Source organism: Clostridium sp. C8-1-8, from assembly GCF_009928445.1.
Lineage (GTDB): Bacteria > Bacillota > Clostridia > Clostridiales > Clostridiaceae > Clostridium_AR.
On record NZ_JAABNO010000003.1, the window covers coordinates 57,672 to 115,342 of the forward strand.

Annotated in this window: 53 protein-coding genes (1 of these 53 only partly in view); 17 read left to right on the forward strand and 36 right to left on the reverse strand. The window is 31.4% G+C overall.

Annotated elements, in window-relative coordinates; genetic code table 11:
* The first annotated feature begins 16 nt into the window (after window positions 1-16).
* The 3 genes from araA to GXK57_RS04030 all read left to right on the forward strand — a co-directional run bounded on the left by araA (window position 17) and on the right by GXK57_RS04030 (window position 4,082).
* The gene (araA, locus tag GXK57_RS04020; protein ID WP_160671819.1) at window positions 17-1,507 is read left to right on the forward strand and encodes an L-arabinose isomerase; all 1,491 of its coding nucleotides are present in this window, start codon (window positions 17-19) and stop codon (window positions 1,505-1,507) included.
* 505 nt (window positions 1,508-2,012) lie between these two features.
* On the forward strand, window positions 2,013-2,690 hold the full coding sequence (locus GXK57_RS04025) for a DUF624 domain-containing protein (RefSeq protein ID WP_160671822.1): 678 nt from the start codon (window positions 2,013-2,015) through the stop codon (window positions 2,688-2,690).
* A 474-nt stretch (window positions 2,691-3,164) separates the two neighbouring features.
* Window positions 3,165-4,082, forward strand: a complete 918-nt coding sequence (locus tag GXK57_RS04030) for a winged helix-turn-helix transcriptional regulator (protein ID WP_160671825.1) — start codon at window positions 3,165-3,167, stop codon at window positions 4,080-4,082.
* A 134-nt stretch (window positions 4,083-4,216) separates the two neighbouring features.
* On the opposite strand, the gene GXK57_RS04035 is transcribed toward GXK57_RS04030, so the two are convergent.
* The 6 genes from GXK57_RS04035 to GXK57_RS04060 form a co-directional block, all read right to left on the reverse strand.
* Window positions 4,217-5,578, reverse strand: coding sequence for an arabinan endo-1,5-alpha-L-arabinosidase (locus GXK57_RS04035; RefSeq protein WP_243156362.1), 1,362 nt, complete (start codon window positions 5,576-5,578; stop codon window positions 4,217-4,219).
* Between the two features lie 362 nt (window positions 5,579-5,940).
* A complete protein-coding gene (locus GXK57_RS04040) occupies window positions 5,941-7,434 on the reverse strand; it encodes an alpha-N-arabinofuranosidase (RefSeq protein WP_160671828.1) in 1,494 nt (497 codons plus the stop codon).
* Window positions 7,435-7,475: 41 nt separating this feature from the next.
* The gene (locus GXK57_RS04045) at window positions 7,476-8,363 is read right to left on the reverse strand and encodes a carbohydrate ABC transporter permease (protein ID WP_243156363.1); all 888 of its coding nucleotides are present in this window, start codon (window positions 8,361-8,363) and stop codon (window positions 7,476-7,478) included.
* Window positions 8,364-8,382: 19 nt separating this feature from the next.
* Entirely contained in the window at window positions 8,383-9,270 is an 888-nt protein-coding gene (locus tag GXK57_RS04050; RefSeq protein ID WP_160671831.1) for a sugar ABC transporter permease, read from the reverse strand.
* 118 nt (window positions 9,271-9,388) lie between these two features.
* A complete protein-coding gene (locus GXK57_RS04055; RefSeq protein WP_160671833.1) occupies window positions 9,389-10,756 on the reverse strand; it encodes a sugar ABC transporter substrate-binding protein in 1,368 nt (455 codons plus the stop codon).
* A gap of 598 nt (window positions 10,757-11,354) precedes the next feature.
* The gene (locus GXK57_RS04060; protein ID WP_160671836.1) at window positions 11,355-14,153 is read right to left on the reverse strand and encodes an alpha-L-arabinofuranosidase C-terminal domain-containing protein; all 2,799 of its coding nucleotides are present in this window, start codon (window positions 14,151-14,153) and stop codon (window positions 11,355-11,357) included.
* A 403-nt stretch (window positions 14,154-14,556) separates the two neighbouring features.
* On the opposite strand from GXK57_RS04060, the gene GXK57_RS04065 reads away from it, so the two are divergent.
* Together GXK57_RS04065 and GXK57_RS04070 are read left to right on the forward strand one after the other, a co-directional pair.
* A complete protein-coding gene (locus GXK57_RS04065) occupies window positions 14,557-14,991 on the forward strand; it encodes an N-acetyltransferase (RefSeq protein WP_160671839.1) in 435 nt (144 codons plus the stop codon).
* Window positions 14,992-15,017: 26 nt separating this feature from the next.
* Window positions 15,018-15,806 (forward strand): MBL fold metallo-hydrolase, encoded by a 789-nt coding sequence (locus tag GXK57_RS04070; protein WP_160671842.1) that lies wholly within the window; start codon window positions 15,018-15,020, stop codon window positions 15,804-15,806.
* Between the two features lie 267 nt (window positions 15,807-16,073).
* Here the strand turns inward: GXK57_RS04070 and GXK57_RS04075 are convergent, their stop codons facing one another.
* The 5 genes from GXK57_RS04075 to GXK57_RS04095 form a co-directional block, all read right to left on the reverse strand.
* The gene (locus GXK57_RS04075; protein ID WP_160671845.1) at window positions 16,074-16,640 is read right to left on the reverse strand and encodes a DUF6609 family protein; all 567 of its coding nucleotides are present in this window, start codon (window positions 16,638-16,640) and stop codon (window positions 16,074-16,076) included.
* A gap of 118 nt (window positions 16,641-16,758) precedes the next feature.
* Window positions 16,759-17,388: a class I SAM-dependent methyltransferase gene (locus GXK57_RS04080; protein ID WP_160671848.1), complete on the reverse strand. Its 630-nt coding sequence runs from the start codon at window positions 17,386-17,388 to the stop codon at window positions 16,759-16,761.
* A gap of 321 nt (window positions 17,389-17,709) precedes the next feature.
* On the reverse strand, window positions 17,710-17,907 hold the full coding sequence (locus tag GXK57_RS04085) for a cold-shock protein (protein WP_128214079.1): 198 nt from the start codon (window positions 17,905-17,907) through the stop codon (window positions 17,710-17,712).
* Window positions 17,908-18,224: 317 nt separating this feature from the next.
* Window positions 18,225-19,349, reverse strand: coding sequence for an NADH-dependent flavin oxidoreductase (locus tag GXK57_RS04090; protein WP_160671851.1), 1,125 nt, complete (start codon window positions 19,347-19,349; stop codon window positions 18,225-18,227).
* 112 nt (window positions 19,350-19,461) lie between these two features.
* Window positions 19,462-20,568, reverse strand: a complete 1,107-nt coding sequence (locus tag GXK57_RS04095) for an NAD(P)/FAD-dependent oxidoreductase (RefSeq protein WP_160671854.1) — start codon at window positions 20,566-20,568, stop codon at window positions 19,462-19,464.
* 128 nt (window positions 20,569-20,696) lie between these two features.
* Here GXK57_RS04095 and GXK57_RS04100 point away from each other — a divergent pair, with 128 nt between their 5' ends.
* Window positions 20,697-20,951 (forward strand): hypothetical protein, encoded by a 255-nt coding sequence (locus tag GXK57_RS04100; protein WP_160671857.1) that lies wholly within the window; start codon window positions 20,697-20,699, stop codon window positions 20,949-20,951.
* Between the two features lie 210 nt (window positions 20,952-21,161).
* Window positions 21,162-21,854, forward strand: a complete 693-nt coding sequence (locus tag GXK57_RS04105) for a DinB family protein (protein ID WP_160671860.1) — start codon at window positions 21,162-21,164, stop codon at window positions 21,852-21,854.
* 62 nt (window positions 21,855-21,916) lie between these two features.
* On the opposite strand, the gene GXK57_RS04110 is transcribed toward GXK57_RS04105, so the two are convergent.
* On the reverse strand, window positions 21,917-22,810 hold the full coding sequence (locus tag GXK57_RS04110) for a LysR family transcriptional regulator (protein ID WP_160671863.1): 894 nt from the start codon (window positions 22,808-22,810) through the stop codon (window positions 21,917-21,919).
* A gap of 117 nt (window positions 22,811-22,927) precedes the next feature.
* On the opposite strand from GXK57_RS04110, the gene gap reads away from it, so the two are divergent.
* Window positions 22,928-23,944: a type I glyceraldehyde-3-phosphate dehydrogenase gene (gene gap / locus GXK57_RS04115; RefSeq protein WP_160671866.1), complete on the forward strand. Its 1,017-nt coding sequence runs from the start codon at window positions 22,928-22,930 to the stop codon at window positions 23,942-23,944.
* 196 nt (window positions 23,945-24,140) lie between these two features.
* Here the strand turns inward: gap and GXK57_RS04120 are convergent, their stop codons facing one another.
* Window positions 24,141-24,752, reverse strand: a complete 612-nt coding sequence (locus tag GXK57_RS04120; RefSeq protein ID WP_160671869.1) for a class I SAM-dependent methyltransferase — start codon at window positions 24,750-24,752, stop codon at window positions 24,141-24,143.
* A gap of 101 nt (window positions 24,753-24,853) precedes the next feature.
* The gene (locus GXK57_RS04125) at window positions 24,854-26,116 is read right to left on the reverse strand and encodes a hypothetical protein (RefSeq protein WP_160671872.1); all 1,263 of its coding nucleotides are present in this window, start codon (window positions 26,114-26,116) and stop codon (window positions 24,854-24,856) included.
* Between the two features lie 212 nt (window positions 26,117-26,328).
* On the opposite strand from GXK57_RS04125, the gene GXK57_RS04130 reads away from it, so the two are divergent.
* The gene (locus GXK57_RS04130) at window positions 26,329-26,946 is read left to right on the forward strand and encodes a lactate utilization protein (RefSeq protein WP_160671875.1); all 618 of its coding nucleotides are present in this window, start codon (window positions 26,329-26,331) and stop codon (window positions 26,944-26,946) included.
* A 27-nt stretch (window positions 26,947-26,973) separates the two neighbouring features.
* Window positions 26,974-27,423, forward strand: coding sequence for a GNAT family N-acetyltransferase (locus GXK57_RS04135; protein ID WP_160671878.1), 450 nt, complete (start codon window positions 26,974-26,976; stop codon window positions 27,421-27,423).
* Between the two features lie 180 nt (window positions 27,424-27,603).
* On the opposite strand, the gene GXK57_RS04140 is transcribed toward GXK57_RS04135, so the two are convergent.
* From GXK57_RS04140 to GXK57_RS04155, 4 genes are all read right to left on the reverse strand, one after another.
* A complete protein-coding gene (locus tag GXK57_RS04140) occupies window positions 27,604-28,017 on the reverse strand; it encodes an arsenate reductase ArsC (RefSeq protein WP_160671881.1) in 414 nt (137 codons plus the stop codon).
* 240 nt (window positions 28,018-28,257) lie between these two features.
* Window positions 28,258-28,560: a hypothetical protein gene (locus GXK57_RS04145; protein WP_160671884.1), complete on the reverse strand. Its 303-nt coding sequence runs from the start codon at window positions 28,558-28,560 to the stop codon at window positions 28,258-28,260.
* A 26-nt stretch (window positions 28,561-28,586) separates the two neighbouring features.
* Window positions 28,587-30,167, reverse strand: coding sequence for a hypothetical protein (locus GXK57_RS04150; RefSeq protein WP_160671887.1), 1,581 nt, complete (start codon window positions 30,165-30,167; stop codon window positions 28,587-28,589).
* A 76-nt stretch (window positions 30,168-30,243) separates the two neighbouring features.
* On the reverse strand, window positions 30,244-30,456 hold the full coding sequence (locus GXK57_RS04155; RefSeq protein WP_160671890.1) for a hypothetical protein: 213 nt from the start codon (window positions 30,454-30,456) through the stop codon (window positions 30,244-30,246).
* 356 nt (window positions 30,457-30,812) lie between these two features.
* On the opposite strand from GXK57_RS04155, the gene GXK57_RS04160 reads away from it, so the two are divergent.
* Window positions 30,813-32,057 carry a S41 family peptidase gene (locus GXK57_RS04160; RefSeq protein WP_160671893.1) on the forward strand — a complete coding sequence of 415 codons (1,245 nt, stop codon included), beginning with the start codon at window positions 30,813-30,815 and terminating at the stop codon, window positions 32,055-32,057.
* 156 nt (window positions 32,058-32,213) lie between these two features.
* Here GXK57_RS04160 and GXK57_RS04165 read toward each other — a convergent pair whose 3' ends face one another.
* The 3 genes from GXK57_RS04165 to GXK57_RS04175 form a co-directional block, all read right to left on the reverse strand.
* Window positions 32,214-32,669, reverse strand: a complete 456-nt coding sequence (locus GXK57_RS04165; RefSeq protein ID WP_160671896.1) for a GNAT family N-acetyltransferase — start codon at window positions 32,667-32,669, stop codon at window positions 32,214-32,216.
* A 276-nt stretch (window positions 32,670-32,945) separates the two neighbouring features.
* Window positions 32,946-34,421 (reverse strand): glycosyltransferase family 39 protein, encoded by a 1,476-nt coding sequence (locus GXK57_RS04170; RefSeq protein ID WP_160671899.1) that lies wholly within the window; start codon window positions 34,419-34,421, stop codon window positions 32,946-32,948.
* Window positions 34,422-34,710: 289 nt separating this feature from the next.
* Entirely contained in the window at window positions 34,711-35,538 is an 828-nt protein-coding gene (locus tag GXK57_RS04175) for a methyl-accepting chemotaxis protein (protein WP_202127671.1), read from the reverse strand.
* Between the two features lie 216 nt (window positions 35,539-35,754).
* Between GXK57_RS04175 and GXK57_RS04180 the strand changes: the two genes are divergently transcribed.
* Window positions 35,755-36,300, forward strand: a complete 546-nt coding sequence (locus GXK57_RS04180) for a GNAT family N-acetyltransferase (RefSeq protein ID WP_160671906.1) — start codon at window positions 35,755-35,757, stop codon at window positions 36,298-36,300.
* A 172-nt stretch (window positions 36,301-36,472) separates the two neighbouring features.
* Here GXK57_RS04180 and GXK57_RS04185 read toward each other — a convergent pair whose 3' ends face one another.
* A complete protein-coding gene (locus GXK57_RS04185; protein ID WP_160671909.1) occupies window positions 36,473-36,889 on the reverse strand; it encodes a YkvA family protein in 417 nt (138 codons plus the stop codon).
* 117 nt (window positions 36,890-37,006) lie between these two features.
* Here GXK57_RS04185 and GXK57_RS04190 point away from each other — a divergent pair, with 117 nt between their 5' ends.
* Window positions 37,007-38,305, forward strand: a complete 1,299-nt coding sequence (locus GXK57_RS04190; RefSeq protein ID WP_160671912.1) for a VTT domain-containing protein — start codon at window positions 37,007-37,009, stop codon at window positions 38,303-38,305.
* Between the two features lie 198 nt (window positions 38,306-38,503).
* On the opposite strand, the gene GXK57_RS04195 is transcribed toward GXK57_RS04190, so the two are convergent.
* Both GXK57_RS04195 and GXK57_RS04200 read right to left on the reverse strand, forming a co-directional pair.
* Window positions 38,504-39,370: a hypothetical protein gene (locus GXK57_RS04195; protein WP_160671915.1), complete on the reverse strand. Its 867-nt coding sequence runs from the start codon at window positions 39,368-39,370 to the stop codon at window positions 38,504-38,506.
* 19 nt (window positions 39,371-39,389) lie between these two features.
* Window positions 39,390-40,115, reverse strand: a complete 726-nt coding sequence (locus GXK57_RS04200) for a DUF6062 family protein (protein WP_160671918.1) — start codon at window positions 40,113-40,115, stop codon at window positions 39,390-39,392.
* Window positions 40,116-40,478: 363 nt separating this feature from the next.
* Here GXK57_RS04200 and hsp18 point away from each other — a divergent pair, with 363 nt between their 5' ends.
* A complete protein-coding gene (gene hsp18, locus GXK57_RS04205) occupies window positions 40,479-40,919 on the forward strand; it encodes a heat shock protein Hsp18 (protein ID WP_160671921.1) in 441 nt (146 codons plus the stop codon).
* 46 nt (window positions 40,920-40,965) lie between these two features.
* On the opposite strand, the gene GXK57_RS04210 is transcribed toward hsp18, so the two are convergent.
* The 3 genes from GXK57_RS04210 to GXK57_RS04220 are packed head-to-tail and all read right to left on the reverse strand — an operon-like array spanning window position 40,966 to window position 43,893.
* The gene (locus GXK57_RS04210; protein WP_160671924.1) at window positions 40,966-41,922 is read right to left on the reverse strand and encodes an acyl-CoA dehydratase activase; all 957 of its coding nucleotides are present in this window, start codon (window positions 41,920-41,922) and stop codon (window positions 40,966-40,968) included.
* The gene (locus GXK57_RS04215; protein ID WP_160671927.1) at window positions 41,904-43,001 is read right to left on the reverse strand and encodes a 2-hydroxyglutaryl-CoA dehydratase; all 1,098 of its coding nucleotides are present in this window, start codon (window positions 42,999-43,001) and stop codon (window positions 41,904-41,906) included. The genes GXK57_RS04210 and GXK57_RS04215 overlap by 19 nt, the downstream gene beginning before the upstream one ends.
* A 1-nt stretch (window position 43,002) precedes the next feature.
* Window positions 43,003-43,893, reverse strand: coding sequence for an acyl-CoA dehydratase activase-related protein (locus tag GXK57_RS04220; RefSeq protein WP_160671930.1), 891 nt, complete (start codon window positions 43,891-43,893; stop codon window positions 43,003-43,005).
* Window positions 43,894-44,408: 515 nt separating this feature from the next.
* Here GXK57_RS04220 and GXK57_RS04225 point away from each other — a divergent pair.
* The 3 genes from GXK57_RS04225 (at window position 44,409) to GXK57_RS04235 (ending at window position 46,797) form a co-directional block, all read left to right on the forward strand.
* Entirely contained in the window at window positions 44,409-44,999 is a 591-nt protein-coding gene (locus tag GXK57_RS04225) for a hypothetical protein (protein ID WP_160671933.1), read from the forward strand.
* A gap of 317 nt (window positions 45,000-45,316) precedes the next feature.
* The gene (map, locus tag GXK57_RS04230; protein WP_160671936.1) at window positions 45,317-46,063 is read left to right on the forward strand and encodes a type I methionyl aminopeptidase; all 747 of its coding nucleotides are present in this window, start codon (window positions 45,317-45,319) and stop codon (window positions 46,061-46,063) included.
* 224 nt (window positions 46,064-46,287) lie between these two features.
* Window positions 46,288-46,797 carry a GNAT family N-acetyltransferase gene (locus GXK57_RS04235; protein ID WP_160671939.1) on the forward strand — a complete coding sequence of 170 codons (510 nt, stop codon included), beginning with the start codon at window positions 46,288-46,290 and terminating at the stop codon, window positions 46,795-46,797.
* A 408-nt stretch (window positions 46,798-47,205) separates the two neighbouring features.
* Here the strand turns inward: GXK57_RS04235 and GXK57_RS04240 are convergent, their stop codons facing one another.
* The 9 genes from GXK57_RS04240 to amrA form a co-directional block, all read right to left on the reverse strand.
* Window positions 47,206-48,024: a nitroreductase family protein gene (locus GXK57_RS04240; RefSeq protein WP_160671942.1), complete on the reverse strand. Its 819-nt coding sequence runs from the start codon at window positions 48,022-48,024 to the stop codon at window positions 47,206-47,208.
* A 276-nt stretch (window positions 48,025-48,300) separates the two neighbouring features.
* Window positions 48,301-49,986, reverse strand: a complete 1,686-nt coding sequence (locus GXK57_RS04245) for an oleate hydratase (protein WP_160671945.1) — start codon at window positions 49,984-49,986, stop codon at window positions 48,301-48,303.
* A gap of 281 nt (window positions 49,987-50,267) precedes the next feature.
* Window positions 50,268-50,837 (reverse strand): TetR/AcrR family transcriptional regulator C-terminal domain-containing protein, encoded by a 570-nt coding sequence (locus GXK57_RS04250; RefSeq protein WP_160671948.1) that lies wholly within the window; start codon window positions 50,835-50,837, stop codon window positions 50,268-50,270.
* Between the two features lie 251 nt (window positions 50,838-51,088).
* Window positions 51,089-51,835, reverse strand: coding sequence for a nickel pincer cofactor biosynthesis protein LarB (gene larB, locus GXK57_RS04255; protein ID WP_160671951.1), 747 nt, complete (start codon window positions 51,833-51,835; stop codon window positions 51,089-51,091).
* Between the two features lie 8 nt (window positions 51,836-51,843).
* Window positions 51,844-52,695 (reverse strand): ATP-dependent sacrificial sulfur transferase LarE, encoded by an 852-nt coding sequence (gene larE / locus GXK57_RS04260; RefSeq protein WP_160671956.1) that lies wholly within the window; start codon window positions 52,693-52,695, stop codon window positions 51,844-51,846.
* Between the two features lie 37 nt (window positions 52,696-52,732).
* The gene (larC, locus tag GXK57_RS04265) at window positions 52,733-54,130 is read right to left on the reverse strand and encodes a nickel pincer cofactor biosynthesis protein LarC (RefSeq protein ID WP_160671959.1); all 1,398 of its coding nucleotides are present in this window, start codon (window positions 54,128-54,130) and stop codon (window positions 52,733-52,735) included.
* Window positions 54,131-54,234: 104 nt separating this feature from the next.
* The gene (locus tag GXK57_RS04270) at window positions 54,235-55,377 is read right to left on the reverse strand and encodes an aldo/keto reductase (protein ID WP_160671962.1); all 1,143 of its coding nucleotides are present in this window, start codon (window positions 55,375-55,377) and stop codon (window positions 54,235-54,237) included.
* Window positions 55,378-55,814: 437 nt separating this feature from the next.
* Entirely contained in the window at window positions 55,815-56,669 is an 855-nt protein-coding gene (amrS, locus tag GXK57_RS04275; protein WP_160671965.1) for an AmmeMemoRadiSam system radical SAM enzyme, read from the reverse strand.
* A 14-nt stretch (window positions 56,670-56,683) separates the two neighbouring features.
* Window positions 56,684-57,671, reverse strand: partial view of an AmmeMemoRadiSam system protein A gene (amrA, locus tag GXK57_RS04280; protein ID WP_160672680.1) — the 3' portion only. 419 nt of this gene lie beyond the right edge of the window; 988 of the gene's 1,407 nt are visible here — the last part of the coding sequence; its start codon lies off the right edge, out of view; it ends in the stop codon at window positions 56,684-56,686.

Here is a 57,671-nt window from a genome sequence, read left to right on the forward strand (position 1 = left end):
AAAGGGAGGATTTAATATGCTTAACACAAAACCTTATGAATTTTGGTTTGTAACAGGTAGTCAACATTTATACGGGGAGGAAACTCTTAAGGAAGTTGAAGCTCATTCAAGAGAAATAGCTGAAAGCTTAAATGAAAAATTAGGTTCACAACATAAAATAATTTTCAAAACAATATTAACTGGTTCAGATTCAATAGCTAAGCTATGCTTAGAAGCAAATGCAACTGAAAATTGTGCTGGTATAATAACTTGGATGCATACTTTTTCACCAGCAAAAATGTGGATAGCTGGTTTACAACAATTAAATAAACCACTTCTTCACCTTCATACTCAATACAACCGTGAAATTCCATGGGATACTATGGACATGGACTTCATGAACACTAACCAATCTGCTCATGGAGATAGAGAATATGGTTTCATTGGTGCAAGAATGCAAATAAAGAGAAAAATCGTTGTTGGACATTGGCAAGATGAAGATGTTGTAGCTAAGATTGTTAGCTGGTCAAGAGTAGCTGTTGCTTTCATAGAAGGAAGATCTTTAAAGGTTGCTCGTTTTGGGGACAACATGAGAAATGTTGCTGTTACTGAAGGTGACAAGGTTGAAGCTCAAATCAAATTTGGCTGGGAAGTTCATGCTTATGGAATAGGCGACCTAGTTGAAGAAATGGAAAAAGTTACAGAAGCTCAAATAGATGCTTTAATGGCAGAATATGAAGCAGAATATGACTTTGCTGAAGATTTACTTGCTCCTGGTCCAAAGAGAGATGCAGTTAGAGAACAAGCTAAGATTGAAATAGCTCTTGAAGCATTCTTAGTAGAAGGTGGTTTCACTGCTTTCACTGATAACTTCCAAGAACTACATGGAATGAAACAACTTCCTGGTCTTGCAGTTCAACACTTAATGGCTAAAGGCTATGGTTTCGGTGGTGAAGGTGACTGGAAAACTGCTGCTCTAGTTCGTATCATGAAGATAATGGCTGAAAACAAAGGCACTGCTTTCATGGAAGATTACACTTACCACTTAGAACAAGGCAATGAATTAATTCTAGGAGCTCATATGTTAGAAGTTGATCCAACAATTGCAGCTACTAAACCAAGAGTAGAAGTTCATCCACTAGGAATCGGTGACAGAGAAGATCCAGCTAGAGTAGTATTTAACGGAGCTGCTGGTTCAGGTCTATGCGCTACTGTACTTGATATGGGTAACCGTTTCAGATTATTAATCAACGAAGTTGAAGCTGTAGAAATAACTAAACCATTACCTAAGCTTCCAGTAGCTAGAGTACTTTGGAAACCACTTCCTTCTTTAAAGGAATCTGCTGAAGCATGGATACTTGCTGGTGGCGCTCACCATACAAGCTTCTCACTTGAAGTAACAACTGAACAATTATTAGATTATGCTGAAATGGTTGGAATGGAAACTTTAATCATTGATGCAGATACTAAGATTCGTGATTTCAAGAATCAAATTCTTTGGAATGACATAGCTTGGAAATTAAGATAATATAAATTAACTCCTTTATTACTCACATTAATAATTTGTTAATATATAATGTGACTGCATCATTTATAATAGATGCAGTCACTATTATAAAATTGATTTGTATCAACATAATCTCTATTTATAAACTCTTGATACAATAAAAATAATACTAAATAGTACATATATTTCAGAGTTTTATTCTTATTTAATATTTTATTATGCTATAGAGTTGTAAATTAACTTTAGTGTTGAAAACCTCTTAAAAAGATTGGCACTACTCTGCCCTTTAAATTTTGTATCCTGATCTACTGTTATGAATACATTTTTAATAATGCTGATCTTTTTATGTATATCATTAACATATTTTCAGAACTCTTGGTTTTAATACCAAGAGATTTTGAAAATAAATATACGAGAAGAAATGCTGTTATTTATGGTAGTTTTCAATATTAAATTTAGTTTATAATTAAACAAAGCATTATATTTACTTTACAATATAAAACATAAAAAATGGAGTGATGATATTATGGCTAACACAAATGATTTTGGTGACAGTAATTTAAGCAAAGTTTTAAATTATGTTCATTGGTTCTTTCTATTAAACATTTACTTTTTCCTTTGCAACATCTTATTTATTGTATCTATATTTACAATGGAACTAAAATTCGAGTATATTATAATATTCTTTATCGCCTTAATACCTACCGGTCCATCTATTACAGCACTTTGCTATACAATGGGAAAAATAATTAGAGAAAAATATGTTGATACTACTAGAGATTATTTTAGAGCTTACAAAGAAAATTTCCTTTCTTCAATGAAATTGTGGTTAATATTTCTAGTTTCAATGTTTATATTACTTTTAGATATAAAACTATGCTTTTTAAATAGAAGCTTTTTATTTTTACTAATCCCTACTGTATTAATTGTTTTATTCATTGTTTTAATGTTTTCTTATTCATTTCCTTTACTTTCAAGATTCAGTATGAAGATAAAAGATATACTAAAGCTATCAATTTATCTTTCACTAAAGAATTTGATACCTTCAGTAATTAATTTAGCAATATTGGCAGTTTCTACTTATTTATTCTTAAATGCTAAAGGTATTGTAGGTTTATTTTTAGGAAGTCTAGCCTGCTACGGAATATTATTTAATATGAGAAAGATTTTTGATTTTGTTGAGAACAAATTTATAAAGCAATAACACTTTTTAAAAAACAGGCTGTATACAAGTATAAATCTTTAACTTGTATACAGCTTATTTTTCATATAATCTTAGAGCTGTTAGTAACTACGAACTAAAATCTATACTTTGGCATATCTTATATTTATACTAAAAAGTTATAAATTCCACTCAAATAACTCACTTCTATTTATTTTTTCTCTTTAAAGATGTTTCAATATGTAAATTAACAATTATTATGTACATGTAAATGATTAAATCTATACTATATGTACTGCTAAAACTTGTAGTAATACACAAATTTTGATTTTATTTTAGAAAAATTTAAAATATTATTTCATTATTTTCATTAAAATAGTATAATAATGTAAGAGTAATGGGTTTAATTCAACTTTATTTTTAAATGCACGAAAATCCTTTATCCATGGTATTTTCAAACATCCACAAATTAAGAGTAAAGCCCAAATAATATTAATACTTTTTGAGGAGAATATCATGATACACATAACAGACTTAAAAGAAAGCTTACCTTTATTTAAAGCTTTAAGTTCTGATATAAGAGTACAGATAATAGAACTTTTAGCTGAACATAAACAACTTAATATGAATGAATTGGCTGAAAAGCTTGCTCTTACTAATGGTGCTGTAACAATGCACATCAAAAAATTAGAAGAATGTGGTTTAATAAAAACAAATACTTTGACTGCAAAGCACGGAATTCAAAAAATTTGCTATCTTCATGAGGATAAATTTGTAATCGATATAGGTACGCAAGACGTAGAAAATTCCTATGAATTAGAGATAGGCATAGGTCACTACTCTTCTTATGAAATTTCACCTACTTGTGGAATAGCCACAAAAGAAAGATTAATTGGTGAAGTTGATAACCCTAGTTATTTTGCTGATCCTGAGAGAATAAATGCAGATATCTTATGGTTTACAAAAGGTTTTATTGAATACCGCATACCAAACTATTTAAAACCTGGTCAAGAATTTTCTGAAATTCAAATATCTATGGAAATAAGTTCAGAGGCTCCGGGCAACTGTAACATATGGCCTTCAGATATACATTTTATTCTAAACAATATTAATATAGGCAGCTGGACTAGTCCAGGAGACTACGCTGATAGTAAAGGCATATTAACTCCTTCTTGGTGGTTCCCAAATTGGAATCAATACGGACTATTGAAACTTCTTATAATAAATAAGTTTGGTACTTTTATAGATGGATTAAAGATTTCTGATGTAAACATAAATGATATAGATTTAAACTATAAGAGCGATCTAATTCTAAAACTAGCTGTTCCTGAAGAGACGAAACACGTAGGAGGCTTGACTATATTCGGTAAAAACTTCGGTAACTACAATCAGGGGCTAAATGTAAGAGTAGTATATGATATTCCAAATCGCTAATAGAATGAAAAATCACTAAAGAAAATTTCTTTAGTGATTTTTTTATATATGTTTTGACTATATTTAAGGTTCTTCGAAACTCAATAATTGTTCACACAAAGGTATATTATCCCTCTATTAGCATTTAATGTTTCTTATTTGGACATTTTTCCCCAAATAGCTAATCCCTTTTTATTAATACCAGTAAACACTAATGTAGCTTTATTATTTTCCCAATCCCAAGCAGGTAGTATCTTACACTCAAATTTGCCATCTGCATCAGATGAGATTGTTAAAATAAGATCATTATCCCCCTCTATAGACCAAGCACTATCTTTCTTATCCGTTTTTCCGTTGGACTTGAAAGTATATTTTTGAGATGGTATTATGCCATTATTTTCTTTGTCTAAAACAATCACATCCCAATCACCTGGTACCGCATCTTTGGAAATCTTCTGTTCTTTCTCACCCGCATATTTTTCCGGAGAAACCATAGGCCATCCATCTTTTGACCACTCTATTTTTCTTACATTTAAGCTGAACCAATTTATGTCTTCTTCAACTCTTATATGGTGATAGATATAATAATTTTCACCTTCCTTAAGTACTGAATTGTGTCCAGGTGCAAGCCATCCTTGACCATCACCAAATTTATATCCGCCCATTATTTTATTTCCCACTTCAGTCGGAAGCACTTCTGTATTAGTCATATCATTACCATTTATATCTACATATGGACCATCAATTTTTTCAGATCTTCCAACTCTTATATTGTAATCCTTAGACAAGGAATCATAAGACTCAAATAGGTAATACTTCTTCTCTTTATCATTATAAATAATATATGGTCCTTCAACTCCACCACTTACAGATTTGCTTCTAGAAGCAATATTTTTACCCTTATCTCCTGGTTTAACCGGTTTTCCTGTAGCTTTATCAAGTTTAACTACATATATTCCATTCCAGAAAGATCCATAACTCATCCAAGGAGTACCATCTTGATCATATACTATATTAGGATCAATAGCGTTCATTTCATCGCCTTCATCCGTTTTCACCACAGCCCCCATATCTTCCCATGGCCCAGCTATAGATTTACTTCTTTCTAAACCTATATAAGATTTGTTTTTACCAAAACTTGATGCAGCATAATACAAGTAATAGTAATCTCCGATTTTAGTTACATCAGGAGCCCATAAACCATTAGCACCTGTCCATTCGTAAGCTTCTGTTGGCACTCCATCTAAAGCTTGACCTACAAACTCCCAATTTATCATATCTTTAGACTTTCTCACTTGTATTCCAGGAGTTGCAATCCCGCCAACTCTTGCATCAGTAGAAAACACATAATATGTATCCCCATCTTTAAATACTGAAGGATCATGGGTTCCCACTGGCCCCCACTTACTTTTATCATTTATTGTATCCGTATCTCTTACTTTTTCTTTAGCTATGCCGCTTGGAAAAGTAATTTCTTTAAGTGCCTTTTCTTTCTTAGAATTAGCAGAACATCCCACAATACTTACTGAACAAACTAACGCTATTACAACTGCTATATACTTTTTAATAGTAAAACCCCCTTAATCTGAATTTATAATAAAATTCCAATCCTTCTAAAGACTTTCCATATGCTAATTCTATAAACATCCAAGAATATAAATCAATAAGGATTCGCTGCAAAAATCTTGCATACGACATAATTTCTTTTTTTTATTATTGCTTCAATATATGCATTTAAGCCATCTACACATAGTTATGTATAGCTTTATCGAAACGTAATTTCATAATAATAAAATAGGATTTAGCACATCAATTTTAATTGTGCACTAAATCCTAACTAAGAGATTAATATTATGAAAAAATCATCGCTAAAAACTTTTTATTCACAGCTAAGTCTTATCATATTCCATGATAATTTAGGTAAAACAATATTTAATGAACTATCTTTTATTTCAGGCACAGTTACATTTCTTGGCTTAACATTATCTGGATTGTCAAAAGTGTTTTTAGCATTTAGGTCTGGTCCATCTAAAACCACATGTTCAATTACTTTCAATGCTCCAAAAGATCTAAGTTCAGCTGACAACTCTACATCATCAGTTTGATCACAATTAAGCGCAAATATTGTAACTGTATTATCTTCTTTGTTATAAGTAGCGGTAGATTGCACTATTGGAACCTCACCATGAAGATTAGTTTTAAAAGTTGGTGCCTCTATTAAAACATTTAGTACTTCGCCTCTTCCATAAGTAGAAACCTGTTGGAAAGGATAGAAGGTACTTTGTTTTATAACTGGTCCACCTTTCTTTGTAAATATAGGCGCTATTACATTAACTAATTGTGCAAGACATGCTATCTTAACTCTGTCTGCATGTTTTAGTAATGAACACATAAGGCCTCCAAATACAAGAGCATCCAATAAAGAATATATGTCCTCTAATATTGGTGGAGCAATCTCCCAATCTGTCAATTTAATCTGCTTTTGATACCAAACATTCCACTCATCAAAAGATAAATACATTGTCTTGTTACTTCTTTTTTTAGCTTTCACATAATCTGCAGTACTTACTATTGTCTTTATGAATTTCTCCATATCAGCAAAAGATCCTAAGAAATCTTCTGTATTACCAAAGTTTTCATAATATCTATGACAAGAGATATAATCTACTTGATCATAAAGATATTCAAGTACGGTTCTGTCCCACTCAGGGAAAGTTGGCATCTCGGCACTAGAACTGCCACAGGCAACTAACTCAATTGTAGGATCAACCCATCTCATTATCTTTGCAGCTTCTAAAGCTTTTTTACCATAGTCATCAGCATCTAGATGTCCTATTTGCCAAGGACCATCCATCTCATTTCCTAAACACCAAAGTTTAAAATTATGAGGTTCTTCATGTCCATTTCTTTTTCTAAGTTCACTTAAGTCAGTACCACCTGGATGATTACAGTACTCTACAAAATATCCAGCATCTTGAGGAGTGCCAGTTCCTAAGTTTACAGCAACCATTGGCTCTATATCAGCTTTCTTCGCCCAATCCACAAACTCATCTATACCGACTTCATTTGTCTCAGTGGTTCTCCAAGCATAATCTAGTCTTCTTGGTCTGTCCTCTTTAGGCCCTATTCCATCTCTCCAATTATATCCAGATACGAAGTTACCGCCTGGATATCTAACCATAGGAACCTTAAGTTCCTTAATTAGCTCCATGACGTCTTGTCTAAAGCCTTGATCATCCGCTAGCGGATGATCTGGCTCATATATTCCTGTATAAACTGCTCTACCAAGGTGCTCAATAAAAGATGCAAACATACGTGGATCTACTTCAGAAATCTTATAGTTTCTATCTACAAAGTATTTTACTTGCTTCATAACTATTTCTCCCTTTAGCTTGACTATTTTTTAGATTACCTTTAGCCCTTAACTCCACTGATAGCAACAGATTCTATAATCCACTTTTGGAATATAATGAATACTATTATTATTGGAAGCATTGCAACTACAGAAGCAGCCATTATCAACGGATAATCTGTTTGTATTGCATAAGTAGCATTAAATGATGCTATAACTGTTTGAATAGTCATTTTTTCTGGTGTACTTATATATATTGCTGGTGCTAAGAAGTCATTCCATATTCCCATGAACCATAGTATTATCTGAGCAGATAACGCTGGACCTGTTAGAGGGAATATAATCTTGTAGTATATTTTAAAGAAGGAACATCCATCTATTTTTGCTGCATCAATAATGTCATTCGGAATACCTTGAATATACTGTCTTAAGAAGAATATCATCGTTACATTTCCGAATAATCCTGGAACTATAAGTGGTAATAATGAGTCTACCCATCCTATCTTTGAGAAGAAAACGAATTGAGGAATCATTACAACTGGGAATGGTATCATCATAGTACCAAGTAAAGCTAAGAATATTTTATTCTTATGTGGGAATGTAAGCTTCGCAAAGCTGAAGGCAGCTAAGCTTGATGTAAAAGTACCTACTACAGTAACAGTTACTCCAACCTTTAAACTGTTTATAAAACCGCTTAGTAATGGACCTTTTTCCCATATTTCAGAGTACTTTCCCCAAACGAAAGGCTTAGGTATCCATACAGGTGGCAATTGGAATACTTGAAGTTTCTCTTTTACAGAAGTAGAAACCATCCAAAGTAATGGTACTATCATCACTAATGATCCTGCTAACAATATAAGAAATATAATTATATTAGCTATCTGATTTCTTCTTTTCATTCCTGACATTTGAAATTTTGGTTTCTTTTTTATTGTTTCAGTATTTAGCACTTATATCACCTCTTTCTTGTTAGCTTTCAAAGAATGTATCGTTGTTTCTGAATTGAATTAGTGTAATTATAAATATGAATATTGCTAGAAGCCATGCAACTGCACAGGCATATCCCATTTGGTAATTTTTAAAGGCCTTGTCCCATAAATAGTAAACTATTGTAGCTGCACTATAGTTAGGACCACCATTATCAGTCATTATGTTTGGTTCAACGAACATTTGTGAACCACCTATAATTCCTGTTATAACCATATAGAATGTAACTGGCTTTAAAAGTGGAATTGTGATATATCTAAATATGTTAAAAGAAGTTGCTCCATCTAACTGAGCTGCTTCGTAATAGTCTTTTGAAATACTTTGTATACCAGCTAGGTATAAAAGCATGGATCCTCCAAGACCCTTCCATATAGCCATACCCATAATAGCTGGCTTAACAGTAGCTTCATTGAATAACCAGTTTGGTCCTTTTATATGGAACCAACCTTCTAATAATTGATTTAATAGACCGTAGTCTCCGTTATATACCCATCTCCATAGTATTGATACAGCTGCTACAGAAGATATAACTGGTACATAATAAATAACTCTAAAAGCTTTTATTCCGAATATTTTTCTATTCATCATTAGTGCTAATGCTAATGCTAAAATAAGTCCGATAGGAATACCAATCATCATAAATATTGTGTTGTAAAGGGATCTCCAAAAGTTTATATCATGGAACATGTCTTTAAAGTTTTGAAGACCTACAAAATGTATGTCACCTATTGAGCTCCAATCAGTGAAGCCTGCATAAAGCGAAAACATCAATGGACCAAATGCAAAAATGAAAAAACCAAGAACTGGTGCAAGAACAAATAATAGACCTGCTTTACGCTCTTTAGCATAATAGTCTGATTTTTTAGCCATGATTTCACCACCTATATTATATTAATTACTGCTTTTATTTATAGTATGTTTTATTTATTTAATACCTATTGCAGAAGAAAGCTTCTCTCTTCTGCAATAGCATTAATGGTTAATCTTATTATTTTTTCTTTTCTTTCTTTTCTCTTTCAATAGCCTTATCTAAAAGCTCTTGCATCTTAGGTTGAACTTCCTTACAGTAATCAGCAGCAGTCTTCTTTCCATCAAGAACTGGTTGAATTCCTTCGAAGAACTTGTTGATCCACTCTGCATTGTAAGTGTATTCAGCTGGCATTGATCTACCAGTGTTTTCTATTATATCTAAGAATTGTTGCTTGTTTTCTGGTTGAATACTAGTATTATTTAAGTATTCATTCTTAGCCATTGACATTAAGTTAGGTACTTGAATTTGCATATCTGAAACCATCTTGTTAGCGTCTTTATCTGTTGATAAGAATGTTGCTAAGTTAACAGCTTCTTGTGGGTGTTTTGTATTAGCACCAACTGCAAAACCAACTGATCCCATCCAAGTTGCTGACTTACCAGTAGCTGGACTTGCTGGATATGGTATTATGTCATATTTGAAAGGTAGATCCTTAAATGCTGCTATATCCCATGGAGCTACAGCGAAGAATGCTAATTGTCCTTTTATCCATCTTTGGTAAGTATCAAGTGTTTGTCCTTCTTGAGCTGAAGGAGTTATTTTATATTTTAAAGTTTGATCTGCAAAGAATTGTAATGCTTCTGCAACCTTTGGATTATCAACAGTTACTTTTGTCTTTGATTCATCTAAGAAGTCTCCTCCATTACTCCATACAAAGCTTTGAAGTGTCCAGTTAACATTTAAACCAGTTCCCCATTGATCCATTTTTCCATCACCGTTTGTATCTTTAGTAAGCTTCTTACAAACGTCAATCCATTCATCCCATGTATATGGCTTGTTCTTATCTGGAAGTGGAATACCAGCCTTTATGAACATATCCTTATTATAACCGAAACCGAAAGGTCCGATATCTTTAGGTAATGCGTATTGATCACCTTGTCCAATCTTTTCACCATCATATTTGTATTTTGCAAGAGCTTTAGGCCAAACATCAGATAAGTCTAATATTTTAGCTTCTTCAGCTTTCTTAAGATAAGGTGTCATATTTAATATATTTCCTGAGTTAACCCAAGCTTTAACATCTCCTGGATTCATGTATAATACATCAGGTAATTTCTTTGAAGCCATAGATGCTTGTATCTTTTGTCCGTATTGGTCAGCTGTTGTTGATACAATCTTAACCTTTACATTTGGATACTTAGCTTCGAATTTCTTAATTACTTGGTCAAAAACCTTAGTTTCTTGTGGTTGTCCATAACACATCCAAGTTAGTTCGATCTTACCATCCTTAGATTCCTCTTTTTTGTTTCCGCAACCTACAAATACTGATGCTGCCATTACTGCTGTAATAACGATTGACATTATTTTTTTTGATCTTTTTAACATACATTCTCCCCCTTGATAGTTTTAAATGTAGACTTTAATGATTAGTAAAAGTTTTTGTTTAGGCCTATACTTTCATGAGTTTAAAGCTTATCTCAACTCATTCTTCATTTGTTTTAATATTATATGAAATAATATTAAGCTAATTGTTAGTTAGGATCTTCAACATAAATCCTTATGTATCAGATATTCAGGAAGTTTTAAGCTTTTATTTTCATCAAATATAGTGTATACTTTACTAGTAAACATTTTCATTTGTTTTAAAAAAAATATTTACTATACTATATCGTTTTCTTTCGTCTTCCTTAATTATATTATAACTGATTTAAGAATTAAGTCAATGCTTTTATTTAAAATTTATTAAAATATTTTAGTGTTTGTTAAAATAGTTTTATCAATACCTCAAAATGTACTGTATTTGTACCTTTAAGCCTGTTATTGTTTTAACTCAATCTAAATTTAACAACAAAATATGACAACATCTTATTTCCTAATTCTTAGCCGGATTTATGTTAAATTTATAAATATCTATTCATAAGATACTAATTATAGCACCTCATGAATAGGCATTATTTTAAATTATACTAAAAACAAGTTGATTTTATATTTTAAATTTCAAAGAGTTTATTGAGTATTTGCTAAGTTCTAAAGAAAACCTTGTACTATTAATACCAAAACTCTCTTCTAATATAGCTATATTTTCAGGATTATCTAAACTATTAACATCATCTAATGATGTTCCTTTCACAGTTTGTATAGATCCTATGGTATTTAACACTTCAATGTCCTTCAATTCAATATTAACAAACTTTGAACTACCAGATGTATTAACCAATTTGATTATTAGATTTCCTTCTTCATCTTTTGACGTAGAAGAAAATACTTCTCCAAATCGTCCTTCTAAATCTTTATCATTAAACTTTTTCAGTAAGGATTTTATATACAAGCTGCCTAAATTAGTACTAAATAATTTCTGCACATAATAATTAGGTGTTCCATATACCTTGTCTCCATCAAACCAAATCATATCAGGAGCCCACTGAAAATCATCAGTTTTTGCAAAAAGTGGTGCATAGGAAGCCATAGCTACCACATCTGAATTTCTTTCTAGTCCAGTTAGAAAAACAGCTTCAGAGAGAGCAGACTTTAACGTATTGCTTCTAGCAGCATATTCTCCTACAAATATCTTTGCTCCATTTCTATCAAAACTATCATATCTATTTCTATTAGCTATAAACCATTCTGGCGACATATAATAGTGCTCATCCACTATGTCATCCGTACAACTTTCTTTTATCCATTCCCAAGCCTCATCATAGTACTCACCTGAAGCAAAAGGACCAGATGAAGTTATAAGCTGTATCTCTGGATGGGTTGCTTTCAAAACATTTTTAAATCTAGTATATCTTTCAAAATATTCAGGTCCCCATTGTTCATTACCTATTGCCAGATATCTTAGATTGAACGGTTCTGGGTGTCCAGCTTCTACTCTTTTTCTACCCCATATACTAAACTCTGGTCCATTGGCGTACTCTATAAGATCTAAGGCATCTTGAATATAGCTTTCTAAATCATCCACTGGGATTGTAAGGTTAGTTCTAATCTGACAAACCATTCCTACATTAACCACCGGAACCGGAACAGCTCCAATATCTTCAGCTAACTGAAAATATTCATAAAAGCCTAATCCGTAAGACTGGTGATATCCCCATAGATTTGTATTAGTTTTTCTCTCTTCAATTTTTCCAATAGTATCCTTCCAGTTATACATATTGTCATAGCTATTTCCTTCAACTATACATCCGCCAGGAAATCTTAAAAACTTAGGCTTATAGTCAGCCAAGATCTTCACCAAATCTTTTCTCAGACCATTTTTTCTACCCATCCAAGTTTCTTGAGGAAGCAGTGAAATCATATCAAGATTCAATACTCCTTTTCCTTTGGCAGAGATAATTAACTTTCCTTTTTTAGTTGAAGCTTTAGCCGCTACTTCATACTGATATTTCCCCCACTCTTTACCATCTAACTTTACTGCTACAACCTCAGTTATTTTATTCTCATTTTCATCTTCTAAATAAACTGAAACTTCTCCAATAAAATCTGAAGAATATGACCATAAAGATAAATCATATAATGAATTTTCTTTTAACGTTATACCTCTATATCCATTGTTCAATATCTCTATTTTTTGTCCGTTTTCTATAAATTCAATCCTTAAGTAGTTTCTATTTTTTTCGTTTAGAGGCACACTATTATCTACGCATACCTTTACCTTGGATTCTCCACATAAACTTCTTACTTTCCATCCATGTAGCTGATCCTTATATTCAAAAGAATTATTTTCGATTAGTTCGGCATATAATCCACCATCAGCACTATGATTTATATCTTCATAAAAGGCCCCTATAAGCATAGGACTAATTGGGAACAACTCTTCTTTTACAGCAACCTCCAATTTGTAGTTAGTAATTTTTTCAGGCAATACTGTAATTTCAAAATCAACAGTTTCTCTAACTTCACCTTTTATAAGTTCTGCTGTAAGAATAGCCTTTCTAATTTCTTCCTTAGGTCTATTAATCTTCCCATCATTAGACACTAAGGTATGATCACTTGATCGCCAACTTATATCTACATCTAGATAAGTAGTTCTAGGCAATTCTATATCACTTACTATTTCGTTACAGCTATCTATGGCTAAGGACTTTTTAACTAAAGCTACAGATCCCTTATCTGTAATAGTCTTTAACATTAAATTCTTTACTTGCCAATCACTAAGACTCTTTTCATATATTAGAAAATCATCTATATCACCATTTAGGTTAGGATCGACCGAAAACTTTGATTTACCTATGTAGTTTTCCTTGCCTTCACTTAGAAATCCAATTCTATTTGTTAGTCCTGATCTAACAGAAACAACTTTGCCATTTTCATAATAAGTCATAGTGTCGCCTTTTACAGTCACAGCAACGTGAATCCACTTTTCATCTGGCTCTAGGTCACTACCTAAAGTTTCTTCAGAATAATCATCGATGAGTATTCTGGTCTTTCTATTTTTACTCAAAAAGAAATAATTTTTCTCATCTATACCAAAATCGAAAACTCTCTGCCATTCCGGTAAAGCTCCATTAAAAGTATGAAATCTTACCCAGCATGCTACAGTGATTTCTTCTATGCCTTTCAGTACATCATCTGGCAACTTAACATAACCAGAACCTTTTAGTCTTAGGAAGCTATCGTTATCTTCTTCAGCTATAATCTCTCCTTCAAGACAAAGTATACCGTCATTGTTTCTTCCTGAGGCATCTATGATTTTATTTTCAACCTCTATGGTACTAAAATCATAATATGCAACCAATCCATCATATAAGTCAAAAGACTTACTTTCACAATTGCTACCCATAGCTTCCCCCCAGTTACTATTTGTTCATATATCCGCAAGAATTTGTACGGACATCTACAATAATAATATTACATCTTTATTGATATAAGTCAATAATTCTCAATAAAATATTTTAGAAAAATACTTATTTATACGTTTTCATTATAATAACATTTAAAATATATACTATTTTATGTTAATTTTATATACACTAATATAGTATAGATTAAAATTAAAGAAGAGAAAAAATATATAAAAACAATTCTAAATCGCTATAACTTATACGTACTTTTCTTTTCATAATCCTTTTAATCTAAAATTTTACTAAATAACAAAAAAAATATATACTATAAATATGATAATAAAATTAAACTTAATTGATTTAATTACTATAAATAGTTATAACTCTAAGGAGATTTATTAAATGATAAGAGAAATGAAACACGAAGATATAGATATACTAATGGATATCTGGCTAAAATCCACGACTGAAGCTCATAGCTTCATATCCGAAAGTTACTGGGCGGAAAATTACAGTTTAATAAAAGAACATTATTTACCTACTTCCAAAACCTATATCTTTGAAGACGCTCACTTGATAAAAGGTTTTATAAGCATACTTAACGACAATTATATCGGAGCATTATTTATAGATACAAAGTTTCAAAGTAACGGAATAGGCTCCAAACTAATTAGTCATCTGCAAAAGCAATATGACCAATTGAGTTTATCTGTTTACAAGAAGAATATTAAAGCCCTTAACTTCTATAAAAGAATGGACTTCTATATCGAAAAAGAAAATTTTGATACTGCAACAAATGAATTTGAATATTTCATGCTTTGGAATTCCTTTAAATAAATATAAAATGAAAGAAGATAATATTAATGCAAATTGATGATGATTGGTTTACCTTAGAAAAAATAGACGACACCACCTTTGCTATAAGCGAGAATGGTCATTGGGAAAAAGTTCACTCTTTTCTTCTATTAGGCCATAAATTCGCAGTTCTCATAGATACAGGATTAGGTATTGATAACATTAGAAGAATAACTGATAAACTCACTAACCTACCTATAAAGGTTTTAACAACTCACGTTCACTGGGATCACATAGGTAACCATGACAAATTCGAAGAAATTTATGTTCATTCTGCAGATTCTGATTGGCTAATCAATGGAATCAAAGGGATTTCTATAGAGCAGATAAGAAAGGATATAATACGAGATACCACAAAGGCTATACCATGTAATTTCAATGCTAACCACTATATTCCCTATACTGGAAAACCTAAAGGACTTTTAGAAGACGGAGATATTATAGATTTAGGAAAAAGAACTCTAAGAATTTATCACACGCCAGGCCACTCTCCTGGACATATATGCATACATGATATGTTAAAAGGATATTTGTTTACAGGAGATCTTCTCTATAGTGATGATACCCCTGTATATGCATTCTACCCTAGCACTGACCCAGAAAAACTAGTAAGTTCTCTAGAAAGATTGCTAACAATCCCTAATGTAACAAAGGTATTTGGAAGTCATAATAAGCTATCATTGTCTAATAATATACTTAAAGAAGTGTCCATAGCTATTAAGGAATTAAAATCCAAAAGCTTAGTAAAATTCGGTACAGGCGTTCACCAGTTTAATGGCTTTAAGATCCAATTTTAAAAACACTAACTAGCATATCATAAAAGACATTCTCAAACTTTGAAATCATTAGGTGTATCTAACAAAATATTTTTTTCATTTTATTTGCAAATTCATCTAAAATATAATTTCCTACGAAAAAAGCAAGCTTTACCAATATGCTTTTGTGACGGCTTTTGATTTCACAGAGGTCTAAATAATAAAAAAGCTCACTTAAGTGAGCTTTTTGCGTCTACCTCTCAGAGTAAATATAAAAAAAATCAGCAGGCGACATAACTTTTTCTTTTTTTAATTATTTACGCTAAAATCGCAACTGGGTTTAGGGCTTATTACATACAAACTTACTCCGATTGAAATCTTAATTAAAGCATCAATAATACCTATAATATAAAAAGTCTCATTATTTAAATATATTCCTATACACCCGTTCACTACTAGTAATACAGCCAATAGATACATAAGCTTACCATGGATAAGTGCAAATGGTACAAAATGAACGCCTACAATTATTAATATTAGTAGCCAGGTTAGTCGAACATCACCTTTACTGCCCACTGTCATACCAACAGCGACAGCCATAATCATCAAGAAGATCAATGCAAAATTAGATGCTTTTTTTTGAAGCGCTGTAGGCTCTCCTACAGAATATTTTTTTCTAACTTTACTATTAAACATTATTCCAACATTACTAATAAAATAGCCAATTACAAATATAAAAACACTAGGACTTTTTGAAGTTCCGAAGAAACTAGCTAAAGCCATTGTTATTCCAGCTCCCAATAGAAATAGTCCACAAACCTTTTGCCTAGGGTAAGGATATTTGATTTCAATATTAGCACCTTTGTTTAATTGCATAATTATCACATCCATTTCTAAATAATTTCCCTTATTATAACTGAAAAGCAAAGCTTCACAGAAAAATAATATTAATTATAACATAAATGTAATATTATGGACAATAAAATATCTTTTTTTACTTGCTACATACACATCTTAACCAATTCTTTTCTTCTACCAAATCTATGTCTATGTTATTAAATCCAACTTCAGATAATATTGTTTTCAGTTCTTCAGAACTTAGTATATTCATATCTCCTATTGCTGCAAATTCATTGTTTCTGTCTCTAAAAGCTTCACTATCATACATTTCATTTATAATAGCAAAAGTTCCTCCTGTTTTTAACACTCTTCTAACTTCACTAAAATTAGCTTTTACATCAGGCCAAAAATATATTGTTTCAACAGCAGTAATTAAATCAAACTTTTCAGCGTCAAAGGGTATATTTTCTACGGTGCCTTGGAATATTTCAACTTTATTTTCTTTTATCAAGTTTATGTTGAGATCTATAGACCATTTTACACAATCATCAGAATAATCCATACCATATACTTTTCCCTGATTCGCTCTTTCAGCCATTCGACTTACTGTTTTTCCACCACCACAGCCTATATCAAGCACTATGAAATTATTCTCAATATTTATGTTTTCAAGTCCCCAACTTGTAAGGTTAAAATGACTTTCGTTCATATCTTCTACAATAATCTTTCCTAGATCACCAGTAGGCTTTCGACATTGATTTAATCTTTTTGCAATTTCACTCATATTTAGCACTCCTTAATTGCTTTTAAAAGCATAGATTTTCACAAAGTTACTTTAACTCATATTTTTATAATTATGTAAGTATAACCAACAAAGATGTACTACTTCGATCTAAAAATCATTTTCAAGTCAACCTGTGCATCTATAATAATATTACAACATATATGATAATAATTTTCAATAAATATGTAACTTCTTAACTTTTATTATACATTTTAATCTTCCAACTATAATTATCATTAACTTTATCTAAAATATGATTTCCTATAGATCAAAAAATTAAAACCCCTAAAGATAAAATCTTTAGGGGTAAATATCCACTAATTAAGCTAAAGTGATATTTTCAGCTTGAGGTCCCTTAGGTCCTTGAGCTACTTCGTAGTTAACTTTTTGTCCTTCTTCAAGACTCTTGTAACCATCTTTTTGGATTTGTGAGAAATGAGCGAAAACGTCTTTTCCATCTTCTCCTGTTATAAATCCGTATCCTTTTTCTGCGTTAAACCATTTAACTGTACCAGTCATTCTGTGTACCTCCGAAATTTTATTTTTTTCTTAAACTTCTGTAATAATTCACAATAAAATTTCGTTGTCCTCATACATAATAAGCACTAATTGAAATATATTTGTGTTACATTATTTACGTTTCATTTAAGTTACAATATTATAATAACACTTTTATATATATAAAGCAACTACTTATTTTTAATAATTATAATAATCTTAAACTTTTTACTATAAATCAATTAATATATAAATAGCATTTAATTAAAAATTGCTTTGTAATAGATGCACTACGTCTTGCAAAACCGCCTTACCCCATTACCCTGTAATAAATATATCTACTCTGTCACAGGAAACCAACCAGGAGTATTCATTATACTTTGCCATAAAGCTTCTGGAATATTCAAGGCTTCCTTATCCTTCTTGCTTAATGTAGTAAGAATTTGTTTTGGTTTATCAGTCTTTATTTTTTCAGACCATTCAGGGTCCATGATTAGTTCCCTTCCTAAAGCAATAAACTCCACTCCACTTTCTACAGCTTTTAAAGCATCATCTGGTGTATGAATAGATCCTACTCCGATTAGAGGAACCCTCCCCTTCACGGCTTCTTTTATCTTTAATATTACCGGATCAGTGTTTGAAGCATCTCTTATTGAGCCCTGCCAGAAGTTATTTAAAGATACATGCAAGTAACTTAATTCTTGCTTAGAAAGCACATCTACAAGTTTCAATGTGTCTTCTAAGGTTATTCCCGGATTTTCAATTTCTTCTGGAGAAAAACGATAACCAACTATAAAATCACTTTGCCCTTCGGCTTTAACTACTCTCTTTACTTCAGCGATGACAGCCAAAGGAAAATTCATTCTCTTTTCAATAGTTCCTCCCCAATTGTCATTTCTCCTATTTGAATGTGGAGAAAAGAATTGTTGAATTAAGTAAGTGTTAGCACCATGTATTTCTACTCCATCAAACCCAGCCATTATAGCTCTTCTTGTGACGTCTCCAAAAGCCTTAATAGTATAATCTATCTCTATATCTGTCATTTCTCTTGGAGTTATTGCTCCTGGTCTTTCCGGTGCTACTGCACTTGCACTAATTGTTTCATTGTTAGGAATCTCATTTGGCAAAGCCATTCTTCCTGCATGAAAGATTTGCAGTATAGCCAGTGCTCCCTCTGACTTTATGGTCTCAGCTAATCTTTTTAAGCTAGGCATGAAGTCATCAGAATAAGCTGCAAACTCTCCAGGAAATCCTTTTCCAGACTCTGTAACATAAGTTGTAGCAGTAATAACCATTGAAACATTTTTAGCTCTTCTTTTATAATAAGCTAGTTCCTCTTCAGTTACGTTACCATTTTTGTCACTAGCAAAGTTAGTCATAGGCGCCATTACTAACGGGCTTTTAACCTTTTTTCCACCACAAAGCTCTCTTGCTTCAAATAATTTTTCATATTTTGAACTCAATTATATCTCACCCTTTCTTAATATAAATATCATTAGTCAAAAACACTTTGGTATAATTTTACTTCAACAGCAATTTAATTGCAACATTTTATCATTTAGTAGTAGTTATTAATTAGTTGTTTTTCATAGCACCTACTCTCATAAGAGGCGTAAGTATTTTCAATATATCCACCCCACTGTTATTACTGCAGATCTTATCAATTATTCCATCTAAGAACTTATTATCCAAGTTTTTTATTGCAACATCTAACTTCTCGTTATCCAAGCTCTCCAAATATCTTCTTAAGACTAAAGAGTGGTTGTAAGTCTCATAGAAAGGTTTGACTAATTCTTCATAAACTCCTACCTTACAAATATCATAAGCTGCATAGGTTCCTGTAATAATAGAGGCAAACTGTCCAAATCCAAGTCCTGGAAGAAGCGCTCCAAAGCAATTTCCTACAAAATATGTATCATCGATTTTAGGTTTACCGCTTACACCCATCATATATCTTGTTATTTCAAAAGCTTCATTAATCTTCAAGCTCTGATTAAGAGTACTTTGTACGACGTTGCAAAATTCCTCCCACATATGTCCTAAGTCTAATTTAATATTATTAGGATAGTCAGGATACGCTATTACTAGATTAGCTTCCTTATCCGAATAAGGTATAAGCCAACCATAGCCTTTGGGAATTAAATCATAATCAAACCAAACATAGGCCGTATCTGTATGAAAACTTCCTTTAGCAATAGCACCTTTTATAGTGCAGGTCAAATCACTCCTAAAATTTCCAAGCCTCGAGGCGTATTCTCCATCACCTGTTGCCAATATAACCTTCTCAAAGTTTTTACATATATAAGCATAATCTTCTGTGGAATTAAACAATATTTTTGAGGTCAGTTGCTTTTCTAATTGCTTTTCATAAGACTTTTCTATTCGTCCACGAATATTAGAATACCCAATTCCGCCTTCTATGCTACCTCTTTCATTTTTCGAAAATATAATAAGCTTATTTATTATATCAATTGGCTCTAGTTTAATTCCAACTTCTTTTTTTATAGACTCTATACAGTCTTTTGATGGCCTATTAAGTATGCTAAACATAGCCTCTGTATTAAAAAACTTATATCCAACATAATCTTCCTTTTCAAATATTGTGGGCTGAACACCATACCTTTCTAGGGTTAAAGCAGCTGATAAGCCTGATAAACCTGCACCTATTATCGCAACCTCCATACAAATCACCTCTTAATATATATTTTGCTTCTTGTTATCTTTTATACAAAAGCTTTATATATACACCTTGTCTATTTGTGCCTATTATAGTAACATGATGGTAATATTACTTACATAGGAGGTGTTTTATGGAACTTATATTTTCTTTATGTATATTTTTTGCCGGCTTATTATTCGGGAAACTCATTCTAAATCAGAACAAAGATAATTACGACCTAAATCTTATTTCATTAGCATTATTTTTCTTTGTTTTAGGATACAAAACAATTATATTTAGTACACAAAACTTTAAGCTTTCCTTAGCTTACGTTTTACCACCATTTATTTTAGGAGCTCTAGCTAGGAGAATATTGAACAAGAAATATTTCAAAAAAAGTTACTGAAGCAATTTTCTTCAGTAACTTTTTTTGCATTCACCTTCTAAAATGGATTTCTAAAAAATCTAAAAAAGTAATTGGTTATATATATAACATTTCAATATCATAATATTATATTTATTTACGAACACATGTTATAATACTACCATTAAAGGAAACATCAACCATACTGTTTTAACCTTCTAACAAGCTATTCACTAAGGGAGATTTATCAAAATGGATGAAAGAAAAAACTTATGGAACTTAAATCAAAAAAAATTAAAAGAAATATTATCTAAGCCAACAGATATCCATTCAGCTTTGCAATTATGCATGGAGCAACATGCAATGGTTCACACTTCACAAGTATCCAATATTAATTCAAAAACTTTTGAAGAAGATCTTTGGCATGGTTTAGATGAAGATATGTTCAAGTATGCAACTAATGAAAAAGGTAGAACCATAGCATACGGATTATGGCATTGTACAAGAATAGAAGATATAACCATGAATATTCTAGTGTCACAATCTTCTCAAGTTATATCCGAAAATAACTTTCTTTCAAGAATCAATTCTTCAATCCTCAATACTGGGAACCAACTAAGCGCTGAGGAGATTTTGTGCTTTAGTAAAGAAATAAATATGAAAGAATTACGTAACTATAGAATTGCTGTAGGTAGAAGAAGTTGCGAGATAATATCTACCCTAACCACTAGCGATTTAAAAAGAAGTTTCACAAAACCCACTATTAACAGAATAATAGAGGAAAAAGCTGTTGCCGACGTGCCGTCTGCTAACTGGCTAATAGATTTTTGGGGAAGAAAAAATGTTGCAGGCATCCTTCTGATGCCTGCAACCAGACATAACTTAGTACACATAAATGAGTGTTTAAGCGCTAAGAGCAGATACTTAAAAATTAAAAAGAGGTAGTAAAGCCTTACTAGAATTCAAATATAAATAAAAAAGCTTTATAGTATCAACTAACAGATTCCTTAAAACTCATAAGGAACATCATATTCAAGATACTTCATAAGTTCTTTGGCTGCTGCTGTGAGCGGAACATTCTTAAGATATGCTGCGCTCATACTCCTTTTAGGTATTTCCTCAATCAAATTCACTTTATATAAGTTACTCTTTTTCAAGGCATCTTCAGCAAAATTTTCTATAACCGCAGCAACCCCAAAATCATATTTTGCAAAGTGGATGAGCAAATCTATATTAGGAAACTCAAAGTCTGGAGCCTTCTCAATTTTATGCCTTTCAAAGTACCTATCAATATACATCCTTGTATTACTTGTCTTTTCCAGTAGCAGCATAGGGTACTTAACTAGTTCACTTATGTGTTTTTTAGAACCAGAAAGATATTTAAACTTCTGACCTACTATAAAACAATCCTGAATATCCATTATATGCTTGAATTGAAGAGCGTCATCTTTTACAGGCATATTTACCAGCCCAAAATCGATCTCTCCCTCCTTTAAAAGTCTTACAATTTCAGGAGTATTAGGACAAGTAACTATAACTTTTATACCAGGATAATAGGTTTTAAATAGTTTCAGGTAAGGAACAAGATAATACTTACACAATGTGTCACTAGCAGCTATTCTTACTTCTCCTACTTCAAGCCCCTTAAACTCAGCGATTCTTTTTTCACCAGAGGAGATTAGATTAAATGCTTTTTCTATATGTTCAAATAAAACCACACCTTCTTGAGTAAGCTGAACCCCTTTTGAGGTTCTAAAAAACAATTGACAGCCCAAATCGTCTTCCAGCTGTTTTATAGCTCTGCTTACTGCAGGCTGCGAGACAAACAAATGCTCCGAAGCCTTAGAAATATTACCAAACTTAGCTACATAATAAAATGATCTATACAATTCTAAATTCACAGCTATAACTTCTCCTTATATCTGATATACAAGATATGCATTTCACTTATACCATTAACCTTATTATAATTAAGTTGTAAGGAAGATACAACATTTAAATCTGAGGAGGTTATCAATATGAAAACAAAAATAGGTATCAACGGATTTGGTAGAATAGGTCGTCTTGCTTTTAGAGCAGCACTTGATAATGAAGAGGTACAAGTACTTGGGATCAATGAACCATTTATGGATTTACCATATATGATATATCTACTTCGTTATGATTCAGTTCATGGAAAATTTGAAGGAGCTTTAGACTATGATGAAGCCACAAATTCCTTAATAGTAAATGATCATAAAATAAAAATCTTCTGTGAAAAAGATCCTGCTAATATTGATTGGAAATCTTCAGGAGCTGAGTATATTTTAGAATGCACCGGACAATTTACCGATTTTGAGAAAGCTTCAGCACATTTTAATGGAGGCGCTAAAAAAGTAATTATCTCTGGACCTTCAAAGGATGCTCCAATGTTTGTAATGGGAGTAAACAATACAAAATACTCAAAGGATTTAAACGTAATTTCAAACGCTTCTTGCACTACAAACTGTCTAGCACCTTTAGCGAAAATAATCAATGACAACTTTGGTATTGAGGAGGCTTTAATGAGTACAATACACTCAACTACAGCCACCCAAAAGACTGTAGACGGACCTTCAAAAAAAGATTGGAGAGGTGGAAGGGCTTCTGCAGTGAATATAATTCCATCCTCTACAGGTGCAGCTAAGGCAGTAGGTAAAGTGATACCTGAGCTTAACGGAAGAATTACTGGTATGTCTTTTAGAGTTCCAACTATAGATTCCTCTGTAGTTGATCTTACCCTTAAGCTTAAAACTCCTGCTAATTATGATGAAATAAAAAAAGTTGTTAAAAAGGCCTCAGAAGAGGACTATAAAGGAATCGTTGGGTATACCGAAGATGCAGTAGTATCTACAGATTTCATTAATGATAAAAGAACTTGTATCTTTGATGCCAGTGCAGGTATACAGTTGAATCCTACCTTTGTAAAGCTAGTGGCTTGGTATGACAATGAGTGGGGATACTCAAATAAACTTATTGATTTAACTGTTTATATTTCAAAGATTGATAAACAATAATTTAGTTTTATATTTTCTAAACAAAAATTTAAAAGCTTCTCTGCTAGATTCTTAGCTGAGAAGCTTTTTATAGTTCAAAATTTAAGATTATGATAACCAATTTATAACACTGAGGCTTTAACTACTTTTACTTTAGATGCTATATAACCTTTCAACAAATTAAAGCAAACTATCTTTTAAGTCTATAATCTATCTTTCATTCCTTTTGCAGTATGTAATCCACATAAGCTTGTTTAATTTTTTTACCTTCATATATTCTTTCTAGTATTCTACTCTCTTTAAAAAGGATATTTAGCCCTTTAAAATATTTCTCACCTTCTTCTAGTTTTAAGTAACTATGTATTACCCTAGAGCCTCTTTCTAGCTGAATGTATTCACCTTCACCTATCTCTTCGCCCTCTCCATAGCCCTCATCAAATATAGAAAGAAAATTCACAAGACATAGCCCATTTGATTTTAAAACTCTCTTGATCTCTTTCACAGCCACCATAATATCATCTTTCTTCATATGGAATATTGTATTATATGAATAAACAAAACCAATTGACTCATCATCAAATGGTAGTTTTCTTATATCTCCTTTCAAAATATTTAATTTGAGGTTATGCTTACCTTCAAAACTAGCAGCCTTTTCAAGCTGAGTATCATCAATTTCTATACCTTGAGTTTTATATCCTTCCTTTGCAAAAACTGCTAATGGTGGACATTCTCCTCCTGCTCCACAATCAAGGATGCTTTTTTCTAACCCACTCTCATTACAATACTGCAAAAATCTATAAAGTTGAGGTTGTTTAAATATTATATCCATAAAAAATCCTCCTTAAGAAATCATAATCATGCTACCCTATCAAAACTTATTACCTAAGTAGTTTTTAAGGATTGCTATTATCTTTTACTTAGGTATTTTCATTAACTCTTAAAGTCCTCTGCTCTTTTCTTCCAATAAGTTTGAATATTTCCCACTATATCTTTAAAGTGATCTTCTGGTTTCTTTTCACTCCAGGCTTCAAATCTACTAAAAGTACATCCACCGGCAGAAACAGAAGGTTTATCAGCTTTATCATAGGGTCCAGATACACCAGCCATCCATCCGCACTCACTCCAACTCTCGCTGGTGTCGCATTTAAATCGAAATAGATAATATTCCTCTTCTCCAGTATCAAAGATCTCCATAAGTTCTATTTTGTCTGGTACTCCCCCAAGCTCTGTAGGATAAACAAGCCAGTTAACCATATCAGCTTCAGCAAAATATTCTTGTTTTTTATATTGTTCAGGGTATAAATCCTCTCTACCTAAACTTTGAAGATTTCCGTAAAAAAAGTTTCTTATCTCACTACAAGAAGCAATCTTTAAAGCTTCATCTTTTTCCATTTCCTCTCCTAGCCTTAATAGGCTTATATAAGCAAACATCTTCAACTTATCATCTTTACAGCACATAAGCTTCTTTAGCTCAAAAATCACATTTTCATCATCTATGTATCCAGCCAAATCAAAATATATCCCAGCATTTGAACGCAAGTTACAGTATTCTTCGTCTTCCCATAAGCTTACGTCACTTTCAATCTTATAATCTAGCACTTTATCTACATAAGTTCTAATATCTTCAATAATTTGCTTTTTATATTCAACTATATAACCTTCATCTATCTTACCAGAACTAAAGAACCCTAATAAAACCAAATATATATCCGGAGTTATATTTTTATTATCTGTATACTTTAATAAATTAGGAAATAAAACTTCTCCCCTTCTAGGATTATTATATAAGCTACCTATTGGTAAGCTAGAAAGTTTATCACAATCTTTGTCTAATAACTTTAAATATGCCTTTAAAGCTTCTTCATTATCATACGTAGCAAAAAAATCCATAGTGGTAAGTTTAGCTTTTGGTTCTAAGCTATCGTAAACTTCTAAAAGCTTTGATATATATTCAAAATGCGGCTTTCTAAAACATATGTTAAGTAGCTCTGACTCTACTGTCTGCCACTGATATTTTGCTGGTCTATATTTCTTAGTTGCCGCTAATATAACTTTTACACCTTCATTTACTGAAAGATTAATCTTTGATAAAACCTCAAGAGCTTCCTCTCTTTCATCATCAAAATCACTTGCTACTTTACTCAAAAGCAAGTCCACTTCATTTTTTTTACTAAAAAAGTCCCAAATCTTCATATTCTTCTCCTTAATTCTAAAGTCTGTGATATACCATATAAAAAACAAGCTAAATTTTTAAAATTTATTACTGATAATAGCGTAAAAAAACTTCATATTAAATCTTATACTATAAATATTATACCTATAAGTGACCATTTGGCAAACAACATCCAATAGTGCTATAATAATTGTATTAAAGTAAATATATTACATTTCATTAGAGGTTAATTATGGATTCTAAAACTATAAATAGACTAAGGGATAATTTTTCTTCAAGAAATATACAAACAGAATTCTTTAAATCTTTAGCTGAAGTAAAGGATTATATATTAAATTCTATACCTCCCAATTGTGCTGTTGGTATAGGTCATTCAGTTACACTTCAAGCTATGGATATAACTAATGCATTAGTATCTAGAGGCAATATTGTTTTTGACAAAGAACTTGCCTCTACGAAAGAAGAATGTAATGATATAAAAAGGAAAGCACTTCTTACAGATTTCTATATAAGTGGATCCAATGCCATATCAGAAGATGGAAGAATCGTTAATGTAGACCATAGTGGAAACAGAGTGGCTGCACTAACCTTCGGTCCTGAGAAAGTTTTTATTGTTGTTGGCACAAATAAAATAGCAGCAAATCTAGATGAAGCAATTAAGCGAGTAAAAAATATAGCTTGCCCTCTTAACGCCAAAAGAGCCGGTTTTAATCCTCCTTGCGTTACCTTAAATAAATGTGTAGATTGTTTATCTAAGGAAAGAGTTTGCAATACACTTTCAATAATCGAAGGACAAAGTAATCCTAGCAGAATAAAGCTGCTAATAATAGATGATAACTTTGGTTTTTAAATATTTTTGTTATTATGAGGAGTTTATATGAAGATATTATTGAGAGATCCAAACTCAAAGGATGCTATGGAATTAATAGAAGAGCTCTCTATGGTTTTAACATCAATAACTGGAGCCAGCGGAAAAAGTTCTTTTAATTCAAGCGATGTAATGGTACCTAGAGCATTATTTGTAGTAGCTTATGATGATAGTAGTAATCCTTTGGGTTGCGGAGCAATAAGGCCTATAACTAATAGCATAGCTGAAGTAAAAAGAATGTATTCTAGAAAAAACAGTAAAGGAGTAGGAACAGCTATCTTGAAATATTTAGAGACTGAAGCTGCTGCCTTAGGCTATAAAAAGCTATATGTTGAAACAAGAGTTATAAATAAAAATGCTGTTGACTTTTATATAAGAAAAGGCTACATAACAAGACCTAATTACGGAAAATATATAGACAACAAAGATGCTATATGCTTTGAAAAATCCATCAAATAGAAAAACTTCTACCAATAAATAAGCTTTTTTCACTATGCTTTGTGGGACTTCATATACAATAAAATACACCTTATGCTATGGTTTATAATAACTCCATACTATAAAGTGTATTTTTAAATCTAAGGTCTAAGATATATGATAAGCTGTACATTTAATTAAAATCAAATAAGTTATTTGTTATTAGTTTAAACAAATCTCCTTATTCTGGATTCTTCTGACCAAATCTTTCACCTTATTTTCAATTGCTATAGCTGTTTTTATAAATTCTTCATCACTCTTTCCTGTTGGATCATCTAATCCCCAATCTTCTTCATGCTTTGAAGGTAAAAATGGACATACTACGTTGCATCCCATCTTAATAACTATGTCTACTTCAGGAATATCTGTAAGAAGCTTAGACTTTTGACTTTCATTCATATCTATATTGTACAAATCCTTTATTATCCTAACAGCATCTTGGTTAATTTGAGGTCTTAATTCAGTGCCTGCTGAATATGAATCAAAGCTATCTGATGCAAAAAGCTTTCCTAAAGCTTCAGCCATTTGAGATCTACAAGAATTATGTACACATATAAAAGCTACCTTTGGTTTCATTACTTTTCCTCCGTTTATAAATAACTTAATTTCTTATTTTCATTCATATTTATCATGATACTTTATATAAGATTCCATTGCAATAATAGCTTTTAGGCATATAAAAATGCACCATTTCATATCGAAACATATATTTTCAAATCCTACTCCAAAAATATAGAAAATCTCTGAAAATATTATTAGGCTGAAGTGGTGCAGCTCTTTATATTAATTCCAAATCAATTGCGCTTTTTTAACCTTCTATATACCATCCATAAACTTAAGATCATTATATATTTTCTTTCCAATAGTAGCAATAGCGCCAAGTGCAATAAAAATAAGTCCTTCCGACATTCTAAATACAAATAAACATAATATAGCAATTACAATCATTAAAATCATAACAATTTTATTCCAAATAAAAAGCTTTAGTTTATATTTACCTGGTATAATCTCATTAAGCTTTCTTGAAATCATATATTTTTTATTTAATATAACATATAAAACCCAGCTTACTATTCCAGATAACATAAATACTAACATGGAATCTAATGCAGTCTTCATAAATTAACTCCTTTTTAAAGTACACTTTATCGTTTCTCAAAAAAAGTCATATCTGATCCACTTTCATCTACAAGGCAGTACCTAGGATCATTAAATCTAAAATCTTTAAAATACTCTGGAGCTTCCTTCTTATAAGAGCCTCCATTTCCTTGATTATCCATATCGTAATTAACTAAGTATAATTTTTCTCCGTCATAAATTAAGTCTTCAATAGCTTGTAGCTGCTGGCCTATGAATTCTGTATACCTTACTTTACACTGCTTTTTGCTTTTATACATTTCTAAGAATTGTTTTAATTTATCTTGATTTAAAGCTTTATCCTCATCCTTAATAAAAACTAAATCATTATTTTTCTTAGCATCTTGTATTGTATATGGTGCTTTAATATCAGATAAGGTTGCTGGAGCACCAGATGAATCTTTAACTACAGGCTTAGTAATATTATTACTTAAGTTTTCTACATTCACAAATTCCTTTAATCCATACTTAGCTATATCACTATCTTTTATTTCATTGCCATTTACTATAGAGTAATTACTTATAACCCCATCTAAAGGATGCAATACCTCCCTTAAAGCATTATCCTTCAAATCATAATAGTATAAGGTTGTAGTATTATATAGAAGGTTATTGCCATCAGCCTTGCTTTCTTTATTTGTAGCTATAAAGTAAACACCCTTGCCATCACTAGAGCATCTGGCTCCATCTACCAATTTATAATCCTGATATTTAACAGATAATTGTTCTTCATTATTCTCTTTAATATCCAGAACTCTAATAGATGTTGCTCTACTATCTGTATTTGTCACAGATAGTAAAACCTTATTTAAATCATTGCTCAATCCAACTGAGGTTATTATTTTATCACTGTGATAACTATATACAACCTTAGAAGTTTTCTCATCAATGATTTTCACGGTATATGGTACCTTAACACCGTCAGTTTTCAAAGCATCATTTTTCTGTTTCAAAGAATACTTTGCTTCTACAATATTACCTTTATTAACATCAAAACTTTCTAATGAGTCATCGTCATCATCATAATCAAAAGTTTTACAAGTCTTATTTTCAATGCTATATACTACCAACCCATGATTACTCTTTCCATTCTTTTCAGCCTTCATATATATATTATTATTTGCTGCTTCTATATAATCAATGGAGTTTAACTGAATATTTAGATTTGCTTCTTCTTCTTTATTTGTAGTAAGATCAAGTATTTTTAGCTTACTTAGGCCATCCCCTTCTTTACTTGTGTAGTATAACTTGGAATTATATAATACTGATGTATTACTACTAGTCTTGTCCATATACTTTACTGAATATTGTTTCTTTAAATTATTATTTGTATAAAGATAATTAACTTTATTTTTAGTAGAAATTGTAGTAATAGTAAGATTATCTATATTGCTTATATTCTTACTTTCATCATTTGAATTTATCCCTGTGTCATCACTTTTTTTAGCCTCTTCACCCTGCTTGTTCGAAACTACTGTGTTTTTATTTGCCACATCCTTTATAGGTTTCTTCTGTAAAACCATATATATTCCTGAACCCAATACTACAACTAATGCTACTAACAATATCACTTTTCTTTTTTTCAACATCTATCCCCCCATGGCCTTTTATTCAATTTAATACATATTATACCACATGAAAAATAGACATAATATTACAATTAAGCTACATATTTTCACTTTTTCTTTTATCCAGCATCTTATATACACACTGCCATATTATTACTAGAATAATATTTCCAAGAATAAGTACCAAAAGGAATGGTATAACCTTAAGATTTAAATAATTTAGTCCAGCCTCACACCATACAACAAACCAGCAAAGGTATATTATTTTTGCAACTACCTTTAGGATATTTTTTTTCTTCTCAATATTCAAGCTCTCATCTCCTTACACCACTTCCATTATGACAATACTGCTTCATTTAAAGAATTATACTGCATATTATTTTTTTCAATGCTTGATAATCACGCAACTCCATTCCATATATATACACCTATACCGAAATTATACTCTCATCTGACTATAGAAAACAATGTCTTTTATTATTATTTATGGATGTATCCTAAGCTCTATCTAAAATATAATTTAGCTACCCCAGTTCACTAGCTATCTACTCCAGCATTATAACCAGAAATATAAATTATTCATTACATATTTTGCCTAATCATTACCATTATGTTATAATATTTGTATTATTATTGAAAATCAGTTATATATAGAGGAGTTCTGTTATGAAAAAGAAAATATTAGCATCAGTAATCACCATACTACTTTCCTTTAGTTTCACTGGTTGTACATTTGGGCAAAATGATAAAGAAAAATCAAATTTAAGCTTAACACAAAAGCAGAAATTAGATGATTTTGAATATATGTACAACATACTTAAAGATAACTATCCATATTTTGAAGTTGATAAAAGATTACATAATATTGATTGGTTAAGTAAGAAGGCCCAATATGTAGAAATGATAAAAGCTACAAAAAGCGATTCTGATTTTTGCTCAACTTTGCAAGATATACTGAAGGAGCTAAATAATGGGCATACTCATATTTTTTCTAGAGACTTCTATAATGAAGCCAAGAAAATTTTTGAAGAAGAACCAAAACACTTCAGTTCATGGGTTGAGGAAATCAATAAACCTGTAGCTGTAAAAAGATATACTTCCTTAAGTAAAAGTAGTGATAGTCAGAATTCCAATAACAGTAATTCAGTAAATCTTATTACTCCAAATAATGTTTACATTAGGAAATTTGAAGATAAAAAAGCTGCTTACCTTAGTATAAAATCTTTTTCTATGTTTAATACTGAAACAGATATGAAACTAATAAAACCTTTTATTAAAGAAATCAGCAGCTACAAAGCATTGATAATAGATATAAGGGACAATGGTGGTGGAGACAGTCGTTACTGGTCAGATAATATTGTTCCAATGCTTATAGACAAACCTCTAACTTATAATAGCTATATTTTACTTAGAGGTGGAACTTTTATTGAACCATTTTTAAAATGTGCGGCTGATTTAGACTATAATAAGTGTTATCCAATCAGTAAATTGAAAGGTGAAGGTTTAAAAAATACACCTACAGAAACCTACGATAAATTTAAATACTATATCAAATCTTCTTATACCATCTCACCTAAAGATTATGCTGGTTTTAAAGGAAAAATTTATTTATTAACAGACGAAAATGTTTTTTCATCGTCAGAAGCCTTAGCAGTTTTTTGTAAAAGTACAGGCTTTGCAACAATTGTTGGAGAAACTACTGGCGGAGATGGAGTTGGTGATGATCCTGTAGTTTGTACGCTACCAAACAGTGGTTATGTTTTCGGCTTTACTATGGAAATGGGATTAAATCCAGATGGCTCTTCTAACTTCGAAAAGAAAACTGAACCTGATATCAAAGTCCCTGCTGCTAAAGCAAAATATATAGATATAGATGAAACTATAAAGACGGTATTAAATCTTGTGCAATAAACTTATATAAATATATAGTAATTATGCAACTTTCGGATTAAAGTGATTTATCTTTATTCATAACGTAGTTTGAACTTATTTACAGCAGTACAACTATTACTCCTATTAACTAGAAAAAACTCAGAATCATGTTAATATATCATGATTCTGAGCTTTCTATAATTCTAACTCCATAATTTCATTGTTAATATCAAAACCTTGTGTATTATAAAAATCTACAGCTCTCTCACTTGGCCATAGAAACAGCAGTTCAATTTTATTATCAACACTCCACTGCTTAACCTTGGCTAGTAGTTCACTACCTATGCCTTTTCCCCTATACTGTTCCTTAGTATGAACATTAGTAACATAACCTATCTCTGCAAATAACTTTTGAGGCTTAGGAACCTTACGTATTCTTCTTACATAAATGTTAGCTATTATCTCTTTACCTTCTTCTGCAATCCAATATGCCCATTCGTTATTTACCAATCCATTAGTTAGGAAAATAGAACATTCATCAATAAATTCTTTCTTAGAGATACATGATAAATCACATTCTTCCTCTTCATGGAGCCATCTTAATTCTGCAAGACTAGAAATATCTCTCTCATCTGCCAACCTAAATACCATATAATAACCTCACTCATATATAATTCTAACAACATTTCTTTTAACCACTAACATGTAGTCTAAATTAATCTTTATAGAGTTTTTGACTTAGCCATTAATTTATACATCATCCGATTCCCCAAGAACCTCTATATGCAAATAAGTATAAATAAGTTTCGATATCCGAACTATTTACTTATAGATGTACCATTTCGTACACAAATTTATATTTTCAAATTCTCCTAACAGAACCCAGAAATGTCTTAAAAATAAATTTAGGATTGAAATAGCACATCTTTAGATCACTTCAACTGCAGCTTTACTCTTAATGCCGCTAACTGTCTTTGGCTTAAAGTACTTGTCCTCATCTAATGTTGCAAAGGCAAGTATTATAAATACCCAACTTATAATAAAGGAGTATCTATCCTGTGATTCAGTGATTAAATATAGCAAACCATAGCCACAGTATATTATATAAAACAGATTTATTATTGAATTTTTTAAGTACTGCTTTTTATTAAATAATCCTTTGTAGGTTAGTAGCATAATACCTAAGTAGAATATCTGACTGTAAAAATGAGCTGAATATCGAAGATCAATAGTTATATCATTAGGTTTCAGCTTGGAATGGGACCAATAAATAGCACCAAAGTCCCCTTCAGCCCACTGCATTGTATACTTTACAAAGAAGAATTTTCCAAGTTCATTTAATGGAGTCTTTGTTAGTCTCTCAATCACAAGATTCTTTGCTGCTTCTGAAGTTTTCTCGTAATCATTATTATATTTATCACCTATATTGGAATCATCATAATTAAACCTTCCATAAGTCTTTATATTTGACCCTTTTAATATAGATGTCCATTTAGGCTCGCTGCCTCCCCAAAGCTGCTGCTCTGTAATTCCTTTAAAAATAAGGACATTACTTACTATTACTAAAGGAACTAAGAAGCCTGCTAATATATAAGAAGAAGCTAATATCTTTTTCTTCAGTTTTTCTCTGCTGTAAAATATTAAATACATTGTATAGGCAACTATCATTACTGATCCTACCATTCTAAATAGATTGCCAACGCTTAAACTTAAGGCCGAAAGTAATAAGAACCATGAAGGCTTTTTATTTTTTACAACCAAAATAAAAACATAAACACTGAGCATATAAAAAGGTATTGCCATATTCTCTGAGCAATAAACCGCACTATAAATTAAAATTGGTGGGTATATAGCCGCTATATAACTTGTCCAAATTGCCTTCAGCTTTGAATTAAAAACTTCTTTAGAAATTAAATAACAGATAAAAATTGTACTTGTGGAGCATATCACATTTATAAACTTTAATGTAAACAAAGAATAAGTGAAGAATTTCCTAATTAAAGCGAAGTATAAAATCGTAATAGTCAAATGTGGAAATCTTGCATAATAACTATGTCCTTTGAACATAGCATATTGACCCTTTAAAAAGTATTCACTTCTCATATACATTCCACCAAAATCTGATACTGGTACACTATTTATAGACATTATCCATGCTAGTCTTAATATGAAACCAAAGGCAACAATTACTATAATTAAAGTCCTAGTTTTAATATTCTTTTTTATGCAGTAATTTAAAGCTAATCCACAGATAATAAAAAATACTGCAAATAAAAAGTCCTTATAACTCATAACTTTTGAATACTGCTCAACTAAATATAAAACCGATAATATTACAAGAGCTATTAAGAATTTGAGGCTTGTATTTATTAATTTTGATAAAAAATTTGCTTTGCCTGACATGTTTCTCCTCCTGCCTACTGTCCTTAGAAATTTTAATAGTTATTACTATTTTTATTCCATTTGATATGATACTCCAAAAGCAGACAGAATTCAAATTTTCTTTTAATAATTATAGATGTCCCCTTAATGCTATAAATTGTTGAAATAAAGCTTCATAGATTAATCAAAGCTTTATTTTAAGTTTTAAGAGTTGTAGTGTACATTATAATGTAATAGGACTAAATTATATGCCAATAACGCCAATACATGATTTATGGATTAGTATAAATCATGTATTGGCGTTATAGCTTTAAAGCTTTCTTGCTAAGTTGTCTAAGCTATTAGCATTTTTGCTTATTTCCTGGATTGTGGCTGATATCTCTTCAAAAGCAACAGCTTGAGATTCAAATATTTTACTAGTTTCATTTAACTTACCTGATATGTTTTCTACAGCAGTTTCTATCTTAGTAAGAACGCTGTCTATTTTCTTAATTGATTCACTGCTAGAACCAGATAACTTTCTTATCTCCTGCGCGACCACACTAAACCCTTTACCCATTTCTCCGGCTCTTGCAGCTTCAATTGCAGCATTTAAGCCTAACATATTAGTCTGATGTGATACTGATTCAACAAATCTTATAATGTCATCGGTTCCTTTTGCACTATCCGATGCTATCTTTACTTCTTTTAAAATCTCCTTATCATTGGCAGATATAGTCTGAACTCCTTCTGTCAATGCTTGGATAGAAGCTGACATCTGTTCAAGTGAGGATGCTAAAGCCTCTGAGGTAGCCAAAACCTTATTTCTCTTCTCTAGTGATTTTCCTACCACTATAGCTCCTACTACCTTATTTTCTTCCTTTATAGGAATAGCATATGACTTGAATGGGATCCCATAAACCTCTTTTGGTACATCCATAATGACAGTTTGTCCAGTGGTTAAAGCCTCATGTATAGCTCCACCCTTAGGCACCTTTTCTCCAGCCTTCGCTTTTAGTTGTAACCCCTCACAATTCATTACTTCTAAATACTTCTCAGCATCAGTAATAGCAAAGGATGCCTCTTCATCAAATAAAATATTTAAAAATGGCAATACATTGTAAAAAGATTGTAGTATGGTATTTTCTGATATTTTCAATAGATTGTACCTCCTAGAAAATTCTATATCTTTATTTTTATAATCGCACATAACTTCCAAAACTTTAACAAAACATACTTATGCTCAAGTATATTGGTAAAATATAATGTTTCGAACATAAAACTACCTTACTTAGAGTTATAATATAGTTTATACGAAATAAACTTGACTCTAATTTGTTCATATAGGATTTTCTTATGAAAGGATAGATTTTTTATGAAAGATTTTTTCTTATCAACTAATAGAATTGGTTTTTCCTCATGGAATGAGAGCGACTACGATGAAGCAATGGAACTTTGGGCAAATCCAAACGTAACTAAGTATATAGTTGCCAGCGGAAAGATGTCAGAAGAACAGGTTTTGGAAAGACTACATAAAGAAATGGATACTTTTAATAAATTTAAAATTCAATACTGGCCTATCTACCTTTTAGGAACAGGTGAAGCTATTGGTTGTTGTGGCTTAAGGCCCTACGACTTAGAAAACAATATCTTAGAACTTGGTGTTCATTTAAAAGAAAGATTCTGGGGCAAAGGCCTGGCTATAGAAGCATGCAAAGCAGTAATTGAGTATGCCTTTAGTATTTTAAATGTTTCAGCGCTTTTTGCAGGACACAACCCAAATAATAAAGTATCATCAAAACTTCTAAAAAAGTTAGGATTTCAATATTTGCGTGATGAGTTTTACCCACCAACCAATCTAAATCATCCATCTTATCTTCTGAAAAAGCAAGATTACGATAAGAATAATATATCCTATTGATATCTGTATTTATTACTTATACGATATGTAACTATATTACACAAGGGTTCCATCACTAAAACTTAAGTTATGCATGTTCAAAACCCTGCACCTATAAACTTTTATTATGGATAACTTAATAGGGAAAGTGGGAACCCTATGTCACTTCGATTCGAAACATACCATTACTTTTTTATGACATCAAAGCTCTAACCTTCAATATAATATACAGAGCTAGTGCAACCCATATTGCTATTATCAAAACAGCAAAGGCATAGCTCTTTTTCTTTATATTACTATACTTTTTTTCCGCCTCAGCTCTACACTCTTCCATAATACTCTTGGGTATCGATTTAACAGCTAAAGCAATACCTAGCGGCAATATTATCACATCATCGACATAACCTAAAATAGGTACAAAATCTGGTATTAAATCAATTGGACTCAAAGCATAACCTACTACTAATAAAATAATTAGCTTTGTATAAATAGGTATTTCTTTTCTTCTATAGGCTAGATATAAAGCTCCAATTTCCTTCTTCATATTCTTAGTTCTATTTCTAAACTTTTTTAAAGAAAATCCAAATATATTAGTAAAACTTTTAAGCATAGTATCTCCAACCTTTATTTTATACAAAAAACTTAATTGTAAATTTTTCTTCTTTATGATTATTTAGACATAAAATCTAATATTATTACAAATACTTATACCATAGGAGGTGATAACATGGAATTTATATTAAATTTGTTTAACGACTACGGTTATATTATATTGTTTCTATCTTTAACTCTTGAATTAATAGCTTTCCCACTACCTGGAGAAATAATGATGACTTACTGTGGTTTTCTTATTTATGAATCTAAGATGAATCTATATGGTAGTTTGGTTTCAGCTTCCATGGGAGTCATATTAGGAATAACTATTGCATATATTATCGGAAACAAACTAGGTGTTGATTTTATTAACAAGTATTTTTCTTATTTCCATATAAATAAGAACACCTTAGAAAAGCCCTCTAACTGGTTTAACTCTTATGGAAACAATTTATTAATATTTGCATATTTTATTCCAGGTGTAAGACATATAACAGGATACTTCTCAGGTATAAGCAAAATATCATTTAAAAAGTTTGCTATCAATGCCTATTTAGGAGCTATATTATGGACCTTCACCTTTATATCCTTAGGCATGTTCTTAGGTCCAAATTGGGAGAAACTTGATAGTTATATTTCAAAATATGTATCATATATTTTTATACTTATTCTTATAATTATATCAGCTGTATATTCATACAAAAATAAAGGTTTCAGACTAATTAAGTTTAGCTTTAAAGCTCTAAATAATAGTATTATATATATTTATTCCTTCACTAAAAGCAAGCAGATGATGAATATAGTGAACTTAGCATTTATAGGTATTTTAGCTCTAATTATAGGAATAATTCAAGATTACATAACATCAGACTCTACTCACTGCAATTTTATAGCAACTTATTATATAAAGGGTATATTTAATAATCATTTGACTAAATTCATCCCTATATTTAGGCTATTTACTTCTTATGTAATTATAATACCTTTGATATTATTATTTTCAATTATAATAATAAAAAAGAGTTCATCACCTACCCTTAACCTTCAATTTCTATTTACTACTATTGTTGGTGGAGAAGTTTTGTGCTCTTTACTAAATAACATCTTCAAATCACTTAGACCAGCATCTGAACTCTACAACAGTTCTTATACTCTTCCTAGTCACGAAGGTATTATGTCAATTGTTGTATATGGCTATTTAACCTATTTATTATTAGACAATATAAGAAATCCTGCAGGTTCACTACTCTTATGTTCCTTAGCTTTATTAATTTGCACTTTCTGTGGTATAGGAAGCTTACTTTCAACAGTTGATAGCTTGTCTGATGTTTTGTCCGGTTATGTCTTTGGTCTAGTATGGCTTACTATTAATATTGTGTTATTAAGAATATATAAAATTATAAACTGTGATGACAGCTTATCCTTAGCCTAATAGTACTTTTATACTAAAAATAATATTTTAGTAATTTAAAACAAAATAGACTTTAACTTTATATGAAGCAAACTAGCTAAAAGCCACCTTTCAGTGATTAATGGTGGCCTTTTAAATTCTACTTGGTTTGATACTATAGTTCTAATTGATTTGATGTGCAGAATACTAAATAGCATCTACTAAATTATTAAGCATTAATTAACAATAATAATCTATAATATACTCCATATCTATTAGGCACTTTCTCACATTTCTATTCTTCATATTAGCCTCAGCTTTTATTACATATCTTTTAATAGTCCTTATATCAATATTGTATTTTTCTAAAGTACTTATATTATCCTTAATAAACTTGTATAACTGCAGAATTTCCTCTTCGCTTATTTCAAGTTTCTCAAGCTTTCCTATATATTCATAAGCCTTATCAACATCTAAAATACTATTGTCTTTAGGTAATTGAACTAGATCTATATTTCGTTTTATATCAACTCTACCATTAATATCATTAATCAGCTTTTTAAGTCTTTTTTCTTGCGAATCTAGCAATGGCAGCCCTATATTTAACTGAAGCTTAATATCTCTAGGAAGCTCTAAGCCTTCAGGAACATTAAAAGATAATTCCCTGTTTTCTAAAACCTTTGATAATATCTCATCCTTCTCCAGATCTATCTTTCTTAAACCTTTACTTATCTCCCTAACAAGTTCTGGATTAAGTCCAGTATGTTGCTGAAGATGTATTATTCCAAGTCTATAAAGCTTACCAGTTTCAAGGTTTTTTATGGTATATCTATACTTTAATGCTCTTCCGCATTCGCATCTCATTTCTCCAGTTCTAGCTTCAGCCTCCTCATATTCTAACAACACCCATTTAAGTAGTTTGTTCATGGAAGCCTCAGGATCATCAAGCTCCTCTTCTGTAAGTGCAGCTCCTAATTTTTTTGCCCAGCTATTTAACCATTGGGTCTTCTTCCCTCTCTTAACATAGTTCTCTAAGAAGATTTTTTGCTCTTTGTTAAGAAGTTTGTAAGCCTCTTCCATTAATTCTCTACTCAAAATTTTATACATAAACTCTCACCCATTTTTATTAATAATTACTCAAAAGTTTTTGAAGTGCTCTTTGTACAGAATCCTTTGATGTTCCCCAAGGAGCATCTGCATTTAAGTAATCAAATTTTTTTATAAACCACTGTAATTCTTTTTGTAACCGTTCCAAATTGTCAATATGTATCTTATTGGTAATATCAATGAATTCTTTACGATTATCTGAACTTTTTATATGGGAACTACCTTCTAGTATATTGGAATGATGCTTATTACAAAAACCATTGGAAGATTTATATAGTTCTCTAAACTCACTATCCTTTATCCAAAGGTCCACAAGCACCTTAACCATATCCTTATTGTGCTTTTTTACATTAGAACAAATAAAACAGTTATTTTCTAAATCAACAGCGGTTTCTTTATCTACATCCTTATTTTGTTTAAACAGCTTATTTAAAATAGATTGATCTGTCTTTATTGTAACCTTGCCTTTTTTAGCATCCTTTAGCTTTTCATTTATTATCTTATCTAACATTATAGCTAAACCAAGCTTATCACTTCCTCTATTGAGCTTTTCTATGTGTGTTGAGCAAAACTTGTATTCAGCTCCTATCTTAGGATAAAAGTCAAGATCCATGACTCTTTCTCCTAGAATCGAATGCATTAGCTGTTCCTCATAGCTTTTCTCTAGATTGCATAGTGCACATTCTGTTGTTTTATGTTCAAAGGCTTCATAAAGCTTTATTTCTTCTAATTTCAGTTTTTTCATACTCTCTCTCCCTAGTATATTTTTGGTTATATTTAAAATTATAACTTATTTCAAAGAAAACCATTAGAAAAACTTTATGTAAAATACATTTTTCTAAGGAATAAAAGGCTAATTCTCTTATAAGCTTTTATGCCTTTATTTTTAGAACGGTCGACTAATAAATAATAGTCATTACCTATAAAACCCTATGAATCCCTGTTTAACTTTAAAAAACTTAATCATAATAAATTATGCGTTAATCATACAAAATACTTTAAAAAATTTGAATAAAGCTTATATTTTCAGACTTTGACTTTCCTTGACCTTTAATTTATTATATAGCTGTAAGGTAAATTAAATATAATTCATTAGGAGGGATTTTAAATGTTTGAAATGATACCTTTTAGAAAAAACAACTTATCTGGGAGAGATGATTTCTTTGCACCATCCTTTAAAAACTTCTTTGATGATGATTTCTTTACAGCAATGACAAACATAAACGAAAGTTTTAAAGTTGACTTAAAAGAAACAGATGGAAACTACCTAGTTGAAGCGGATCTTCCCGGAATAAAAAAAGAAGCCATAGATATTGATTACTCTAATAATTATCTAATAATAAGTGCTAAAAGAGATGATTGTATGGAAGAGACAAAAGAAAATTATGTACGCCGTGAAAGACATTATGGTGAGTTTAAAAGAAGTTTCTATGTAGATAATGTAGATGAAAATAAAATTGATGCATCTTTTAAAGATGGTGTTTTGAGGATAGTTCTTCCAAAGATGACCAAAGGCCAAGATAGAAAAAGAAAAATCGTTATCCACTAATATATAAAAGTACTGAAAGCTCAATAGCTTTCAGTACTTTTATTATTTATATAGCAACCTTATTACTATATTTTCCACATCTATCACCAAAACAGCCTATAGTACTATCATTTTCATTGATTTTAACAACTTCACATCTGTTTGGACATCCTTCACATTCAAAGCTTTTTGAAACAAATTTACTTTCAGCAAGATCAAATCCTTTAAACTTACTTACTCCAGTTTTTTCTACAGATGCTTTTGCAATAAGCGCAGCACCTATTGCTCCCATCATATTGTAGTGTTCAGGGACAAATATCTCAAAGCCTAATGCATTTTCAAATGCTTTTTTCATCCCTTTATTTGCAGCAACTCCACCTTGAAAGAAAACCTTAGATTCTATGTCTTTTCCCTTACCTATATTATTCAAGTAATTTCTTACTAAAGCATCACATAGTCCTCTTACTATATCTGATTCATTATAGCCTAGTTGTTGTTTATGTATCATATCTGATTCTGCAAATACAGCACATCTTCCTGCAATTCTTACAGGTGTTGTAGATTTAAGTGCGTATTCACCAAACTCTTCTATTGGAATATCTAGTCTTTCTGCCTGCCTATCTAGAAAGGATCCTGTTCCTGCAGCACAAACAGTATTCATTGCAAAGTCAGAAACTACTCCATTCTTTAATATGATTATTTTTGAATCCTGACCACCAATTTCAATTATAGTTCTTACATCCTTATCAATTTCTAAAGCAGCAACAGCATGAGCTGTAATTTCATTCTTTATAGCATCTCCACCAATTAAAGTTGATGCTATATGTCTTCCACTTCCAGTGGTACCTGCTGCGCTTACCTTTATACCATCATACTTCTCTTTTAAGATCTTAAATCCTTGTTGAATAGCATTTATAGGTCTTCCCTTTGTTCTTAAATAAAGTTTTTCAATTACATTCATTTTCTCATCTATAAGTACAAGATCTGTACTTACTGATCCAACATCTACGCCAAGGTAGTACATTTCATCTTTCTCCTTTCAAGTAAGTCTACAAAAGCTTCTATTCTAGTAACATATCCAGCTTCACCAGTCATTTCATCAACTACTAAAGACATAATAGGAAAGTCTTTATCGCTTGATATCTTTGGCAATATGGACTTCGAAACAATTTCTGGCATGCAGCCCATGGGGAATATTTGAATAGCTCCATCAAAGCCTTCTTCATATGCTAACACAGCTTCCCCTATGCACTCTCTAGCATGGCCCCCTATATATAGAGGAAGATATTTCTTAGATCCCTTTCTTATATCAAGAGAATTTAATTTTGTGGGAATTAAAGCAGTATTCTTCACCCACCAGCTTGGTGTTAATCTTCGCTTAGTTGAAACCCCATAATCCATTAATTTATCTTCAATATACAAATTAGAAAATGGCTCAATTACTGTATAAATTTCTCCTATTATCGCTATCTTAATAGGATCCTTAGTTTTATCTTTTTCCACTTTATCTAACATTGATTTGTAGTTTAAAAGTACTTTAATCATTTCTTTAGGGTTATCTGACTTAATTGCATCTATCTTACATCTGTTTAATAATCTCTTACACTGTCCATGATTTTTCTCATAGCCAGCTAAATAATGAGCCTTAGCTTCTATTTCATCTATTAATTTTACAACTCTTAGACTGTCAAACAGTACCCTTAACTTCTCATATTTATTTTTGCTACTTTCTGAAGAAATTTTACTAACTCTTGAGAACAATTCTCTTATTCCTATATCCTTTGGAGCATCTATTACAATAAACTCCAAGTCATGACCTAATTTTTTCAATAGGTTCATCTGCATCTCGCAATATTCTCCAAAGCGGCAAGGCCCGCAGCTTCCTGTTATTATTACAGTATCTGCTCCCTCTTCTATTGCTTGAATATAATTACCAATCATTATCTTAAAAGGAAGGCATATTTCTTCTGGAGAATAAAGAGCTCCAAGTTCAAGAGATACTTTGCTATTTTGTTTTGGTATTACATATTCTATGCCAAGTCCATCAAACATTGCTTTGGCTGCAAGATAGACATTGCCCATATGTGGAAAGGTTATCTTCAAGTTAACAACTCCTTTCAAGCATATCAACAAAGGCTTCAACTCTAGTTTCTAGTCCTGCTTCTCCAGTATGCTCATCAACTTTTAAAATCATAAATGGAAAATCTCCTATCTTATCTTTAATAAGCTCTACTATTACAGAATCAATTCCACAAGCAAAGGAGGATATATATATTATTCCATTTACCTTTTTATCTAAAGAAGACTCCACCGTAAAACCATAAGTGTTTCTAGCAAAAGTCCAAAATGGTCTCTTATAAAGCGTTTTTACCCTACTGTCAATAAGCTCATCCTCCATGTACTCTTCAGTAACTACACCTACCCCTAATTTATTGAGCTTTTTAACTATGTTCATATTGATAAATTCATCATAAATATTGTAAGGATGCCCTGCCAATGCTACATTTAAAGTATAATTTTCATTCTTTATTCCTGTTTTATATTTTTCCTGCTCATCAATAGCTTTATGGAAAGCATTTTTTATTACAGCTTTATTTTTAGTAATAGTTTTTCCAGCTTTTTCTGCCCAATCATATAGCGCTTCCTCGCTAGAAGCATAAATAGGCTCAATTATAGCTTGTGGCATATCTGGTATACTACTTAGAACCATTTCTGGAAGACCACAAAACTTAGGACATATATATTCCCTAGACCTTATCTGCATAATCCTAGGAATTACAATCACATCACACTTATTCTTTAGTAATGAAACATGACCATGAAATATTTTTATAGGTAAACAAGCCTCGTCTACGCAGTATTTGACACCTTCATCTAACACCCTTTTATTAGTATCCGTGGAAGTTATTATTTCAGCTCCTAACTCACTAAAAAATGTTTGCAAAAAGGGATGATACTTATAGTACAAAAGTCCCTTAGGAATACCTACCTTCATTTATACCTCCATAATTATAGATAAATGGCTTCTTTACTATATCTCAAATTAATATGAGAACAGCATATATGTAATCTATATTCTAAGAAGCATTTTATCTTTTTTTCCAAAAAACTATATCACCTTAATATAGAATTCAAATAGCTAATAATTTAATTATTGATATGACTTAAAATATATTATGAGCTTTTATAGAGTTTCTAAACTTAACTCTTAATTTATACAAGTCTAAAAGTTCTAGTGATTGATATTTTATAACAAGTATAAACTAAGTTTCCATATAGAAACTCTTTACTAATTTCTATACTAAAATGGTAATAGTTTAACACAAACTCTCACTAAAGTAGTATTATCTATTATTAGAATATTATTCTATTTTCTTATACAGATTTTTTTTAAATTATAAAACCAATACCCTTAAGAAAATATTTACATATAACCATTTAATTGTTAGAATTTATAGGTAGATAATTATTTCTACAATTTTTAATAAAATATCTTATAAGGAGGACAAAATGAATAAGCTTAAAGAAAACTTAAAATTTATATTAACTACTTTTCTTATTTTCTCGATGATCATAATATGCGTATTTTACTTTAAATCCTATAGAAAATATGACAACTTATATTATAGTAATATCTCAAGGGACTTAATTATGATAAATAGTAATTGCAGTTCTTTAAAACAAGAAATCGAGCAAATCATCACTGATAAAAATGCTACACAAGATCAAATTATAAATATTCAGAGATTAGCTTTTGATGTAGAAAATAAATATAATAATATTAGTTTTAATAACAGTAATTATGCCGAATATGATGACTATACTAATCCAAAGGCAAAATACGAGCCTTTTAAGAAGTCTAATGAATACATAACCTCTTTACTTGATAGCAGATTATATAAGAATAATATAATTACAATAAATGATAAAGAAGCAAACACTTTAAGTAACCTTTCAGAATTTTACTCAGAAGTTCTAAAAACCTTAAAGCCTTATGTTAACAATGGAGATGTAAAACCAGAAGTTGTATCAAGTGACAAATGGATTGATATTTTAGATAATATAATAAAAATATCTAATGTATATGAAAACTATGTTTAACATAAACCTTATAATTTTGGACAATCACTAAAATTAAATATAAGATTTTGATTATAGTTAATTAGAATATAGTAGCAATATACTAATTAACTATTTTTTAATGTCTGCAAATACTAAAAAACTTAAACCTTCAGAGGTTCTAGCTTAAAAGCAAAGTTTTATGCCTATTTTCAATGCTATCTCATAATATCAATCTTAAGGACTTTATTAGCTCATACTTATATCATAACAACAAAATTTAACCAATAGCTTGCTATTATATGTTATTATAGTAAAAAACAATGCCTGAAAAGGTAAAGATTTAGGATGTGATATTTTTGATTATTAATTCTGATAATGACTTAACTTCCCTAAGGAAAATCGGAAAGATAGTTGCTGAAGCAAGAGAGGAAATGCTTAAAGCAGTTAGGCCAGGTATAGCCACCAAAGAACTTGATATGATCGGTGAAAAAATCCTTTCTTCTTATGGTGCAAAATCAGCACCAAAATATGAATATGATTTTCCAGCAACCACCTGCATAAGTATCAATGAAGAAGCTGCTCATGGTATTCCTGGTTCAAGGATTATAAGAGAAGGTGACTCTGTAAATATCGATATTTCTGCAGTTCTAGATGGCTATTTTTCAGATACAGGTGCAACTATTGTTGTATCACCTGCTTCAGAAATAAAAAAACAACTTTGTGATTGCTCAAAGCTTGCATTAAGTAAAGCAATAATGAAAGCTAAAGCTGGTAGCAAAATAAATCAAATTGGCAGAGCAATCTTCAATGAAGCACATAGTAATGGCTTTACAGTAATAAGAGATCTTACTGGACATGGCATTGGAAAAAAGCTTCATGAGGCACCTGAAAATGTACTAAATTACTTTGATGTAAATGACAATACAATACTGAAGAATGGCTTAGTTCTTGCAGTGGAAACCTTTATCTCCACTAAGGCTGAGCATGTTATGCAAGATACTAATGGTTGGACCTACAAAACTCCTGATAATAGCTTTGTGGCACAATTTGAACATACCATAGTTATCACAAAAGGGGAACCTATTATTTTAACTGCTATATAACAACTAACATGACTCTTAGTAAGGTAGTAAGAGAATTTTAATCTTATATAGTAGAAGAACAGTAACCTAAAAGCCTGAATAATTAAATCAAAATTTTATAAAAATAAAGGAATAATACAATTTATTTCTTTATTTTTATTTATATATCAGTAAAAATATGTTTCTTAATTTTAGTATGTGGTATCTATCAGCATAACATTTAGACTTTTTAGGGAGTGATTTTATTGCTTACATATAGATTTGCAGATGATTTCGATGTTAAACTTCTTGCATCTTTAAGACTTGATTTTTTAGAATTGGTACCTACTGATGACGAGTATTATGAAATTAGAGAAAATGTAAAAGATTATTTTAAAGCTAAGTTATCTACTGGTCAGTGTGCGGTTATGCTAGCTGAAGATGATGCTGCAATCATTGGAACTGGTATCTTGTTTTTCTATGATACTGTTCCCTCAGTATCTAATAGAACTGGACGATGCGGTTATATAGAAAGCCTTTATGTTCATCCAGATTATAGAAGACAGAAAATTGGTACTTTGCTACTAACTAAATTAGTAGAGTTTGCTAGAGAAAAAGAATGTCTTTCTATAATGTTAAATGCAACTGAAGAAAGTAAAAATCTTTATTCCCGACATGGCTTCAATGCTAAAGATAACTATATGATTTATGAAATTCCAAACAAAATGTTAACCAAAAATTCTGACCCTGTCCACCCTAATTATGTAGATATTTAGAGTAATAGATATTGCAGCTCTATAATCCTAAAGGATACTAGAAATAACTTTAACTAGTAATTAGTAATTATGGCTTTATTGGTTTATATATTTTAATTTAAGTTAGTTCAGATATAGGGCTTACATATTAAAACTAAACTTATACTTATTTGATAATCGCTGCTTCTGGTGATTGTATGGCACGCATAACTTAATAGTTGAGTTTGAAATCCTAAATATAGGGTTACAAGATCAAACTTTAAGTTATGAGTTTTACTTGCAATAGATTTTGCAAGATTTTAACGGTGAGTATAACTTAAACTTCGAGCCTTGAACCCTATAATATAAGAAACTCATAAAGAATTATATACCATAAAGGCTGTTACTAATATAATATTAGTAACAGCCTTTATGTCTATAAAATCCTTATTACTTCCAAGAAACCACTGCATCTTTTCTTGGTACTGTTCTTTGATATTTAACTGCTGGATATCCAATAACCATACAATTCACTATTTTTTGACCTTCATTTAATCCTAAGAATTCTCTAATAGCTTTATTTGTTTCAGCTGCTTTTATAAAGAATCCACTAAAGAAAGTTCCAAGGCCTAATGCATCAGTCATTAATTCCATATTGGAAGCTGCTAAAGAAGCATTAACTTCTGAATCTGATACTACAAGCACTACTGCTGGAGCATTGAAAAATAGCTTGTCCTGTAATGGATCTGCCTTAAAAGCTTCATACATAGTAATCCACATCTCTGCATATCTCTTATAAGGCATAGTTTGAGGAGTTAAGTTTGCAAGCATATATTCTCCTGCATTTTTTAAACCTTCGAAAGCAAGGTCCTTTAACTCTTTTATACCGTCTTTAACTACAATATAAGAAACATTTTGAGCATTTGTTCCAGTTTGAGTAAATCTTCCAGCTTCAATTATCTTATTAAGTTTTTCAACTTCTACATCCTTCTTCTGAAATTGTCTTACTGTTCTTCTAAACTTAATGAAGTTTAATAATCTTTCTGGTTGTATTTCAAACTCTTCTTTATTATAAGCTTTCACATCTTCCATATTGTACTCATCTGTTGATACAGCTTCCTTTGGACAAACCGCTATACAATGTCCACATTTGAAGCAAGCTTCATTTTTTATTCTAGCTTTTCCATCAACTAACTCAATATCTCTTACAAAACAATCCTTTACGCACAAACCACAGCCTATACACTTTTCTGCATTAACATTCATCATATGGTTACACTCTCCTACTCTCTATCAAAGTCTTTTAGGCATTTAAGACTTTTTAAATAATATTTTAGACTAAAAAGATTATAACACTTGGTTATTATATTAGTCTAACTTATTTATTTATACTAATAGCTGTTTTTTATGCATATAGCTTTATATTTTGGTTACTTCCTCATGTTTTGGCATATTTATCATCCAATTATATTGCATAAAATATATTCAAAAAAATAAAGGGAACTTTTCATTATAAGTTCCCTAAAATCTCTGTTAAAGTAAGGCTTATTTTATTATTCCTGTGTTAAACAAAAGCTTTCCTAGCAATTTGTCTATGGATATTTCTCTGTTTCCTAACATTGTCTTAACTGCATTTAGTAAGACGCGAACATCATATTGCCCTTCATAAACCGGTGGAACTATTTTGTCTAATTTTAATAGTCCATAAACAGCCATTATTGCTGATCTTACAGAGTATTCTACTGTAAATACGCAATCATTTGGTATTTCTGAGAATTGTCCTAAGAAAGCTAGGTTGGTAGAACCATTAGGAATAACTGCTGGACGATCACCTTTTCTACGAGGCATAAACTGGCTTGTTATATAAGGCATCATACATGGAATAACCTTACAAGAAGGAAGTATTTCATCTATCTTATCTTCTAAGCCCATATGATAAAGAAGTTCCGAGAATAATTCTGCTCCTGTACAGTCACTCATCTTCTTATTAACAAAATCTCCAACCTTATCTGGGAATAAACCGTATGCCCAAAGAACTTGAACATTGTCAGGTTGATTTATAAAATGTGGCTGCTTTGGTGTAACCCATGAAATAAGCCAGCTTGAATCCTTTATGGTCACAACGCCTCCCATTCCAGGCTCGTCTCCAGTTAAATTTAATAGATGATCAAATACAGTAGTATCGTCTGTTATAGTTACAGTAAAAGAAAGCCATTTTGATTTATCGATATCACCACAAAATACTTCTGGATGTCCAAGTTCAGGGTCTTGTTTAGCGATGTTTTCCCATAAAGTCCAGCAGCCTCTTTCTTTTTGATTTCTATTAAGTATAGCTGGTGTATCTGTGTTACCCAAGGTAGAATTCTCTGTCATTGATCCATTGGTTACAAATACTAAATCTTCAGAAGTAGTATTTATAATTTCTTGGACACCCTTTCTATTAATATAAATTCGTTCAACAGTTTTTTCATCTTCAGAAATCTTTATATCTAGATTAGTAACCTGTACTCCGAGCTCCATAACCACACCTGTATTTTTTAACCAAGTAATTAAAGGTAGTATTAAAGAATCATATTGATTATATTCTGTATGAAGGATGCCATCTAGTTGATTCATACCTCCGATTAAATGCATAAAACGTACCATATACCTTTTTACTTCTAGTACACTATGCCAGTTTTCGAAGGCAAACATAGAGCGCCAAAAATACCAGAAGTTTGTCTCAAAAAAGTGAGGCTTGAACCATTGTTCACAGGTGGCATTCCCTATTTCATCATCATGAGCTAATACTAACTTATTCAAGGAGATAATATCTTCAAATTCCAATCCTAAGGTAGAAAAATCAGCCTTATGCCCTTTGTTTTCTACTAATCTACAGTGCGATTTTATTGGCTCTGCAATATTTAGTTCTCTAAATTCATCAAGAACTGTTCTCTCAGGGTTTGTCAATGAAGGTATAAAACTAAATAACTCGTACAAACATTCCATTCTAGATTCTAATTCTCTTCCACCACGAGCACTATAGCCATCTTCTGCATTGCCAGCACCATCCATACTTCCACCAAAAACTTGAGACTCTTCTAGAATGTGAATATTTTCTGGTGGCATATGTCCATCCCTAATTAGAAAAGCTGCTGCAGCAAGAGAGGCAATTCCTCCACCTACTAAATAAGCTTTCTTCCTTTCAATACCTTTTTGAGGCACTGTATTAATTCTCTCATAATTTTTCATAAGCCTTCACCCTTTCATATACAAAAAATTTAATATTATATAAGGCACTTCTTAATAAAAATTTATATTTTTGAAAAGCGGTTTAAATAAGTAATCTGTAAATATCGTATTTCTAGATTTAGCATAGACATTTACAAGCTACTCTAAGTAAGTGTCCTCTTTAACTACAATATAGTTTTTTGCATAAAATTTTACAATTTACAGAAAAGACCATTTGTAAAATATCTTTACAAATTACTCCTATTGTAATTTTAAACATCAAAAAAACACAGATTTGTCAATTATCTGTGTTCTTCTTCATATCTTAGCATTGCCTGTCTTATGGTTCCGTCAACCAAAAACCCTACATCTGCAATTATAGTTTCCGGTTTTTCCTTCATGTCCTCTTCCATCCACTTTCCAACCAGGGCTATAAAAGCCGGAGTATAGAAGTCAATTATAAACTTCTTATAGCTTTCTGGAACATTTATTCCTTCAGAGATTTCATCTATAATTTTCTTTAATGAATTAGATGTATTAGAAAATAGAAATCTTTCAAGATGATCTCTCCCTATGGAGTGAAGGGTATTGATGCAAAAGGCCTTATTTTGCTCTATATATTTAAACGCCTCAAGATATCCTTCCTTCCAAGTAGAATAGGATTTATTTTGCTCCAAATAATATACGGCTTCATTATTATAAATCCACCCTAACAACTGATAAACATCCTGAAAGTGATAATAAAAAGCTTGTCTTGTAACTCCACAACCATCTACAATATTTTGTATTGATATCTTATTAAAGGGTGTCTTCTCCATTAGCTTTTTTAGCGATTCTGCCATTAATTGCTTAGTCATATATGAATTTGCCATTAAACTCCTCCTATATAATCTTTTCTATAGTATTCGAAACTCATTTCCTATATTATCCAAACCACTTCTTAAATTAAGTCTGTGTTAGTTTCATCAAGTGGTAAATTATGTTCTATCTTATCATATTATATCAAAATATAAAATGCCTATGATACAATTACTTATTACTTACATAGTAATTGTATCATAGGCAATAATATTTTTCTTTAATTTTATAGCATTAACTTACGTAAGATATCTATATTACAAAATTATAACTGATTAATCATGCTTGCATTATAAGCAGCACCAAATCCATTATCTATATTAACAACACTTATACCATTGGCACAGCTGTTAAGCATTGATAAAAGAGCTGCAAAGCCTCCAAAGTTCGCTCCATAACCAATACTAGTAGGAACTGCAATAACTGGCTTGTCTACTAATCCACCAATTACACTTGCAAGAGCTCCTTCCATACCAGCGATTACAATCACTACTTTAGCTCCTCTTATAATATCAAGTCTAGCAAATAACCTGTGTATTCCCGCAACCCCTACATCTACAACCTTCTCTACTCTGTTTCCAAGAATCATTGCAGTCTCAGCTGCTTCTTCTACTACAGGCAAGTCAGAGGTTCCAGCAGAAACTATAGCTATGTAGCTTTCAGTTGGTTCTAAAGCCTTCTTCCTTATAGTTATAGTCCTTCCAAGTTTGTTGTAACAAGCATCATCACATATTTCTTTCACAGCCTTAAACATTTCTTCACTGGCTCTAGTAGCTAGTATATTACTATCCTTGGTAAGCATAAACTCAACTATATTTTTTACCTGTTCTACAGTTTTACCTTCACAGTATATTACTTCTGGATAACCTGTTCTTATCTGTCTATGGTTATCAATTACAGCAAAACCCAAGTCCTTAAAAGGTAGATCTTCTATTTCCTTAGCTGCAGTATCTATTTCTATCTCATTGTTTTTAACTGCTTCCAGTAACTTTTTTATATCGATCTTATCCATAATTACCTCTAGTTAAGACTCTTTTTTTGTATAGTAAATAGAGCTTTCTCTTCTTTTTTCAAAACTTCATTCATGCTGCCTGTTCTATATCCTAGCATGTCTAGGGTAACATAAGTAAATCCAATTTCTTTAAATCTTTCACCTATTTTATTCATGACCTCAATGTCAAAAAATTGTTTTCTTTCTTCTGGTGAAACTTCTATTCTTGCGATTTCTCCATGATGTCTTACTCTCACTTGTCTTATGCCCATATCAAGAAGGAACTGTTCCGCTTGATCTACCATCTTAAGCTTTGGCATGGTTATCTTATGTCCATAAGGAAATCTCGAAGATAGACACGCAAAGGATGGTTTATCCCAGGTTGGCAGTCCAAGCTCCTTAGATAATTCTCTTATATCATTTTTTGTTAAACCTGCTAGCTTTAACGGACTTATAACTTTCAATTCTTTTGCAGCCTGCATCCCTGGTCTATAATCACCATTATCATCTAAGTTAGAACCATCAAAAACGTATTCTACCACATTTTCTTTAGCCACTTCTTTTATCTTTGTGAAAAGCTCTTTCTTGCAATAATAGCATCTATTTTTAGGATTACTAGCAAAGCCTTCTATATCAAGTTCTTCTGAGGAAATTATTAGATGCTTTACGCCCATGTCCTTAGCATATTTAATGGCTTCTTTTAACTCTCTCTCTGGGTAAGTTGATGAGGTAGCTGTCACAGCTATTACCTTGTCACCTAGAACTTCATAAGCAACCTTTACCAGAAAAGTACTGTCTACTCCACCTGAAAAAGCCACTGCTGCACTTCCTTTTTCTTTAATTATATCTTTTAGTAATTGAAATTTCTCTTTAAGCAACATATTACTCACTCCTAATTTCTTATTAATCTAAGATTACTTACTTAATTAATTTGTTTACTTCATCATAAATCTTTATTAGTGGAATGTCATTTTCTATTGCTATCTTCTTGCAATCTTCATATTCGGCCTTAGCTTTAACTAATTCGCCTTTATAGTAAGAATTTTTTACAGTTACTTGTCCATATGTTGTATCAACTTTTTTAAAATCCCTTTTTAACATAACTTTTTCAACCTTGAACTTTCTAATTCCGATAGAAGTTGTTTCTTTAAATATTACTGATAGAACTTTTTCTTCGTTGATACTGTTAGTTAAAACGCTTAGTTTTATGGCTGGTCTTCCCTTCTTCATGATAATTGGAGTCTTAAATACATCCAATGCCCCTAAAGAAAAAAGCTTTTCCTCTATATATCCATATATCTCTGGATTCATATCATCTATATTGGTTTCAAGTAAAAACTGCTCCTCTACCTCTTCAGCTTTACCTTGCTCTCCTAAGTAAACTCTTAACACATTAGGTATGTCCAATTCTCTAGTTCCAAGACCGTATCCTATGCTTTTTATTTCAAACTCCATCTTGTCAGTGAAGCTATCAACATTTTCTGCTAAGATAGCTGCTCCTGTTGGAGTGGTAGTTTCAAAGTTAACTATTCCAGTTTTTACAGGTATACCTTTAAGTATTCTTATAGTTGCTGGAGCAGGAACTGGTATAATCCCATGAGCACATTTTACAAATCCCCCACCAAGCTGTACTGTAGATGCCATTATCTTATCTACCTTTAAGTAATCTATTGCTATGGCAGCTCCAACTATATCTATTATAGAATCAATAGCCCCAACTTCATGAAAATGAACTTCCTCTATGGATTTACCATGTACTTCTGCTTCTGCCTCAGCCACTCTCATAAATATTGCTAGGCTCAAGTTCTTAATGCTTTCACTTAAATCACTGGAATTTATTATATTCTCAATATCCTTTAAATTTCTATGTCCATGATCTTCATGGTGATGATGGCAATCATGAGCTTCATGTTGATGGTCATGCTCTGTATGATGATGTTCACTATCTGTATGCTGATGTGCATGATTATTATCATGATTGTGATTATGCTGTTCATATTCCTGGTTAGAATTGTGGCTATGAACATGCTTATACTCAACACCATTAGCATCTACATGAGTATGATACTGCTCTATATGCTCTTCCTCAGTATGTATATGACTATGACTGTCCTGCTTCTTTATGATAACATCTACTTTAGTTCCAGTTATTCCATTCTTAATTCCTTTTTCAATCTTTATTTCATATTCAGAAGAAATATTCAATTTTGATATTTCCTTAAGTAAATATTCCTTATCTACTCCTAAATCAATTAGTGCACCTAGATTCATATCTCCACTGATTCCGCAAAAACAATCATAATATAATATCTTCATCTTATTTCTCTCCATTGAATTTATTATTTAATCTTTAAATAACTGCTCTAGCAAAAAGAAATTGCTAGAGCAACCTTAATAATAATCGTATCTTTATTTAGCTTCTATGCAAAAACCGCTCTTATATCCTTTAGATGTTCACGAATTTTAATTTCTTGAGGGCAGTGAGTTTCACATTTACCGCATTGTACACAGCTTGTAGCTCTTTCTTTTTCAGGAATGTATTTATAGGATTCATCTCCTGGGAACATATTGTAGTTATTGTAAGCACTGAAGCATCTAGGAATATTAACACCTGCTGGACATGGCATACAATAAGCACAAGCCGTACAGTTTACCTTAACCTTACTTTCTATAATATTCTTAACATCAGTAACTAGTTGTAATTCTTTTTCAGTTAGTGAGTTTTCTTCAGCTTCGCTAGCTGTTTTTATGTTCTCAACTACTTGTTCTAAAGTATTCATTCCACTAAGTACTACCTTAACTTCTGGATGATTCCATACCCATCTTAAAGCCCACTCCGCAGGAGTTCTTTTTACTTCTGCAGTATCAAAGGCAGCTTTAGCTTCGTTTGGAAGATTATTAACTAACTTTCCACCTCTTATAGGTTCCATTATAGTAATGCCCAAGCCTCTTTGTGCAGCATACTCTAAGCCTTCAGTACCAGCTTGGAACTCTTCGTCTAAGTAGTTATATTGTATTTGACAGAAAGACCAATCATAAGAGTCTACTATTTCTTTAAATACTTCCAATTTATCATGAAAAGAGAACCCTGCATGCTTTATCCTGCCATCCTTAATAGCTGAATCTAAAAATTCATTTATTCCATTAGCCTTTAGCCTGTCCCAATCACCCTTATTAAGAGCATGTACTAAATAAAAATCTATGTGATCTGTGTCTAAACGCTCTAATTGCTCATTCAAATATTTATCCATATCGCTTCTAGACTTTATTAACCAGCTTGGAAGCTTTGTTGCTAGCTTTACCTTTTCTCTGTATCCATCTTTTAGAACTCTTCCAACAAAAGGTTCACTTGCTCCTCCTCCTTTTGTCATTCCATTACCATGATATGGATAAGCAGTATCTATATAGTTTACACCGTTATCTATGGCATATCTTACTAGTTTTGTAGCTTTTTCTTCATAAATTTGTGATGGATCTCCTCCTGGAATTAAAGGAAGTCTCATACATCCAAAGCCTAAAATCGAAACCTTTTCATTTGTCTTACCAAAATTTCTGTATAACATTGCAACTCCTCCTCTTAAATAACACCATTACTTTTAAATTCTTCATTTTATCCTAATTTAATCTTCGGTTTCCACACATTATAAATATTACACCCTTTAGTGTACTCTAAGTCAATACATCGTTAAAATATTTTTCGTAAAATGAAAAGTTAAATTCGTGAATGCAATGTTAAATTCGTGTTTGAATTAATTGCATTAAGCTAAAGAAAATTTGGCAAGTTACATGTTTTTTACTGTTCACCCTAAATAGCTGTTCTAAGCCACTAAAATTACTATGATTAACTAGAAAAACTTTTTATTTTTTTGTATAACTGGTCTTAACAATAAAAACCTTCAAAACTTACTTTGAAGGTTAGAAAAATCAAAGAAAAAATATATAAGTTCAATGAAATTTTGATTCGTGATAGTACACCGTAAGCTAATTTATATAAAATATATTATACATTTCCTAACATAACTCTGTTTAAATACCTTCTTGCTGTTATTTCAGCATCCCTCATAAATTTTAAGTCTGTTGGTGAATTCAAAAGTTTATATCTAGGAAAATATCTTGAAAGGTGCAATGGAATATCCTTATCTATGGAACTCAAGAACTTTGCAATCTCCTCTACTTCCTCTAAGCTATCGTTTTCTTCACTAACAAGCAAGGTAGTTATCTCAACGTGACAAGCCTTAGAGGCTACTTCTATAGTTTTTAAAACCGGCTGTAAACTTCCTCCGCATAACTCTTTATAGTATCTATTACTATAGCTTTTTAAATCTATGTTCATCGCATCCACATAAGGCAGAAGCATTTTTAAGGGTTCTTCACTGATATAGCCGTTAGTAACTATAACAACAGATGAGTCTTTATTGGTTTCCTTCAAAAGTTTAGCGCAATCATATACATATTCATACCAAATGCTAGGCTCATTGTAGGTAAAGGCAATACCAATATTATCTTTTGTAGTTAGTATGGTATCCACCAATTCCTCTTTAGTTACCAGTTCACTTTTAGCTATTTGTTGAGATATGCTGTAATTCTGGCAAAAGCCACATACAAAATTACAGCCATAGCTTCCCACCGACAATATATAGGAGCCAGGCTTAAAAAAATACAGCGGTTTCTTTTCAATAGGATCTAAGGAAGCAGAAGTTATTTCTCCATAGTTTAAGCTATAAAGCTTTCCATCTTCATTGGTTCTTACATTACATTTTCCAATATGTCCATTTTCAATTACACAATTATGTGGACATAGATAACAATGTACTTTATCCTTCAGCTGCTCATAAAACATAGCTTCTCTTTTCATCTTTTACCCACTTCCTAGCTTTCTTTATGTCTTATTACCTGAAATCTTTGAATAGTGTACTCTTCATCAGGATCTATATTACCCTTTTCTAAAGCAATAGAAAGTTGTTCTTCCACAGTATCTACGCCCTCCAAATCTGGCAGCAAAAGACCTGTCTTTCCTATATGCCTCACAATAACACCATATTCCTTTGGATTTAAGTCTTCTTTAGAAGCAACTTCTGGCTCTGTTAATACATCTACTGAAAAATCAATATCCATAAGTTCTTCTTCTTCCACTTCATAAAATCTAGGGTCATTTAGTCCTGCTTCTATAGCATTTCTAATTATCTCCTTTGCAACACTATCTGTTGCTGGAAATATGGTTCCTATACATCCTCTTAAATCTCCATGCTTTTTGAGAGAAACAAATACACCTCTCTGCATATTGTTCATTTCATTTGGTACATAGTTAGGTATTTCTTTAAGCTTTCTTCTTGTGGTCAAATAAGTGGTAAGACTTTCTCTGGCTAGTCTTACGTAAGGATCACTTTGAATACTCTTTTTTTCGTACTGCGTTTTTCGTATATTTTCAAGCTCTGGAAGCTTTGGAACATCTTCTGATAACACATTAAATTTCATAACCCCGTAACCTACACCAAAAGTACCTTCGTAACTTAATAAATCACCATTAAATTTTTTTCCTTCTAAGGCTCCCAATAATGTTACTGTAGATCTTCTGCCGCATTCTCCCGCTTCACAAACAGTTTCCTTATCTATGGTTAGAACCTTCTTAACATCACCTTTTGCCAAATTGTCAAGGAACTCTTTATCAAATTTTTCACCATAAGGATTGTATCCATACGGCCCCTCTTCCTTTAATCTATGAGACAAATCTCCACTAGCTATAAGCACAGCATTTACATTTAACTCCTCCACTGCCCTTCTTATAGCTATACCAAATCTATATAAGTCAATATCACTCAAAGCTGCATAAGTAATATGAACAAATTTATAGTTGTTA

Excerpts from the sequence above, each read along its gene's own strand:
- araA (WP_160671819.1), top strand. The coding sequence starts at position 17 with ATGCTTAACACAAAACCTTATGAATTTTGGTTTGTAACAGGTAGTCAA.
- GXK57_RS04025 (WP_160671822.1), top strand. The coding sequence starts at position 2,013 with ATGGCTAACACAAATGATTTTGGTGACAGTAATTTAAGCAAAGTTTTA.
- GXK57_RS04030 (WP_160671825.1), top strand. The coding sequence starts at position 3,165 with ATGATACACATAACAGACTTAAAAGAAAGCTTACCTTTATTTAAAGCT.
- GXK57_RS04040 (WP_160671828.1), bottom strand. The coding sequence starts at position 7,434 with ATGAAGCAAGTAAAATACTTTGTAGATAGAAACTATAAGATTTCTGAA.
- GXK57_RS04050 (WP_160671831.1), bottom strand. The coding sequence starts at position 9,270 with ATGGCTAAAAAATCAGACTATTATGCTAAAGAGCGTAAAGCAGGTCTA.
- GXK57_RS04055 (WP_160671833.1), bottom strand. The coding sequence starts at position 10,756 with ATGTTAAAAAGATCAAAAAAAATAATGTCAATCGTTATTACAGCAGTA.
- GXK57_RS04060 (WP_160671836.1), bottom strand. The coding sequence starts at position 14,153 with ATGGGTAGCAATTGTGAAAGTAAGTCTTTTGACTTATATGATGGATTG.
- GXK57_RS04065 (WP_160671839.1), top strand. The coding sequence starts at position 14,557 with ATGATAAGAGAAATGAAACACGAAGATATAGATATACTAATGGATATC.
- GXK57_RS04070 (WP_160671842.1), top strand. The coding sequence starts at position 15,018 with ATGCAAATTGATGATGATTGGTTTACCTTAGAAAAAATAGACGACACC.
- GXK57_RS04075 (WP_160671845.1), bottom strand. The coding sequence starts at position 16,640 with ATGCAATTAAACAAAGGTGCTAATATTGAAATCAAATATCCTTACCCT.
- GXK57_RS04080 (WP_160671848.1), bottom strand. The coding sequence starts at position 17,388 with ATGAGTGAAATTGCAAAAAGATTAAATCAATGTCGAAAGCCTACTGGT.
- GXK57_RS04085 (WP_128214079.1), bottom strand. The coding sequence starts at position 17,907 with ATGACTGGTACAGTTAAATGGTTTAACGCAGAAAAAGGATACGGATTT.
- GXK57_RS04095 (WP_160671854.1), bottom strand. The coding sequence starts at position 20,568 with ATGGAGGTTGCGATAATAGGTGCAGGTTTATCAGGCTTATCAGCTGCT.
- GXK57_RS04100 (WP_160671857.1), top strand. The coding sequence starts at position 20,697 with ATGGAACTTATATTTTCTTTATGTATATTTTTTGCCGGCTTATTATTC.
- GXK57_RS04105 (WP_160671860.1), top strand. The coding sequence starts at position 21,162 with ATGGATGAAAGAAAAAACTTATGGAACTTAAATCAAAAAAAATTAAAA.
- gap (WP_160671866.1), top strand. The coding sequence starts at position 22,928 with ATGAAAACAAAAATAGGTATCAACGGATTTGGTAGAATAGGTCGTCTT.
- GXK57_RS04120 (WP_160671869.1), bottom strand. The coding sequence starts at position 24,752 with ATGGATATAATATTTAAACAACCTCAACTTTATAGATTTTTGCAGTAT.
- GXK57_RS04125 (WP_160671872.1), bottom strand. The coding sequence starts at position 26,116 with ATGAAGATTTGGGACTTTTTTAGTAAAAAAAATGAAGTGGACTTGCTT.
- GXK57_RS04130 (WP_160671875.1), top strand. The coding sequence starts at position 26,329 with ATGGATTCTAAAACTATAAATAGACTAAGGGATAATTTTTCTTCAAGA.
- GXK57_RS04135 (WP_160671878.1), top strand. The coding sequence starts at position 26,974 with ATGAAGATATTATTGAGAGATCCAAACTCAAAGGATGCTATGGAATTA.
- GXK57_RS04140 (WP_160671881.1), bottom strand. The coding sequence starts at position 28,017 with ATGAAACCAAAGGTAGCTTTTATATGTGTACATAATTCTTGTAGATCT.
- GXK57_RS04145 (WP_160671884.1), bottom strand. The coding sequence starts at position 28,560 with ATGAAGACTGCATTAGATTCCATGTTAGTATTTATGTTATCTGGAATA.
- GXK57_RS04150 (WP_160671887.1), bottom strand. The coding sequence starts at position 30,167 with ATGTTGAAAAAAAGAAAAGTGATATTGTTAGTAGCATTAGTTGTAGTA.
- GXK57_RS04160 (WP_160671893.1), top strand. The coding sequence starts at position 30,813 with ATGAAAAAGAAAATATTAGCATCAGTAATCACCATACTACTTTCCTTT.
- GXK57_RS04165 (WP_160671896.1), bottom strand. The coding sequence starts at position 32,669 with ATGGTATTTAGGTTGGCAGATGAGAGAGATATTTCTAGTCTTGCAGAA.
- GXK57_RS04170 (WP_160671899.1), bottom strand. The coding sequence starts at position 34,421 with ATGTCAGGCAAAGCAAATTTTTTATCAAAATTAATAAATACAAGCCTC.
- GXK57_RS04180 (WP_160671906.1), top strand. The coding sequence starts at position 35,755 with ATGAAAGATTTTTTCTTATCAACTAATAGAATTGGTTTTTCCTCATGG.
- GXK57_RS04185 (WP_160671909.1), bottom strand. The coding sequence starts at position 36,889 with ATGCTTAAAAGTTTTACTAATATATTTGGATTTTCTTTAAAAAAGTTT.
- GXK57_RS04190 (WP_160671912.1), top strand. The coding sequence starts at position 37,007 with ATGGAATTTATATTAAATTTGTTTAACGACTACGGTTATATTATATTG.
- GXK57_RS04195 (WP_160671915.1), bottom strand. The coding sequence starts at position 39,370 with ATGTATAAAATTTTGAGTAGAGAATTAATGGAAGAGGCTTACAAACTT.
- GXK57_RS04200 (WP_160671918.1), bottom strand. The coding sequence starts at position 40,115 with ATGAAAAAACTGAAATTAGAAGAAATAAAGCTTTATGAAGCCTTTGAA.
- hsp18 (WP_160671921.1), top strand. The coding sequence starts at position 40,479 with ATGTTTGAAATGATACCTTTTAGAAAAAACAACTTATCTGGGAGAGAT.
- GXK57_RS04210 (WP_160671924.1), bottom strand. The coding sequence starts at position 41,922 with ATGTACTACCTTGGCGTAGATGTTGGATCAGTAAGTACAGATCTTGTA.
- GXK57_RS04220 (WP_160671930.1), bottom strand. The coding sequence starts at position 43,893 with ATGAAGGTAGGTATTCCTAAGGGACTTTTGTACTATAAGTATCATCCC.
- GXK57_RS04225 (WP_160671933.1), top strand. The coding sequence starts at position 44,409 with ATGAATAAGCTTAAAGAAAACTTAAAATTTATATTAACTACTTTTCTT.
- GXK57_RS04240 (WP_160671942.1), bottom strand. The coding sequence starts at position 48,024 with ATGATGAATGTTAATGCAGAAAAGTGTATAGGCTGTGGTTTGTGCGTA.
- GXK57_RS04245 (WP_160671945.1), bottom strand. The coding sequence starts at position 49,986 with ATGAAAAATTATGAGAGAATTAATACAGTGCCTCAAAAAGGTATTGAA.
- GXK57_RS04250 (WP_160671948.1), bottom strand. The coding sequence starts at position 50,837 with ATGGCAAATTCATATATGACTAAGCAATTAATGGCAGAATCGCTAAAA.
- larB (WP_160671951.1), bottom strand. The coding sequence starts at position 51,835 with ATGGATAAGATCGATATAAAAAAGTTACTGGAAGCAGTTAAAAACAAT.
- larE (WP_160671956.1), bottom strand. The coding sequence starts at position 52,695 with ATGTTGCTTAAAGAGAAATTTCAATTACTAAAAGATATAATTAAAGAA.
- larC (WP_160671959.1), bottom strand. The coding sequence starts at position 54,130 with ATGAAGATATTATATTATGATTGTTTTTGCGGAATCAGTGGAGATATG.
- GXK57_RS04270 (WP_160671962.1), bottom strand. The coding sequence starts at position 55,377 with ATGTTATACAGAAATTTTGGTAAGACAAATGAAAAGGTTTCGATTTTA.
- amrS (WP_160671965.1), bottom strand. The coding sequence starts at position 56,669 with ATGAAAAGAGAAGCTATGTTTTATGAGCAGCTGAAGGATAAAGTACAT.